Origin of the sequence: Neoasaia chiangmaiensis (assembly GCF_002005465.1) — a bacterium.
In the GTDB taxonomy this organism is placed as follows: domain Bacteria; phylum Pseudomonadota; class Alphaproteobacteria; order Acetobacterales; family Acetobacteraceae; genus Neoasaia; species Neoasaia chiangmaiensis.
Window position 1 is genome coordinate 2,382,501 of record NZ_CP014691.1, and the last position, 57,671, is coordinate 2,440,171.

The window sequence follows — 57,671 nt, forward strand, 5'->3', positions numbered from 1 at the left end:
TGGTAGAGTATACCAAGGCGCTTGAGAGAACGATGCTGAAGGAACTAGGCAAATTGCTCGTGTAACTTCGGGATAAACGAGACCCGATCGTGGGCAACCATGACCGGGTGGCACAGACCAGGGGGTAGCGACTGTTTAGTAAAAACACAGGGCTGTGCGAAGTCGAGAGACGACGTATACGGCCTGACGCCTGCCCGGTGCCGGAAGGTTAAGAGGAGATGTGCAAGCATTGAATTGAAGCCCCGGTAAACGGCGGCCGTAACTATAACGGTCCTAAGGTAGCGAAATTCCTTGTCGGGTAAGTTCCGACCTGCACGAATGGCGTAACGACTTCCCCGCTGTCTCCAGCATCGGCTCAGCGAAATTGAATTCCCCGTGAAGATGCGGGGTACCCGCGGTCAGACGGAAAGACCCTATGAACCTTTACTGCAGCTTTGCAGTGGCATCAGAGACATTCTGTGTAGGATAGGTGGGAGGCTTTGAAACCGGGGCGCCAGTTCCGGTGGAGCCATCCTTGAAATACCACCCTGAATTTTTCTGATGTCTAACCGAGACCAGTCTAGCCTGGTCCGGGACCCTGCATGGTGGGCAGTTTGACTGGGGCGGTCGCCTCCCAAAGTGTAACGGAGGCGCGCGATGGTGGGCTCAGGTCGGTCGGACATCGACTGTTGAGTGCAATGGCATAAGCCCGCCTGACTGCGAGAGTGACAGCTCGAGCAGAGACGAAAGTCGGCCATAGTGATCCGGTGGTCCCACGTGGACGGGCCATCGCTCAACGGATAAAAGGTACTCTAGGGATAACAGGCTGATCTCCCCCAAGAGTCCACATCGACGGGGAGGTTTGGCACCTCGATGTCGGCTCATCACATCCTGGGGCTGGAGCAGGTCCCAAGGGTTCGGCTGTTCGCCGATTAAAGTGGTACGTGAGCTGGGTTTAGAACGTCGTGAGACAGTTCGGTCCCTATCTGCCGTGGGTGTATGAGACTTGAGAGGATTTGTCCCTAGTACGAGAGGACCGGGATGAACATACCTCTGGTGCACCGGTTGTCGCGCCAGCGGCACAGCCGGGTAGCTAAGTATGGACGGGATAACCGCTGAAAGCATCTAAGCGGGAAACCCACCTCAAAACGAGGTCTCACAGGGCCGTGCAAGACCAGCACGTCAATAGGCCGGGTGTGGAAGCGCAGTAATGCGCGCAGCTAACCGGTCCTAATCGCCCCTATCGCTCACACAACGCCTCCTCACCACAGCGTGACGGTAGGCACACACATGCACAGCAGTCATCCACGCAACACACACACACAACCCATCACCAACCTATCCCACCCCCAAAAAGGGTGGTTCAGAAGACCTGGTGGCCATGGCGGGAGACTTCCACCCGATCCCTTCCCGAACTCGGCCGTGAAACGCCCCAGCGCCTATGATACTGCATCTCAAGATGCGGAAAAGTCGGTCGCCGCCAGGTCCCCTGAACTACCCACACAATCACCAACGCGGGGTGGAGCAGCCCGGTAGCTCGTCAGGCTCATAACCTGAAGGCCGCAGGTTCAAATCCTGCCCCCGCAACCATGAATTAAGCGACTGATATCGCACACTAAAACCCGCCCTCACCGGCGGGTTTTTTGTTGCCCAAATCACCCCGCAGGAAACACATAGGAAACAAACGGAGTCAAAGACCAGCGTAGTTTCCGCCGGAATCACGGACGCGTGATAGCTTGGGGGGATGGCTTCACGTCTGCCCAGGCTATGAACGGGTCCTGTCGAAGCAGACGTGAAACTGGTCGAGGCCGGCCGTCCCCGGCGAAAGGGGCGAGCGGTCTCGGGCTGAAAGTTCAGCCCTGGATAAAGGCAAGGAGGTCGGCGTTGACTGGTCTTGCTGGATCTGGGCCAGGCCGCGACTTGCGCCTGGATAGATCTTCAGCGTGGCGTTCGGCACCAGCTTGGCCGACAGCAGGGCTGAGGTGCCGATCGGCACGATCTGGTCGTCATCGCCATGGACGATCAGGGTCGGCTGGACCTATGGGCCGGGCGACAAGGTGATGCAGATCGCCAACGATTATGACCGGGATGTCTTCAACGGGGACCTCGGCGTTATCGACAGGATTGATGTGGAAGAGGGCGAACTGACGGTCTTATTCGATGGTCGGGAGGTCGTTTATGGTTTTGGGGAACTGGACGAGCTGGTGCTCGCCTACGCCACGACCATCCACAAGAGCCAGGGATCGGAATACCCGGCCGTCGTCATCCCGCTGGTGACCCACATTACGCCATGCTGGCGCGGAACCTGCTCTATACGGGTGTGACACGGGGGCGGAAGCTCGTTGTGCTGGTCGGGCAGAAGAAGGCGCTGGCCATCGCCGTGCGGAATAAGGGCGGGAGGCGGCGGTGGTCGAAGCTAAGGGAGTGGCTGGCGGGTAGCGTCGCATGACGGAGTGACGGGGGTGGTCTCGAAGATCGAGCACATGCTGCTGCGCTTCGAAAGCACGCGGGACGAGGCGGTGCGGAGTCTGGAGGAATGGGCAGCAACATGCGCGCTCGTGGGACGTGCTGGCGCTTGGAAGCGACTGGGAGGTCATGTGCGAGGTCGTGACCTTCGCAGCATCCTGCGAGGGTGGTGGCATGCGCCTGTATGGTCAGCCGCCTGCGTCTCGACGCCCGTCTATTCGATCCGCCGCCCATCCGCCGACCCGGAACAGTGGGGCGTCCGCGGCGGACGGGAAACCGGCAGCCCACGCTTGCAAGTCGATTGGATCATCCCGATACACAATGGCGCCTGACGACAATCGCCAACTGCTATGGCGGCCAGGATCAATGCGTTGAATTCATTTCTGGCACCGCGCTGTGGCATCACCTCGGTCGCGCCGTACCCATCCGCTATGTTCTGGTTCGCGATCCGGGCAACCGTTTTCGTCCGCAAGCTTTCCTGTGCACCGATCTCGACGCGGCACCTGAGGATATCGTCCGCTGGTTCGTCCGGCGGTGGTCGATGGAGGTGACGTTCGCCGAAACACGGCGACATCTCGGTATTGAGACACAGCGCCAGTGGTCCGATCCTGCCATAGCCCGCACGACGCCGGTGCTGATGGGTCTGTTCTCGGTCGTGACACTGGCTGCCAACGATCTCCACCGGACCAAAACCATCAGGCCGCTCGCCGCGACGTGGTATCACAAGCAGACGCTGACATTCAGCGATGTCGTCGCTGCCGTTCGAAGAGAATTATGGGCTTCACAGGTCGCCGTCAACGACCGATACTCAAAAAATACCTTCGTTACTTTTCAATGCCTTGCTCACCAATGCCTGCTACGCGGCGTAAACCGCCAAAGTCCAGCTCAGAGTCTGTTTGAAAAAGCACGCCGATGGTGTGTCTCCCAGCACCTTGGCAGGTGTCTTCAGATGATCGCTGCGTTTCGATGTATGGAGACCTGATCCGGGAGCAGTTCATCAGGCATCCTTTAATGCGTCCTTTGGTATTTCCAGACACATGGTGGATCCGTATTGATGCCGTTCAAAGCGGTGTCGAGAGGCGCGTTTCCATTGGGGGCGGGCCATAACAATGCTCGCCGGGATGCAAAAAAGCACCGGCGGTCAGAGATCCCTTGCAAGCCGTGGTTACCCGGCAGAACAGGCGTGGAAGTCGTCCCGCCCGACCCACCAAGCGTATCGCGGACAACGGGATCTATAATTGCCAATGATAACGTACGCGATTTCGAAATACTTTCCTGATCGAAAAGTTCTTGATGCGCAACGTGAGCGGCATACTTTCCTTCGACGAAATTCAGCACCGCGCGATCAATGGATGGAGAATACTGTGGCCCGCAGGACAAGTGACGTTTTTCTGGTGTCCACCATCCTTTCGCTGTGCGCAGCCGCTTGGGCTTCCGACGCATGGGCGCAGTCTGTTGCGCAGGATGCGACTGCGCGTCACCCGTCAGCATCGCATACGGCGCCTACCCGTGCTGCAACACCCCCGAAGCCTACGGGCGACACTCCCGAGGGCGAGGCCGTGATCGTCACCGGCACCCGCGACAGCCACCGCAAGGCCCGCAACAGCCTGGCCCCGGTCGACATTGTCACGGCGCGGCAGTTGCAGCAGACGGGCGAAACGGACCCGTCTCGCGCGCTTACGCGCCTGACGCCTTCGATTTCGATGAGTGCCTATGGCAACGATACCGCGGCGTTCAATTCCACGATCCGCATGCGGGGGCTCAACCCGAATGAAGTGCTGATCCTGGTCGATGGCCAGAGGCGTCATCAGACCAGCATCATGAGCTATGATACGGGGCCCGAGCAGGGTGCCACGCCGACCGACCTCGACACGATCCCGGCGAGCATGATCGACCATATCGAGGTGCTGCGCGACGGCGCCGCAGCACAGTATGGCTCGGATGCGATCGCGGGCGTCGTCAATGTCATTCTCAAGAAGAACGCGACCCGCGGCGGTGCCTACAGCCAGATCGGGCAGACCGAACAGGGAGACGGATTTTCGGTCATTGCGGGATTCGACAAGGGATTTTCCTGGGGTCCAGACGGATATGTCCATCTGAGCTACGATTACAAGCATCAGGATCACACGATTCGCAGCGGGCCCGACAACCGGACCGGCCAGTTCGACAACAAGACGCTCGGGCAGCCGGAAATGACGCGTCACGCGTTCGGCATGACCTTCGGGAGGGACATTCTTGCCCAGAGTCTGTCGTTTTTCGGAAATGCGACCTACGCGCACAAGCATGGCGAGAGCTACCAGAATTATCGCCTGCCGTCGTCCTTGCCCGAGATCTACCCGAACGGATACACCCCGATCCAGACGGACAACGAAAACGACTATTCGGTGACGCTCGGCTTCAAGGGTGAGCAGTTCCTCGGATTTGACTGGAAACTGTCTTCCACGTGGGGTGAGGACATTGCCGATATCGGCAACAAGAACTCGGCCAACCTGTCCTATTACGATACCTACGGTTCCACGCCGACGAATTTCCTGATCGGCCGGTATCGCAATACGCAGTGGACCAACAATTTCGATCTGCGCCGGTCGGTTGATGTCGGGCTCGCGCGCCCCGTGACGTTCGCAGGCGGTGCCGAATACCGCTACGAGCACTACGACATCTCCGCGGGTAGTCCGGCCTCCTATTACGGCAGCGGCTCGCAGGGCTTGGGCGGCATCATTCCGGGTGTCGCGGGTGGACACAGCCGGGATGTCACGGCCGGTTATATCGACGTGGACATCCACCCTGTCCGACAGTTCGACGTCGATCTGGCCGGCCGCACCGAGCATTATACGGATGTTGGTGACACGCAGATCGGCAAGATCGCCGCACGGTATGATCTCTCGCGCCGGGTTGCCTTCCGTGCTGCCATCAGTAGCGGTTTCCGGGCGCCGACGCTTGCGGAGGAATATTTCAGCAACATCGTGACCGATGCGACCGGCGGCGCCAGCGGCCTGCTGGCGACAGGATCTCCTGGCGCGCGGCAGATCGGCGCGAGCAGGCTGAAGCCGGAGCGTTCGACGAACGCCAGCGGCGGGATCGTGCTCGAGCCGGTGGATCGCTGGCACGTCGCGGCGGATGTCTATCAGATCAATATCCGCGACAGGATCGTCGGCGGCGGCCGCGTAAACGGGCAGGAGGCGATCGATGCGATCGAGGCCAACGGCATTCCGCTGCAGACCGCGACGCCGAGCGACGTCTCGGCGAACTACCTGACTAATGGTGCGAGCACACGGACGCAGGGTCTAGATATCACATCCGACTATCTGTGGCGCTCAGGACGTTATGGACGGTTCCTGTTCAGCCTTGCACTGAATCTGAACCGCACGACGATCTATCACATGGCCCTCAATGCCTCGGGCGAGCCTGAACTGAACAGCCAGCTTGCGACCTATCTGACGAATGCGACCCCGCGCAGCAAGATCATCATGGGAGTCAACTGGAACTACCGCAATTTCGACGTCATGCTACGTGAGACCCGGTTCGGAAGCCTCGCCGAAAACCTGACGTTTTTCGCGGCCGGACCGAACCAGTATTCGACGTCCGTGTTCCAGCATTTCATCAACGAACCGCGTTGGAACACCGATATCGAGGTTGGCTACAAGCCTGTGAATTACCTCCGCGTGGCCATGGGTGCGCGTAACGTGACCAACATCAAGCCGAGAAAACTGCCGGAGGCGAACAGCTATCTGGGGTCATACTGGTATTCGATCCGCAACGGTCAGATGGGCTTCAATGGCGGTTTCTACTATCTGCGGGCGAACGTGACGTTCTGAACGCGCATCAGGGACGCGACGAGGATCCGGTGCCAACATGGCACCGGGATCCTGCGGGGTGCCGGCCTGATGTGCTTCCGCGCGGATTTCGCGTAGGTATGGAGCCTGTTCCGAAATGAGGGCGGAGCGCGAGCGCCAGTTTGAAGATGCATGCTAGATGTTTGGTCCCGGGGTTTGATGGTGCAGTCTTTTCGCCGGAATGGAAGGAAGCACTATGGGCCAGGTTCACCACGGGAGCGCCACAACGACAGCGGCAGTCCGTCGAGCGATACAACATAGTCAAGCGAGCTTGAGGGCACTGGCGAAACGCTACGGGATCAACCAGAAGACGGTCGCGAAGTGGAAGAAGCGGTCCGACGTTCTGGATCGCCCAACGGGACCACGGCCAGTATCTTCACCAGTCCTTTCGGTCGAAGATGAGGCGATCATCGTGGCGTTTCGTCGCCATACGCTGCTGCCGCTGGACGACTGCCTTTACGCGTTGCGGGCGACGATCCCGCATCTGACCCGGTCGTCACTGCACCGGTGCCTCCAGCGGCATGGTATATCCCGGCTGCCCGACACCACGGGCGACAAGCCCAAACGCTCGAAGTTCAAGCGCTATCCGATCGGCTACTTCCATATCGATCTGGCCGAGGTTCGGACGGAAGCGGGGCGCCTTTACCTGTTCGTCGCCATCGACAGGACATCAAAATTTGCCTTTGTCGAACTACATGAAAAGGCAACACGGCGCGTAGCCGGCGATTTCCTTCGGACCCTGGCCGCTTCCGTGCCGTATCGCATTCACACGGTCCTGACAGATAACGGCACGCATTTCACCGATCCGTCCGGCAACAGTTGGACGCCCGAAGACATCAAGGCAATGCGTGCCGAAAAAATCCTGTTCCGTTGCCATTCCTTTGAACTGGCCTGTGCCGATCTGGACATCGAGCACCGCCTGACCAAGCCGCGTCATCCATGGACAAACGGCCAGGTCGAGCGGATGAACCGGACAATCAAGGACGCGACCGTCAAGCGCTTTTACTACGAGACGCACGACCAGCTTCGCCAGCATCTCAGCGACTTCGTTGCGGCCTACAATTTCGCGCGCCGTTTGAAGACCCTTCGGGGCCTCACGCCCTATGAATTCATTTGCCAGCAATGGCAGCACGAGCCATCAAGGTTCACGCAAAACCCGCACCATCAAACCATGGGACTAAACACGGCAGAAAGCCTTCGGATCGCGGCGTTCTGACGTCGGGAAACCTGACCTTGGGCGTGACCCTTCAGGCTGCTTTCATGCATACTGCGACATTTCCAGACAGGCTCCGAGCGCTGCACGCAAGGAATACACGCGCGTGCGGTTCTCCGGCATCGGGGCGCAGTGACGATGATAGCCGCCCTTCGCAAGCTGCCGCGCGCAGCTGGAGGATGCGCCCTCAGCGCGCATCGTCCAGACATCGTTGCAGGCCCCTGCCTCGATCACGGGCTCTCCCAAAACGACACACTGGGGTGGCAGGCTCGGTCTGCCCCTGCGCTAAACCGGACTGTTGCGCCCGGGCGATGCGACACATGGTCATCATGGCGCGCTGCGCGGTGGGGACGACGTGTGCAGCGGCCGCGTGGCATGTCGAACGTACCGGCAGGCCCCGTAGAAGCCGTGCGCCATGCACGATCTTCCGGCCGGGCCGAGCGATGTTGTCTCGCCTTGGGGTCAGACCATGGCCATCAGCGCCACGTTGCCGCCGGCGGCTGTCGTATTGGTAGTGCAGACGCGTTCTGCGACCAGCCATTCCAATGAATAGGCGCCCTGTGCATCGCCCGTATGCAGGGTGACGATCGGCCCGTCGCGGTCCGCGAGCCTGCGCGCCACGTCCCGCACGACATCGCCCTGTCCGCCGCAGAGCGCCGCGTCGATCGCTGACGCGGACCGGTCGGATCGTATCCTGCCGTGCAGATCGTCCGGCAGCGGCGGGAAGGACTGATAGATCGGCATCGGCACGAGGCAGTCATTGCCTGTGGCCAGTGCTGCGACGATCTGCTGGCAGACATCCGCCAGTGTCGGTCCGGCACACAGGACAGCCCCGCGTGGGGCCAGGCCATAGGTATTCGTCTCGCCGACCGGGCCAGGCAGCGTGAGAATGGCGCCAAGTGGCGTGGAGGCTGGTATGACAACGGGACAGGCCGGAAGGTTCGTGCCCACCCAGCGCGCAAAGGCGCCGCACGGAGCGGGCAACGCGCGTTCCAGTTCGGCAGGGATCGCACTAGATGCCGCTACAAGACGCCTCAGATAAAGCGGCCCACCTGCCTTGGGCCCGGTGCCCGATAGTCCGTGACCGCCGAACGGCTGCACGCCGACCACGGCGCCGACAAGGTTGCGGTTGACATAGACATTCCCGGCTGCCGCTTTTGCGGTTAGGGTCTCGATCGTATGGTCGACCCGTGAATGCACGCCAAAGGTCAGCGCGTAGCCGGTGGCATTGATTGCCTTCATGAGGGCCGGCAGGGCATCTCTCGCATAACGCACCACGTGCAGGACCGGGCCGAAGACCTCTTGCCCAAGGGTATTCAGATCGTCTATCTCGATCAGTGTTGGCGCTACGAATGTGCCCTGCGCGCATTCGAGTGTGGGGTCCGTCTGGAACACCGGGTATCCGCGCGTGCGCATGGCTTCGACGTGATCGAGAATGCCGGCGCGGGCCTCGGCGGAAATAACAGGTCCGATGTCGGTCTGCGGATGCGCGGGATTGCCGACCCGCCATTCGCGCATCGCGCCCTTGAGCATTGCAAGTACGCGATCGGCGCAGTCGTCCTGCAGGCAGAGGACCCGCAGGGCACTGCATCGCTGGCCTGCGCTGTCGAACGCCGAGGACATGACGTCGGCCACGACCTGCTCGGTCAACGCCGAACTGTCGACGATCAGGGCGTTCTGGCCGCCTGTCTCCGCAATGAGCGGCACCGGGCGCCCGTCCGGATTGAGGCGGGTGGCGAGCTGTTTCTGGATCAGGCGCGCAACAGCGGTCGAGCCCGTGAACAGCACGGCGTTCACGCGCGGATCGCCGACCAGATGTGCCCCGGCTTCTCCATCGCCCGGAACGAAGTGCAGCGCATCGTGCGGGATGCCGGCGTCGTGGAGAATGCGGACGGCGGCGCGCGCGATGAGCGGTGTCTCTTCGGCGGGTTTTGCGAGCACTGCATTTCCGGCCGCAAGGGCTGCGGACACCTGACCGAGGAAAATGGCCAGCGGGAAGTTCCACGGGCTGATGCAGGTCACAACGCCCAGCGGACGCACTGTGGCATCCGCAGCGTGCGCGCGGATGCCTGCGGCGTAATAGCGCAGGAAATCCACCGCCTCGCGAATTTCGGACACCGCATTGGCCAGTGTCTTGCCGGCCTCGCGCATGATCAGGCCCATCAGCGGCGCCATGTCGCGCTCCACCATGTCGGCTGCCATTTCCAGCATCCGCGCACGATCCGTAGCCGGAACCGCAGCCCACGCCAGAGCTGCACGCGTGGCCCGGGCCAGAGCATCCTCACGTGCTTGCAGCGTGGCGAACGCGATATGGCCGACGACATCCGACCTGTCGGCCGGGTTGAGAACGGCAACGCCGTGGATCTCGCCGAAAGGCGTTGCTGGCTTCGTCAGACACGCGCCGAGTGCGCGCAGGGTATTCTCGTTCGTGAGGTCCAGACCGACCGAATTGCGGCGCTCGGGCCGGAAGAGGTCCAGCGGCGGCACGATGGCCTGATCCGGCTTCAGCCTGGCGAGCAGCGTCACGGGATCACAGATCAGATCCTCCACGCTGACGGAAGGATCCTGAATGCGATTGACGAATGAAGAGTTCGCGCCGTTTTCGAGCAGGCGGCGGACGAGGTAGGCCAGCAGCGTCTCATGCGTCCCGACCGGTGCGTAAACCCGTACGGGGCGGTCAAGTTTTTTCGACCCGACGACTTCATTGTAGAGGCTTTCGCCCATTCCGTGGAGGCACTGGAATTCGAAACGGCCTGGAGAGAAATCCGGCCCGGCCAGAGTATAGATGCTGGCCAGCGTCTGGGCGTTGTGCGTGGCGAACTGGGGGAAAACCGCATCCGGCGCATCGAGCAGCTTCCGTGCGCATGCGAGATAGGAGATATCGGTATGGACCTTGCGGGTGAATACCGGAAAATCCGCAAGGCCATCGACCTGCGCGCGCTTGATCTCGCTGTCCCAGTAGGCACCTTTCACAAGGCGGACCATGATCCGGTGGCGGGTCCGCCGGGCAAGGTCGATCACCCAGTCCAGCACGAAGGGCGCGCGTTTCTGATAGGACTGCACGACGAAACCGATCCCCTGCCAGCCGGCAAGGGCCTCGTCGAGACAGAGGGCCTCCAGCAGGTCGAGCGAAAGCTCCAGCCGGTCCGCTTCCTCGGCGTCGATGTTGAAGCCGATGTCGTAATGGCGCGCCAGACGGGCGAGTGCTGCGAGATGCGGGAGAAGTTCGGCCATCACGCGATCGCGCTGGAGGCGGTTGTAGCGCGGATGCAGTGCTGAAAGCTTTATGGAAATTCCCGGACCTTCATAAACGCCCGCGCCCTGCGCTGCCCGCCCGATGGCGTGAATGGCTCTCTCGTAATCCCGATAATAGCGCGCGGCGTCGGCCGCGGTCATCGCGGCTTCCCCCAGCATGTCATACGAGTAGCGAAAACCGCGCGTGACGAACGGCCGGCTGTTCTTCAGGGCGTCCTCGATCGTCTGCCCGGTCACGAACTGCTCGCCCATGAGACGCATCGCCATGTCCACGCCGCGCCGGATCACGGGTTCGCCGCAGCGGTGGAGCAGGGCATCGAGCGTCCGGGGCAGACGCGAACCGTCGCGTTCGGCCAGGAACCGGCTCGAGATCACTAGTCCCCATGTGGCCGCGTTGACGAAAAGAGGCGTCTTGCGATCGAGATGGCCGCGCCAGTCGCCATAGGCGATCTTGTCGCGGATCAGCGCGTCCCGGGTCGCGGCGTCAGGAATGCGCAGGAGGGCCTCTGCGAGACACATCAGGGCAACGCCTTCCCGCGACGAAAGGTCATATTCCCGGACCAAGCCCTGCACGATGCCGGAAGCACCACCGCTCCGAAGCGCCTCGACCAGTGTCCGTGCCGACGTATCGGCGAGGGCCGCCTGTTCGGCCGTAAGCCGCGCGCCCGCGGACAGGTGCGCGACCCGGTCCGCCTCGGGTGCCAGCGTATGATCGGTGATGGCGCGACGCAGGGCGCAACGATCCGGCACGGCGGCGCCGAGGGCGAAGAAAAAGCTGTTCATGCGGAGCACCCTCATCGTTTCAGTCTGATAACGGCGTTCCTTACGCGGCCCGTGTCCGAATTTGGTGCGGATCTTGCCGCCTGCCGTCGTATAAAACCCTGTTGCAGGGCATTCCTGCCGTATGAAATTTGGCGGAGAGGAATGTGTTGGACGAGATCGACCGCAGGATTCTCAGGCATCTCCAGAGAAGCGGCCGCATGACGAATATCGAACTGTCGCGCGCCATCCATCTGAGTGCCACGGCCACTCTCGAGCGTGTCCGGAGGCTGGAGCAGGGCGGCGTCATTCGCGGCTACATGGCCCGGCTCGATCCGGAGACGCTCCAGCTCGGGCTTGTCGTGTTCGTCCAGGTGACGCTGGACCGGACGAGCCCTGATATTTTCGATGCATTCTCGCAGGCGGTCCGGTCCATCCCGCAGGTCTGCGAATGCTATATGGTGGCCGGCGGTTTCGATTATCTGGTCAAGGCGCGCGTGCGTGACATGAACGCCTACCGGACGTTTCTTGGCAGGACGCTGGCGCGCCTTCCCGGCGTGCGCCAGACTCACACCTACACGGTCATGGAGGAAATCAAGGCCGATCCGGAACTGCCGCTATGATGGCCGAGCGCGGGCGGCGAGCCGACAGGCTGCCAGATCCCACGCCGCACACCCGACGCTCTTAAAAAAGATGGGGCGGCCATCTGCCGGCGGCGTGTTCAGGCAACTCGCGAGTGAGCGCACCCCGGACCACTCCTTCCCGGCCTGGATGATGTCGCCCGCCTCTGTCGGCGCGCCGATCGGATCGTCCACCACGCAAAGACTGCCATGCACGATTCCGGGACCGATCTCGATCATCTCGGGGCGGAACGCGCCGACGCCGATGACGAGCGTGTCGGGTGCAGGCTTGCGGTCGTACAGAACGTCCCGGCTGCTCGTGACGGTCAGGACGACATCGTAATGCGCATCGGGCGTCTGCGTGTCCTCGGATTGCAGACGCAGATGGGGAAAGGAGCTGGCCATGAGACGTGCCACGGCCTCCGGGCGCCGCCCGCGGATCGAAACGGTCAGTCCCGGGTAAAGCGCATTCAGCGCCTCGAGATGCACCCGCGCCTGAGCGCCAGTGCCAATCAGCAGTACATGTTCGAGTGCGGGCGGCCTGAAGCAGGAGAGGCCCAACATCGAGATCGCCGCCGTGCGGCGTTCGGTGACGGTGATGCCATCCAGTGCGAACAGGAAACGGCCGCAGGCGGCGTCGAGGGCGGTCACCTGCCCCTGCAGGGTGGGCATGGTCTGGTTGCCGGGGAAGATGGTCAGCAGCTTGTGTGCGAGCAGGTCATCACCGCACGCGACCATCGAAAGCACGGTTCCCGCCCGGTCGCGCGTGGGAACGACCAGACGCTCGGGGCAGACGATGTCGCCCCGGGCATATTCGGCGATTGCCGCGCGCAGCGTGTCGATGAGTGGCTGGAACGGAAGCGCCTGCCCGGTTTCTTGGGCATTGAGTGTATGCATCGGTGTTCTCGGCGGCAGATCGGGCGACGGGCGCCCGGAGCAGGGGTGACCGGCAGGGGTGACGATCAGGGGATGCGGGCGACCAGCGTCATCTCGACCTTCCACCCTGGGTCCGCCAGGCGGGCTTCGACCGTGGCGCGGGCCGGCTTGCAGGCGGCATCGAGCCAGGCATCCCATGCCCGGTTCATGGCGTCGATCGTGGTGATGTCGGGCAGGAAAATCTGTACCGAAAGAATGTCGGCCTTGCTGCTGCCGGCCTGCGCGAGCAGCGCGTCGATCTGTTTCAGCACGTCGGCGGTCTGCCGTTCCGTGTCCAGCGCCGGATCCTGTGTCACCTGTCCCGCGAGCCAGACGAGGCCGCCATGGATGACGGCGCCGGACAGGCGCTCGTGGGGATCGAGCCGTGTGATGCTCATGATTAAGTCTCCCTTGAAGTCCGGATCGTTCAGATCACCACGTCCGTGAGCGCCATGACAGCGTCCATGTAGGCGGTATAGAGCTGGGTGAAGACCGGCCCCGGCCGACCGGGGCCGATGGCATGCCCGTCGATGTCGACCACGGGAATGGCGATCGTGGATGCGCTCGTATAGAAGGCCTCGGCCGCCGTGAGCGCCTCGTCGCGCGTGAAGGGACGCTCCACGATGCGCAGTCCGCGCTCGCCCGCGATGCGCAGGATCGTCCGCCGCGTGATGCCCGGCAGGATCTCGTGCGACAGGCTGCGCGTGATGATGGCGCCGTCCTGCGTGACGATGTAGGCGGTCGAGGATGCGCCTTCGGTGATGGTGTCGCCCCGCGTCATCCAGGCTTCCGCCATGCCCGCCTCAGCTGCCGCGCGTTTTGCGAGAACCTGTGCGAGCAGCGATGTGGACTTGATGTCGCACCGGGCCCAGCGGAGATCGGGAAGCGTCATGATCCGCGCTCCTGTTCTGGTCAGAGGATTGTCCTGAACGGGCGAGAACTGGGGGAACATGACGACCGTCGGCTGAAGATCGTCGGGGTATTTGAATGCACGCTCGGCGACGCCTCTGCTGACCTGGATATAAATGAGGCCGTTGCGCAAGGCGTTGCGCCGGACAATGCCTTCCTCGATGCGACGCCAGTCATCGGCGGGAAAAGGGTTCGAGATGCCGATCTCCCGTAACGACCGATCCAGTCGGGCCAGATGCGCCGCATCGTCCACCAGACGCCCCTCGATCACGGCGGTCACTTCATAGACGCCGTCGCCGAACAGAAATCCTCTGTCCATGACGGGGATCGTGGCGTCCGCCAGCGGCATGAATTGTCCACGAATATAGCCGATACGGTTGTCTGTCGTCACGTGTAATTCCCCTGATCCGGCCCCGGGCGGTTGTTCTGAAATGCCATCATAGGAACTTCGGGTGCAGCGCGCGTATCGGATATCGCCCGAGCCTATTTGCCGTCCTGATAGTGCCGTTCGTTTCGCGATACGACAGCAGCGCGGGGGCACTGGTAGCATGGCACGCGTTTGAAAGCCGGATATGGCATTGGCGGGAGCACAGGCGGACATGCAGCATTTCGATATCATTTTGCGATCCGGGACCATCGTTGCCGACGGGGCCGGAACAGTTGCCGATATCGGATGCCGCGACGGCAGGATTGTCGCACTGGGCGATTTGCGCGCGGCCCACGCCACCGACATCATCGACTGTCGCGGCCTGCACGTCCTGCCAGGGATCATTGACCCGCACGTCCATCTGCGTGATCCGGGCGATCCGGCTGTCGAGACGATCCCCGACGGAACCCGGGCCGCCGTCCTTGGCGGAGTGACCGCGGTTTTCGACATGCCGAACACGCAGGATCCGGTCATTTCCGCGGCAGCACTCGATCGCAAACGGACGATAATCGCGGCCGAGGCATGGTGCGACGTCGGTCTATATGTCGGGGGGACCAAGGGCAACATCGCCGACCTGGGCATGCTGGAGGCCGAGCCGAATGTCTGCGCGATCAAGGTCTTTGCGGGATCGGCACCGCCTGCGAACCTTGTCGAGGACGATGTCAACCTTGAGGCGCTGATGCGCAGTGGTGCCCGCACGGTCTGCTATCATTCCGAGGACGAGGCGCGTCTGCAGGCGCGCAGGGCACTGTTCGGAACAGGCGAACCCTATCGTATGCACATGCAGTGGCGCGACGAGGAATGCGCGTTTCTGGGCACGCGGCGTCTCATGGCGCTCGCCCGGAAGACCGGTCGCCGCGCGCATATCCTGCATGTCTCGACGGCCGAGGAACTCGCCTACATGCGCGATTTCAAAGGGCTGGGGACGGTCGAGGTTCTGGTCAATCATCTCACGCAGGTTGGGCCGGAGGTGTATGACCGCCTGGGTGGTTACGCGATCATGAATCCTCCGATCCGCGACCGGCGTCATTACGAGGCGGCCTGGGCGGCTGTAAATGCCGGCGATGTCGACTGTATCGGCTCCGATCATGCCCCGCATAGCCGGGAGGCCAAGGAGCGCCCGTGGCCGCTCACGGCGGCCGGGCTGACGGGCGTGCAGACGCTGGTGCCGATCATGCTCGATCACGTGGCGGCCGAGCGGCTGTCGCTGCACCGTATGGCGCAATTGATGTCGTCCGGGCCGGCCCGTGTCTATGGCGCGGTCGGCAAGGGACGGATCGCCGTGGGGTATGATGCGGATTTCACCGTCGTTGATCTTCGGAAAACCCGCGTGATCGAGGAAAGCTGGATTGCATCGCCATGCGGGTGGACACCCTTTGCGGGGCAGGCATGTACCGGCTGGCCGATCATGACCATCGTGCGGGGCCATACGGTCATGCGAGAGGATGAAGTGCTCGATGCGCCAGCGGGTCGGCTCGTATCGTTCGCCTGAACCGACTGCCTGAGCTGGTGTCAGAGCCCGTCTCGAAATGTCCGCAGGTGCCTGAAAGCGGCATCAGGGAGTGCTTGCGGGTCAGATTTTCGGGTGGCGGAACGCCGCGAACCTGAGAAAACCTGCTGCAAAGTATCGGAGGCACCCGGAAAACAAATCGTCAGCATATATTTTCAGGCAGTCTCTCAGGGCCGCACGGGGCCAAGCATCAGGTCGCCGATCAGGAGCGCGACGGCGGCCTTTGTCGGCTCGATGACCGGTCGGCCGCAACTCCGTTCGATCTCATTCTGAAAATGGGCCATGCCCGCGCAGCCGAGAATGACGACATCCGCGCCGTTCGCGACCAGACGCCGGGCGGCATCGCTCATGCGGGCCAGCAGCGTGCCGTCCGTCGCACCTTCGGCTGTGGTTTCGACCGGAAAACTGCCGGAATAGCGCTCGCATGTTCCCATCATGCGCACGAGGCGGCGCTGCCTCAGCACGGATGCGTGGGACAGCGCCACGATGCCGAAGCGATCACCCCGGGTCAGCGCGTGCAGGATCGCGCTTTCGCCGATGCCGCGCAGAGGGATGGTGGGCGTGCGCTCGCGCGCGCCGTGCACGCCGGGGTCGCTGAAGCATGCGATGGCATATGCCGAGGCCCGGTGATCGGCGATGGCCGCCTGTACCAGCGGTGCGACCGTGTCCGCGTCGGTCTGCAACGTAACGCCCGGCGGAGCCTCGGGAATGTCCATGACATCGATCGTGAACGGGCTGCGTGCCCGCACGGGATCGAGCGCCGTATCGATGGCCGCGGTGACCCGTGCGGATGAGTTCGGATTGATGACGAGGATGCGTTCATTGTTCATGGGCGGTCACAGTCCGTCGGGAGGGGGCAGTCTTTGGGTCGGGCGGTGGTAATGGCGCTGCTGGGCGGCAGCTGCCACTTGCGGATCAGGGCTGCATAGGTGCCATCCGTCTGGAGCGCCGCGAGTGCGGTCGCGGTCCGGCAGGCCAGCGCAACGTCATCTTTCGGCAGGCCGATCCCGAGCGGTGTCATGTCAAACGGGTCCCCCAGCAGAAGGAACAGGCCGCCGGTCGCGTGAGCCGTCCATGGCGCGGTCAGACTGTCCTGCAGCACGGCGACGACACGTCCCTCGCGCAGTTGCAGTCGGGCATCGGCCGAGTTCTCGGTGGCGAAAAGCCGCACGGGGGGCCTGTGCTCACGGACGCAGTTCTGATCGCTCCATGCGATCAGGCTGGCCGGCTCGGACGTGATGCGGCTGGCTCCGACCATCCGCCCGCACAGGTCCGCCGGTGTACGGGGCGCGTGATCGTCGCTGGCGAGTATTATGAACTGCAGGCCGGACTGGAGGTAATCCACGAACGCGATGCTGTTGCGTCGCGCGGGCGTGTCCATCATGCCGTTGAAAAACATCGCGATGCGTCCGGTCAGTAGAGACGGAATGAGCTGGGCGAACGATGTTTCGACAATCCGCGGCGTACGTCCCATGCGACGGGCAAGCATTTGGCCGAGATCGACGTCGAAGCCTTGCAACTCGTCGGTCCGGGGATCGCGCATGTCCAGTGGCGGATAGCTCGGATACAGCCCGACCGTAACGGGTGTTGCGTCCGATGCACAGGCCGGCACCCGGGCCAGCACCAACGCCAGAAGCGTCATCACCCGCCATGACCGGATCCGCCGTCCCGTCATGGGGATGTGGGATAAGTAGCAGGGACAAGTTCGCCTACGGAACGTCCCAGTCGGTCTCGCTGCGAGACCGAACCTATAATTCGTGCCTGCTCCCGCACCAGACGGGCCGTCGCGCCTTCATAATCCATCGTCAGCACGCGGCCGTTTTCCACGATCTTGCGCCCGCCGACATAGACGGAGGCGATGGCCCGGTCGTCGCAGGAGAAGATCAGCGACCGGACGGGATCAATGGATGGGCGCATCATTGGATGGTCGAGATCGACGAGCACCAGATCCGCGCGGCCGCCTACGGTCAGGCGCCCGATATCGTTCCGGCCGAGCAGCGAGGCGCCGACATGGGTTGCGGCATCGAATACATCGCGGGCCGAGACGGCCTGCGGTGTCTGTTCCTGCACCCGTCCGAGATAGGCCGCAAGCCGCAGATCATCGAGAATGGTGTGCGGGTAGGTGTCGGTGCCGATGCCGAGTCGTACGCCCGCGCGGGCGTAGCGCCCGAAATCACGCAGGACATAACCGCGGCGCGCGAACACCGTCGGGCAGTGCGCGATGGCGGCATTGCGTTCGGCGAGAATGGCGAGATCCCGTTTGGTATGCCATGGCGTGGACGGGTGATCGTCGAGGAAGATGCCATGCCCGATGATGCTGCGACGGTCGAGCACGCCCAGCCCGTCGAGCCACTGGATCGGTGTCGTGCCGTGCCGGCGGGTGATTTCCTGAAACTCCACGATCGACTGCGCGGCATGGGTCTGCCACGGCACGTCACGGCGGGTGGCGGCGTCGAACGAAGCCTTCAGGATTTCCGGTGAACAGGTATCGACCTGCGCGGGCACGACCATGCCCGACAGGCGATCCGAGCCATGGCGCGCCGCGGTATCGACGATGTCCAGCGCCTCGTCCATCGCACGGCGTCCGCCGTCCTCGGCCCACGTATAATCGACGGTGAAGCCGTTCGTGGTTTTCCATGCGGCGGAGCGGAACATCGGCCCGAGACAGACGCGCAGTCCGCTTTCGGCCGCGATATCCAGCCAGCCGTCCCACGGCGTCGAAAGATCCACGACCGTCGTCACGCCCGACAGGAGCATCTCGCTGTAGGCTACCCGCGCGCAATCGGGCTTGCTGGCCGCATCGGCCCGGAAAACCGGCATGTATTCGTAGAGAGACGAGTAGAACAGGCCGGGCGATCCCAGCTCGTCGAACATGCCGCGGCTCATCGGCTCGGTCGCCGGATGGGAGTGGATGTTGACCAGTCCGGGCATGGCAAGCAGGGTGCGGCCGTCGACGTCCACCGGCAGTGCTGCAAATTCGTCGGGCATCCGCCCGGCCGGTCCCGCGAAGACGAGACGACCGCCCTGCAGGATCAGGTCGATATCGTGCGCATAGCAGTGACCGCCGGCTACCGTATCCCACAGCACGGCCGTCTTCAGGCTGCTGATGCGTACAGGGCGGCCGTTCATGTGCGGGCTCCTGCGGCGTGCTCCTGCTCGCAGGTCTCGAAGTGCCGGGCGATCTGCTCGCCGGTTGTGATCCAGACATCGCGACATTCGATTGCATACTGCAGAAAATGGCGCAGCAGGCGCAGGCGCATCGGACGCCCGCTGACAAGCGGGTGCAGCACGGTCGTCACCATGGCGCCCCAGGCCCGCGTTTCGTCGAGTTCGTCGCGCCACATCGACAGAACGTGCTCTTTCGGAAAGATCGGCCGCGCGCCAAAACGCGTGCTCATGCCGTGCATCCAGTCGTCATAGCTGGAGGTGGGCGGTATCTCGATCACGCCGGCCGCACCGTTCGGCAGGACCTGACGGTAGGGGCGTACGTCGTCGCGCCAGCTGCTGGAATAGAGCATGCCTTCGCGCTTAAGGGCGGTGCGCAGTTCGTCGCAGCTTTCCCCGTAAGGGGCGCGATAGCCGACCGGGCGTACGCCGAAGCGGGCGAGCGCCTCGAACCCGCGGGCGAGTTCGCTTTCGATATGCGGGGCGCCCGGATCAGGAAGCAGATGATGATAACCGTGATGGCCGATTTCATGCCCGTCCCTCAGGACGGATTCGACCATGCCCGGATAGGCGTCCGCAGCCCAGCCGGTGGTGAAGAACGTCGCTTTCAGTTCCAGTTCCCGCAGCAGCTCGAGCACCTTTGGCAGGCCGACGCGCGCCTCGTATCCGCCATAGGACATGGAGACGAGCTTGTCCGCGTGGGCGGGATCCTTCGAGGTGATCGCGCTCTCGGCGTCGATGTCGAATGACAGCATCATCGCGGCCCGCAGCCCCTGCGGCCATGGAAATTCCGGGGCGGGGCCAGCCATGTTCGACGGACGGACCGGAACATCGTCGTAGCTGCGGATCATTGTGTGGTCTCCTGGAATGCGTCGGTGCGCGGCCGATGGCCGGGTACGGCCGAGAGAAAAGCTTTTGTCCGCTCGTGTCGCGGATGATCGAAAAAGGTCTCGGCGGGTGCGTCTTCGACGATGGTGCCCCCGTCCATGAACAGGATGCGGTCGGCGACCTCACGTGCGAACGCGAGTTCATGCGTGACCACCAGCATCGTCACCCCGCTGGCGGCGACGGTCTTCATGACGGCGAGTACGTCGCTGACCGATTCCGGATCGAGTGCGCTGGTCGGTTCGTCGAACAGCATGACGGAGGGGTGCAGCGCCAGCGCGCGGGCAATGGCGACGCGCTGCTGCTGGCCGCCGGAGAGTTGGGACGGGTAGTGGCCCGTGCGATGCTCCATGCCGACCTGTCGCAGCAGGTCCAGCGCTTCTGCCCGCACATCCGCGACAGGGCGTTTCTGGACCCGTGTCGGCCCTTCGATCACGTTTTGCAGGGCCGTCATGTGCGCGAACAGGTTGAAGCGCTGGAACACCATGCCCGCCTGCAGCCGATGGCGTGCGATGTCCCGGGGGCTGCGCGGCACGAGACGACCGCGATGTTCCTGCTGGCCAAGCAGTTCGCCGTTCATGACAATCAGGCCGCGCTCGGGCGTTTCGAGCTGCGCGATGCAGCGCAGCAGGGTCGTCTTGCCGGAGCCCGAGCTTCCGAGGACGCAGACGACCTCTCCGGGCGGGATATCGAGCGAGATCCCCTTGAGGACCGGACTGGCGCCAAAGGCCTTGTGTACGTCACGCAGCCAGATCGCAGGTTCGGTCATCAGCGCGCTCCTGTCGCAAAACGACGTTCGAGGAGATGCTGGAGTGGCGCTAGGACGGTCACGGCCAGCAGGTACCAGAACCCCGCGACGATCAGGAGTTCGATGACGCGCGTGTTCGCGTAGTAGATGGTTTCGGCATTGTGCAGCACTTCCGGATACTGGATCACGCTGGCGAGCGACGTGAGCTTGATCATGCTGATGAACTCGTTGCCGAGCGGTGGGATTACGGTCCGGAATGCCTGCGGGACGATGATGCGCCGCATCGCCATGAGACGCGTCATGCCAATGGCGGATGCCGCCTCATACTGCCCGGAATCGACGCTCAGGAAGCCTGCGCGGAAGATCTCCGCAATATAGGCCGCCTGATTGAGCCCGAGCCCGAGCAGGGCGGACAGGAACGGGGTCATCAGATCCACGGTCCGGTACGTGCCCATGCCCGGCAGCGCGATACGAGGAAAGATCAGCGCCAGATTGAACCAGATCAGCAGTTGCAGGATCACCGGCACGCCCCGGAACAGCCAGACATAGAGGCCCGAGACGATCCGCGGCAGCCTGGGCTGCGATACGCGCCCCAAGGCCAGGACCAGGCCGACCGCCATTCCCACGGCCATGGCGCAGATCGCCATCAGCAGGGTCGCGCCGACACCGCGCAGGATGGACGGCACGAACAGGAACTGCGCGACATAGGCCCAGGCGATCTGTCCCACTGCGAAGGCATGGACGATCCACGCGAGCACCAGCACGAGCGCGACGCCGGTTGCGATATGACCCCAGCTTGTGCGGCGTCCCTTAGGCAGCTGGAGGCAGTGCCCGGCATCGGCGGTCGTAAGGCGGCTGACGGGCTGGGTCATGGCTGGTGTCCGTCTGAGGGTGTGATGGCGTCCTGATCAAGAGCCCATCGCCTGAGCAGGCGAGCGTAGGTGCCATCGGCCCTTAGGCTTGCGAATGCCATGCGCAGCGAGGCCTGCAGCCCGGCGGCGCCCTTGGGCAGGGCGATGGCAAGCGTCATGTCGGATAGCGGCGGGCCGAGGCGTCGGAACGCATGATGTGTGATGTCGATGAAATAGCCTACCGTTTCGCGGCCCTGCACCATTGCCGCGACGCGTCCCTGCAGCAGCTGGATACGTGCATCCGCGCCGCTTTCGGAGGGGTAGAAGATCATGTCGGGGCGACCTGCGCGCGCGCAGTGCATCTGGCTCCATGCCCGGATGATGGCGGGAAACGAGGTGGCCCGGCTGGCGGCGATGGGGCGGCCGCACAGGTCTTCGGCCCGCACGACCGGATCGGCCTTCAGGACGAGTACCTGCGCCCCGGACTGCAGATAGGGAACGAAGTCCAGCAGCGCGCGGCGTTTCGGAAGATCGGAAAACCCACTGATGATGAGGTCCGTCCGACCGCTCTGCACGGAGGGGATCATCTGCGGAAACGACGTCTCCTCCCATTTCGCCGTCATGCCCATGCGCGCGGCGAGAGCACGACCGAAATCAATATCGAAGCCCGTCAAGGTATCCGTGACGGGGTCGCGGAATTCCAGGGGAGGGTAGATCGGATTGACTGCGATACGCAGGGCCTGCGCCGCCATCGCGGCAGGCCATCCGGCACCGGCGAAGAGCGCCATGCCGAAAAGAAGGCTGCGTATCGCTCCTGTCATGCGGGTGATTCGTCTTCCGGCAGGATGACGCCAGTCTGCCCCGTGATGCGCCGGTAGTGTTCCGGGCGTCTGTGAGCCGCGAAATTGAACATCTTGCTCTTGCCCTGCTGACAGAGATCCAGATCACAGTCCGCGACGATGACCTCATCTGCAAGGGTGCGCGTCCCGGCGACGATAAGCCCGTTGGGGTCCACGATACAGGTGCCGCCGATCAGGCCCGAGCCGTCCTCGTCACCGGCCTTTGCGACGGCGACCGCCCAGCAGGCGTTCATGTAGGCATTCGCCTGCGCGACGAGCTGGGCATGGAAAGTGCGCAGCTCTGCGCTCTCGCTTTCACCTCCGTTAGGGTCGTAGGCCGCTGAATTATAGCCGACGCAGAGCAGTTCCATGCCCTGCAGCGCCAGCGTGCGCCATGCTTCCGGCCAGCGGCGATCATTGCAGATCAGCATGCCGAGCAGCGCGTCCTGCCAGACCGGCCCGGCGCGAAACACGGGAAAGCCGAGTTCGCCGTATTCGAAATAGCGTTTTTCCAGTTGCTGATATTGTGCGCCGGCACGGGGCTCGACCGAGCCGGGGAGATGCACCTTGCGGTATTTGCCGAGAATGGTGCCATCTGGCGTCACGACGATGCTGGAATTGTACCGCTGCCCTTCCGGCGTCCGTTCTGCATACCCCACGCTAAATCCCACCCCGAGCTCCCGTGCACGATCAAAGAGTGGCTGCACGTCCGGATTCGGCATGGACGGTTCGTAATAGGGCTGCAGTTCGTTGTCATCCAGAAGCCAGCGTGGAAAGAACGTCGTGAACGCCAGCTCCGGAAACACCACCAGGGTCGCGCCTTGGGCTGCGGCCTCATCGAGCAGCCGGATCATGCGTTCGAGCGTGTGGGCGCGGTGATCGGCGCGCTGTGTGGGACCCATCTGGGCCGCGGCGATGCGGATTATGCGACTCATCTGTTCATCATCTCGACGGGGAGGGCCAGCGACCCTGATGGAAGGCTAGAAAATCATTGCCATTCTGTTCCGCTTTCTTCAATTATCACTGCAATCACATATACGCCCCCTATATTCAAATCGGTTATAGATGAATCTGCGCCAAATCGAGATCCTTCGCGCGATCATCCGTCACAATACGACGGTGGCGGCTGCCCGGGTTGTGGGGCTGTCCCAGCCGGCAATCAGCAATGCCATCAAAACGATGGAGGAGCAGGCCGGGTTCGCTCTGTTCCAGCGCGTCAATAACCGTCTCTACCCGACGCCGGAGGCGACCATCCTCGCCGAGGATGCTGAAGCCATCTTCGATCTGCACGACAAGCTGGAGCGCCGGATCAGGGATCTGCGCGACAGCAGGGCCGGACAGCTGCGCCTCGTTGCGACGCCGCCGATCGGTTACGGCATCATCACCTCCGCCATTCAGGAGACCCAGCAGGCACGGCCGAAAATCCGGACCTATTTCGACGTCCGTCGTTACGAAGGGGTCATGAACGGCATCGAAAGTCACAACGCCGAACTCGGATTCATCTTGGCATTCGGTGGCAAGCCGGGCATCCAGTCCGAGCTTCTGTGTCACTGCGACATGGTCTGCGTCATGCCGCCCGGGCATCCGCTTAGCGCACGTGCGCAGCTCGGGCCGCGGGACTTGCGTGACTACCGGTTCATCGCGCTTGAGCGGGGAACGCGACTTGGCGAAGCGACGCGGGCGGCGTTCGAGGCTGAACGCGAGGAATTCAATTTCTCGGCTGAAGTCCGGTATGGAAACACCGCATGCGCCCTTGCCGAAGCGCACGCCGGCCTGGCGGTCGTGGACTCCCTGACGGCATTTTCCGGACGGTTTAAGGTTGCCGTTCGCCCCTTTCGCCCGGCTATTCCGGTTGGCGCCTATGCGATATGGTCGGAAAATCGTTCGCTTTCACGGCTTGCGCGCTTCTTTCTGGCGCGTGTGCGCGATGCGGTCGCAAATGTGCCGTCGGCTTCCATCGCGTCGGGCCAGGCAGACGTCTGAACCGTCGTCTGCAGCAGCGGCGGGGAACTTCCGAACCCCGTGACAGGGCTGGGGCTCGGGTTTTCTGCATTTTCAGCTAGACTATAAATTCCGGTGATGGTGCTGTCGGAAAACCGATAGATCGTTGCGAAGTTAGTACGAGATGAACGCGCAATGCTTCGCTTATGCTGCGATCCGAGATTGAAGCTCCATCTGATCGCAGGGATATTGTTCATGAGGCAACGCAGCCGCCAACGTTTCATACTGCTTGGCACGACCTGCATCGTTTTGGCTCAGGCTGGCGTTGCGGCCCATGCCGAAGACGTGGTGAGCCCGTTGCAGAATCGTGAAGAAAAAATCACCGTGCGCAAGGGTATCAGTTCCGCAAATGGCGTTACGAACACGACACCCGGCGGCGGCCTCATGCCGCATCAGACTGCTGCAAAGAGCATCAGTGGTGTCACGCGGGACTTTATCGCCAAGCAGTCTCCGACGACGAATGCGCTGACCCTGCTCAAGGCCATGCCGGGCGTGATCGTGGCCGGATCCGATCCTTTGGGCACGTCGGACCGTATGAACGTTTCGATCCGGGGTCTGAACCAGACGGAGATCGGGACGACTTTCGAAGGCATGCCTGTGGGCGATCGCCTTTACTACAGCCCGTTTACGTCGGAGTGGGCTGACACAGAAAATCTTGGATTTGTGGATGTTGCGCAAGGATCGCCCGATATCAGCGCTCCTGTCTACAATTCCGTAGGTGGTCAGATCAACGCGGGTCTGCGCAGCCCTTCCGATCATTTTGGCGGGCTGCTCGATTTCGCCGGGGGAACAAAAGCCGTCAATCGCGAATTCATGCGGATCGATACGGGATATATCGGAAAATCCGGTATCAAGGGTTATACGTCATTTTCGCATAGCGGTAACGATAACTGGCGTGGTGTCGGCGGTCAGACGCGCGATCACGTGGACAGCCGGTTCGTTAAGGAGTGGGGTGTCGGCAACAGGATTGCTCCGTTCGTTGCATGGAATCTGGTAAAGGCGGATCTGTTTACCAATCCGACGCTGGCGCAGTGGAACCAGTCGAAGGACTCCTATAATTATTCCGGAAACTACCATTTCAGTAACACCCTCTATCAGAAGTTCCATTTCTATCGCCGTCAGACGGTCATGCTCGCCGCACCGTCAGAGTTCACCCTCGCGCGCGATCTGACGCTGTCCATAACACCCTATTTCATGTATAATCATGGCATCATCAATGGTGCCTCGGTGTTGAATGACAGCACGTCCCATTATGGAAACTCGTCAGCCGGTCAACTGGGTCTTCCTTATAGCCAGGATGGGAAGACGACTGTTGAGAACGTTGATCCATATACGCAATTTTCTGCCGGTCAGAACGCGTACATCACCTGGAAAAAGGGCCACAACACGCTCCAGGCGGGCTACTGGTACGATTATTTCGATCATAACGAGGCCACGTCCTATGCGGTCGCGGACGCCAACGGAAACGTGCAGAATGCCTATGGCCACGCGCCGGTCCGCACCGCGAGCGGCGCTATCCTGCGGTCGTTCGACGGGCATATCATCCAGCAGATCAACGCGTTGTTCATCAGCGACACGCTAAAGCTTTTCAAAGACCGCCTGACGCTGAACGCGGGCTTCAAGGAAGTGATGGTCTCGCGTAGCGCGACAAGCGGCGTGCCGGGAACAACCTATGCCGTGACGGCAAACGACGCTATTCCCCTGCCACAGGTCTCGGCGAGTTTCCGGCTGACGCCGCACGACCAGATCTATATCAACGGCACTACGGCGTTTCGCGAGCCGGCTTCGATCAATTCCTATGTCGACATCTACAGCGTCGCGACAGGCAAGATGTCGAGCACGCATGCTTCGAATCTGAAGCCGGAATACTCGATTGCCGAGGAACTGGGATATCGGTACGATGGATTCGTCAATTTCTCGGCGGCTTTCTTCAATTATAACTTCACGAACCGGCAGGTCGCGAGCAGTGCTCTCGTAAACGGAACGCCCGAGACGTTTTCTCTCAACGCGGGTGGGCAGACGTCACACGGCGTGCAGGGCGAAATCGGCCTGCGCCCATGGCATCATTTCAGTCCCTATGTCTCTGCACAGTATCTGCACGCAACAATCGACAACAACTTTCAGATCAGCGGCGACCTGTTGCCGACAAAGGGGAAAACCGCAACTCAGAGTCCGAAATTTACCGGATCGGTCGGTCTGTCCTATGATGATGGCACGATGTTCGGCAACTTCGCGCTCACCTATGTAGGGTCGCAATACACCACGTTCATGAACGACCAGAAGATGCCGTCCTACGAAACCGGAAACATAACGCTCGGGTATCGGTTCAGGAATCTGGGGCCGGCGAAGCATCCCCAGGTGCAGCTCAACCTGATCAATGTCGGTAACGAGAAGTACCTCTCCGGCGCATACGGTGTGACGCCGAACGCCAAGACGACGCGCGGCATCTATGGAACCAGCCTGTCCGGTAGCGAACCGACCTATTACGTAGGTGGCGGATTTGCGGCCGTTGCTTCGATCAGCGCCGGTTTCTGAGGAGCGGTCGCGTCATGACGGCGGAGCAAGACCAGTCCTGCAACGCTCTCTCGGCCTTGCAGGCGATTGTCGGGGTAGAGCATGTTCTCGTCGGGCAGGCTGCCGAGCGGTGGTCTACCGACTGGACTGGTGCCTATCGTGCAATGCCCATTGCGGTCGTGCGGCCAGACAGCCGGGATGAGGTCTCCGCCATTGTGCGGTTAGCTAATACTTTCCGGATTCCGCTCGTGCCGGTGTCAGGGAACACAAGTCTGAATGGTGGTGCCATCGGTCGCGATGCCATCATCATATCGGTCGATCGTATGCGACGTATTCGCGAGATCAGGCCGCAGGCGCGCGTTGCGGTGGTGGAAGCCGGCGTGATCGTCTCGGCGCTTGACGATGCCGTCGGGCAGTATGGCCTGACCTTTCCCCTGTCCTTTGGGGCTGCCGGATCGTCATTGATTGGTGGTGTGCTCTCCACAAATGCGGGTGGCGCCAACGTCCTGCGTTACGGAAATGCGCGCGATCTGTGTCTCGGTCTTGAGGTCGTTCTGCCAGACGGGCAGGTGCTGGACCTAATGACAACGCTGAAAAAAGACAACTCTGGTTTCGATCTTCGTGATCTCCTGATCGGGTCGGAGGGGCAGCTGGGGATCATTACCGCAGCAGTCCTGCGGTTGCATCCGCGCGCCGGTGAGCAGGTGACGGCGATTCTGGGCATGCAAGATCTGTCGCGCGCGCCGGCGCTGCTGAACAGGTTGCAGGACGCCTCGGGCGGTGCTGTCACCGCATTCGAATTCATGTCCCGATCCTATATGGAAAAGGTTCAAGGTCACGTTCAGGGAGCACGCTGCTTTCTTGAGACGATCTATCCGGCCACTATCCTTGTCGAAATGTCCACAACGCGCGAAATGGATCTTGGAAGCCTGCTGGAAACAGGTCTGGAGGAAGCCATGGAAACCGGCGATGTGAGCGACGCGGTCGTGGCGCAGAACAACGGGCAGCAGCGAGATATGTGGGCACTTCGAGAGGCGGCAGCGGAAGTTGCCTTTCACCGACATCCAGTTGTCGATACGGATATTGCTGTTCCTGTCGATCGTGTCGCGGATTATCTTGAGGCCATTCCGCAGCGCATGGCTGAAATTGATGCTGGTTTCGACGATATCGCGGTGGCACACCTGGGTGACGGAAATATCCATTATACGGTTTGGCCGTCTTGCGACGACCCCGCCATAGAGGCCGCTTTCCGGGCCGCGATCGACGCACTGGCGGTCGAAATGGGCGGAACGTTCTCGGCCGAGCATGGAATAGGTCTGTCGAAGTTGCCCTCCATGGCCCGGCACAAGAACAGGGTTGCGCTGGACGTTATGCGGAAAATCAAGACTGCGCTTGATCCGAACGGCATTCTCAACCCCGGCAAGACGTTGCCTGCAGAAATCTAGAGGTTTTGGGCGTTGTTAGCGCTTGAAATTGTTCCTGTATCGTAGAGATGGAAAAAAGTGCCGGAATAGGTAGTTTCATCGATGAAACATGGCGATCTCGGAGGCACTGATTGAGGCTGTTCGCTCACGGGGCAAGACACCGCCGCATGATCTTCGGCGTAAGGTAGCAGCGACTTTCTGGCGTCATAAGAATGACGAGAAATGGCAGAGCGTCCCCGTCGAACTGGGGCCGTGGTGGCGGGCGGCGCGGCTTTTCATCCACTCTGGGCGCTGGAAAAGCCTGTTTGAAAATGCATGTTGATGGTAGCTCATCCAGATGTTTCCGGTGCCTTCGGCAGGCGGCATCCGTCAGCGCGTGAATCCTGGTCGTGCGCCCGCCGCGCGATCGATCGGTGGGCTGGTTTCGTTCTGCCAGAAGTGCGGCGATGGGCCTTTACGGCGTAGCTGTCGATCAGAAGTTGGGCAGACGCTCCACCGTTCTGCGCCAGCGCCTCGAACAGGCGCGCCCAGACGCTCTTTTCGCAGGCTAGCGCTGAAACCGATTGTAGAGCGTCTTGCGCGGGCCATACGCGGCCGGCGCATCCTTGCATCGCGCGCCGGACAACAGGATCTGAATGATGCCGCTGATCACTCATCGATCATCCACGCGCGGCTGGCTTGCCACGCGTATGGGAGCCGCCGAAACGCACCCTGGGCGGCGTCGACGACGTCCTGGGCCGCATGCGTCTGCCCGGCGATCCCCTCGCCGGTCCGATGCATCGGGTTCCGCTTCTCCAGTGGCAGACATGGGTAAGGCTGGCGTTTGTCGAGGCCGGAAAAGACTGGCGCTCGCTGCAGCGTCTCGCCGTAGAAAATGGCGTGCTGCGCGACTACGCTCTTATGGCCGACCAGGGCTGGTGAAGCGGGCCGCTGGGTGTCGTCCCGTGGCATGAAGCCGTCGGTGTCGTGGCCGGTCGGTCGAGCCCGACAAATGGGGCGTTCAGTGTCGCTGACCCCCGGATCGACGGACACGACCGATCTGTGCAGCATGGCGTCCGGCGGTGGCACGATCCGGCACCTGTCGTGACCGGCAAGATGCTGGTCGGAGGCGGTCCGCACGCGGTTGCCGATCCCCGTCATCCCGTTCCAGCCAAACAGTCGAACGAGTATCGTATCGTGCCCTGGAGCGATGTCGCGCGCTGCATCACCGGCGCACATGGCACTGGACAGTGCGTTGCCGATCCGCGACCCAATCTGTCACGCGGCAAGGGTGACGCTTACCTGACCGCCGGACACTACGGCGTGGTGTCGTGGACCGACAGCACGGGCGCGGTGAGTGCGGCGGCCGGCCACGACAACGGCCGCTGGGCTGTTGCCGATCCGCGAACCCGGCTTCCGGCGTCAGCCGACAAACTGGTCGCGGTCATTCGTTCCCTCGACGGAACGTGGCATCGTCCCTTCACCACCGCCGAGCTGGCGGCCTTGCAGTCCCTGTTCGACCCGGAAGAGCAGGCCGAGCTCGACGGTCTGAACGACGCCGCCTGGCGCGAGAGGATCGGCAATGCCGTTCCACCGAACGCTGCCCGGGCGATTGCCGAAACGATGGGACGCACGCTGCTCGCGGCCTGGAGCGGCGAAAGCTTCATGCTCAGCGCCGAACCGATCTGGGTGCAGCCGATCGCGATCGCCGCAAGCGTCGCCCAGCCTTCTGTCGATCTCTGAACCGCATGCGGCACGCGGAGAGCGGCCGCAAACAGGTCGAAAAAGCGACTGGGCCAATTTGCCGGTCCGGGTTTGCGCGGTCTGAAGCGTCCGTCGTCGCACGCAAGCCCCAAGCCTTCGGTCGTCCCGGTCCCGTGAAGCCGCAAGCGGCTTCCGCGCCAAGACCGGGCCGAGGGCGTGCGCCCGCCGCCTGAGGACGCTTCCCGTCGACCGCACCCGGAACGGCAAACCGACAGATCGCCGGAATGAGCAGACGGGAAAACATTCAGAAGGAGTGTCCACCATGTCAGACAAACGAGGGTTAGGCCGCAACACCCGATACATGAAGAAAGGGCGCGCGGAAGAGAGCAGTCGGACGTCGGGACGCGGCACCTCGCGCCATGCGTCGACACAACCGTCGAGCAACCCGCCTGCCTTGCAAGGCTGACCCGGAGGACGCCCCGACCGGCGTCGGACGCCCATGTCGTCACATCATCTGCCCCGAAAGAAATATGCCATGTCTGGTTCCCTGATCCATGCCGGGACCGTCGCGCGGCAGCATGTCCTTGGCGATCATGGCTTTGATGCGCTGGTCGATCGCGCTGATCTGGGTCGAGAGCAACGCGATCATGGTGTTGATCTGCTCGGCGATGTCGTCATGGCCTGCACTGTGACGACGCAACTTCTCGGCCTTGCGCATGTCGACCAACTGCCTGCGGCGACGTAGGAAATCGGCCAATGTCGCACGGGCCGGACTGATGGGCCGGGTGACAGGCAAATCCAGGGCTGCGCCCATCTGGGCCAGCACGCGGGCGTCAACGCGGTCGGTTTTGGCCAGAACGCCGGTCGCGCGGGCGAACTCGCGCGCCTGACGCGGATTGACGCGCGAGAACGGATGCGCGCGTTCGGTCAGGGCGGCGATGAGAGCGCCGTCGCAGCCGCTGGTGGCTTCGAAAACGACGAGGTTGTCGGGCGTGAGCGTTTCGGTCCATTCGGCGATGGCGTCACGCGTATTGGGAATGCGCAGCATCCTGCCGGAAGGAAGGGCGCAGAGATCGAGGAAGGCGCGCGAAAGATCGCAACCGATGACTGGCTGTGGCATGGTGAAGGTTCCTGTCCATGTCGTGCGGGATCGGAAGTCCCAAGCAACTGTTCAGGGTTGAGCAAAGGCGGAAGGGGCCCATGCTCCCAAACGGGCTCCAGACCCTCGGGGGGGGGGGGGGACGGGCTCCCTTCCGCTGCCCACTCTCTCACATCACCAACAGACAGGGGGGGAAGCTGTCTGTCCGGTTTCGGCAAAAGGCTCTAGGAAGCAGCCATTCGTGCGCAGAGCCATGTTACTTATTTCCATAACTCTTTCATGTGCGTGCGACGGTTTTCCTGATCCGACGTTCAGTAGCGTAAGCACTCGTCATTACCCGGTTCGGTTAAGAGCCGCAGCAGGCGGCTGGGATGCTGCGCGAGCGGTCTGGCCGAGGATCGTGACGGCCGCAATGCCGACTGCGATCAGTGTGACTGCGACGAAAGGAAGCGGCGTCAAGCCGATTCGTTCATCGAAGCCGGAAAGCCAAGCACGCATCAAGACCCATGCGAGCGGCCATGCGAGGAAAGTGGCGATCAGAACGGGACGCAGGAACTGTCCGATCAGAAGCATGAGAATATCCTGCGTACGCGCGCCCAAGACTTTACGAATACCGATCTCCTGCATTCGGCGTGTCGCCGTGAAGGTGGAAAGTCCATATAGACCGAGACAGGCAATGCCGATGGCAATGGCCGATCCGAGGCCAAACAGCGCGCCATGACTTGCGTCGGTTCGGTAATCTTCCGCGAAAACGTCGTTCGCGGTGCGGGCCGTGAATGCGACATTCGGCGCAATTTCCTCCCATGCGGCACGCAGGCGGGCGATCTCCACCTGCTCGGATGCACCGCTGTAGCGAACGATGCCCCAGACATAAGAAATCGGCCCGTTCGTCCCATAATAGAGCAGAGGCGCCATAGGGCTGCGCGCGCTCCGAAACCGAATATCGTCGACCACGCCGATGATACGATAAACCTGTGCAGAGCTGTCTTGAGCCGCCTCCTGAACTTCCTGTCCCACCGCCGCCTGAGGGGAAGCAAACCCGAGACGCTCCACCGTAAAACGGGAAATAACGACGCTTGTTCCATTTCCGGCCACCATCGGGTCGGGCGTATAATCCTGACCATGCGCCCTGTCGAACAGGCGCCCCGCGATCACATGGGCGCCGATGGCTTCAAAATATCCCTCTGTCGCCTTGCCCCAGCGTAATTCGTGCTTATCCGCGTGTCCGGGACGCCGCCAGTCGAAGCCGTCAACGAGGTTGTGCGGCACGACGTCGGACCGGGTCGCAATCGTAACGCCGGGAACCGCCGCCAATCGCCGCATGATCTCGCTCTGGCGGTTCTGCAAGGTCGCGTCGGCCAATGACGGGATCAGAATCAAGCCGCCCGAATTCATGCCCCGGTCCAAACGGCGTACATGCGACGCCTGCTGCGTCATCACGAGCGTACAAATCGCCAGCGTGATGGCGAAGCTGAACTGCAAAACCACCAGCACCGAGCGCAGCAGGCTTTCGATACGTCCCCCCGCCGGCGTCTTGCTTGCAGCGAGCACTGGCGCCGGTTGGTACGCCGACAGCACCAATGCGGGATAACCCCCCGCTAAAACTCCGGTGAGCAGCACGATAACGAGGGTGATGGGCAACATGAAAACCAAGTCGAAACCAAGCCGCCAGCCGCCCCATTCATTCACCCAGTGTAAGGAGAGTTCCGTCAGAGCCAGCCCCGCGAGGCCGGCAAGAGCGACCAGGACGACTGCCTCGACGATCAGTTGCATGGCCAGTGCGAAGCGGGTCGCGCCCAGAACCTTGCGCATGGCGATATCCCTCGCACGCAACACGGATCGGGCAGTCGCGAGATTGATATAATTGATGAGTGCCGCTGTCAGCGCAGCAATTCCCACGAAACCGAGAATGTCGACGAGTGTCCGATTATTGCCGCCGTCGCCGATCGCGGCGGAATGGAAATGCACGGCACGCAGCGGCACCAGTTCGAGGCCGCCGTCGCCAAAAGCCTCGCGGATCGTGTCAGCCGTCCAATTGCCTGGATGGCGCGCGGCATAACCGGCAAGCCCATGATTGACGCGCAGGGCGGCTTGCGGATTGTTGATCCGCACCCACATCGTTCCCCATTCTGAGCCCCAGTTCGTGAAGGGCGGTTTAGTGAACCAGCTTGTTGGTGTAACGCCGATGATATCGAACGCCATCGAGCGATTGGTTGGCGGATCGGCGAGTACGCCCGTGACGACGGCTTCGTTTCGTTCATTGTCGATCTGGAGCTTCCGCCCCAGCGCGGCGGTCGTGCCAAAATATTTGCGCGCTTCGGCAGCCGAGATTACCACCTTGCCGGGACCGTTGAGCGCCGTGCCTTTGTTGCCGGCGACGAGCGGCAGATCGAACACGGAAAAGAAGGACCGATCTGTGAACGTGACCTGCTCGCATGCCACCGTATTCCCCACACGCACGACGAGAGGCTCCTGCAGGACACGGATGCTGGCGGCGATCTCCGGGAAGTCCACTTTCAAAAACGGAAACGAGACGAAACTGACGGTACTATTCTCCTGCGGTGCGTGACCGGCAACATGCGCGAGTTCGTCCACCTGATAGATCTGTGCTGCGTGGGGAATATCGGCGTCATAGCCATATTCATAGCGAACGATGAGCGCCATCGTCAGAAAGACGGCGATGCCCAGCGCCAGCCCGAACAGGTTGAGAACGGTGTAGAGTTTGTGCCGCGAGAGTGTCCGGTAGATCGACGTTGCAAGACCCGTGAACATGAGCGCTCTTCCTTCTACCAACCAGCCTTGTCCAGCGCGGAAATGGGGGCCTGCAATGGCTCCCAGCCGCGCGCGCGGGCGCGCTGCAGGTTCGCATCCGCATCGTAATGATGTTCGTCCGGCAGCAGGTCGCGTGCCTGCAATCGACCCATCGCGGCCAGAAGCGTGGCTTCAGCCACGATCGTGTCATGCCGACTGCCCGCAAGCTCCACCTGCGCCGTGCGCAAATTCTGGTCGGCATACAGCACGTCCGTCGTGCTGCGCAGGCCATAGCCATATTCGAGCTGGTAGCCTTTCAGGGCCGTCTCGCCGGATTGCACCTCGGCCATGCCGGCCCTGATCGCCTGAAGGCCGTTTTCCACGGCACGCCAGTTGGTCACCACGTCTTGTAAGGCTGTTCGATGGGCAAGTTCGACGTTCTGCCGCGCCTGCTCGTCCTTCGCGCGCGCCTGCCGGATCTGGGAATTATAAAGGTCGCCGTTATAGATCGGCTGCACGAGCGACACGGTACCGGCAAGCTGCTCCCCATATTCCCGGCCCCGGAACGGCGAGGCCGGTCCGATTGTACCGAACGTGCCTTGCACCTGAATTTGCGGTCCCCACTGCGAGCGCGCTGTATCGATATCGGCGGCTGTCGCGTCCTTGGTCTCGCGCATCCGGGCAAGCTGGGGATTGGCCGCGATCGCCGCCGTCACCGCTTGTCCGACGCTTGGCGGCATGCCCGGAAGTCCATCGGGCATCGTTAGGTTTTGAGGTTCCACGCCAATCACCGCGCGAAACAGTGCTTCCGATGCCGCGAGCGTTGCCCGCGCCTGCGTTAGCGCCACTTCCGCCGAACGACGACGTGTTTCCGCCTGCTCCACATCGGTCCGCGTAACCTGCTCGGTTGGTTGGCCGCCAAGATTGTAGCGCGAGGTGGTCAGTTGCACCTGCCGCGTCAGCATATCCAGATCGGCGCGTCGAACCTCCAGAACGTTCCGGTCACGCAAGACATTCATGTAGGCGGTAATCGCGTTGGTAAAAACCTGCGATTCCGTCAGACGCAGCGCATGACCCTCCGCCCGTGAGCGGGCATCCGCGGCCCGGACCTGATTGGCGACATGCCCAAAGGAATACAGGGTCTGCCTGGCTGTGACATAGCCTTCGGCATAGTTCGACGTGTAGGTGCCGAGTGCGAAGGCGTCCGTATAGGGACCCTGTTGATAGTTGGCGTCCATGTTGACAGAGACCGTCGGGCGCCAGCCGGAACGGGTCTGGGCGGAGTTCTCGGTCACAGAACGCTGATTGGCTTGCTCGCCCAGCAGGGTCGGGTTGCTTCGATAGGCCAGTGCCAGGGCTTGAGTCAGGGTCTGGGCCGAGGCGGACGTCGCGGGCAGAACGACAAGAAGCGGAAGAAGAAAGCGTTTGGTCATGGTCGGTCAGTCCGCACGAAGAGCGCGCGCGGGCTTGGCGCGGGCGACGCGAAGGGTCTGGGTAAAAACGGTCAACGCCGCGATCAGTAGCGCTATCGTCACGACGAAGACGAAATAGAGCGGCGAGAGCGCGATCCGCTGCTGGTATACCGAAAGCCAGGCGCGCATGAGCGCCCAGGCAGGAGGGATCGCGCAGAGACAGGCACCGACGACCGGGCGCAGGAAATCGCCGAGCATAAGCCCCAGAACATTGCGCGTCGTGGCGCCGAGCGTTTTACGGATGCCGATCTCATGTGTCCGACGCAGAGCTGTGAAAGAAGCAAGACCGTAGAGACCCATGCAGGCGATGACGATCGCGAGGACGGAGGCGATCGTGTAAAGCCGCCCCTGCCGCCGTTCGGAGCGGTAGAAGGTGGAGATGCGGTCCTGCACCGAGCGGAAATAGCCCGGCTCCTCGGGCAACGTCGCGTTCCACACCTGCTCGACCCGTGCCTTCATCATGGATTCCGGCACATGGGAGAAACGAACAGAGAGGTTGGGATAGCTCAACGCAGCAGAAGACGTGTGTAGGGTGAGCGTCGCCGAAACCTCTTCGCGCGCCGAGACGAAGCGCATATCGTCCTCGACGCCGATAATCCTTACGCTTACAGGACCGTCCGTGAGGATTTGTCCCACCGCCTGCTCAGGGCTCTTAAAGCCGAACTGTTGCAGGGCACTACGATTGAGGATGGCACTGAATGTCCTCTTCCCGGCCTGCTCCAGGGTCGCAATGCCAGGACTTTCGTCTTCGCCGTGCGCGGAATCAAACCAGCGACCGGCGAGAAGGCGTGGTCGATAGGTCTCGAAATAGCCGTCTGAAACGGTATCAACGAGGATATGTCTCTGGACTGGATGTGTGCCCGTGGACGAGAGTGTGACACGCCAGTGATTGGTAATATTCGGCTCCAGCATCGAGAGAGCCGCGGATGTCACGCCCGGAACGTGGCGCATGGCATCAAGGACGTGCCGCTGAGTGCCCAGGTCCTGCGTCGTCATCATGGGGCTGATGAGCAGGCCGCTCTGTACGAAGCCGAGATCGATCTGTTGAAGGAATCTTGCCTGCCGGTCGATGACGAGCGTGCAGATCGCGAAGGTTACGGCAAGAAAGAATTGCGCGACGACGAGGCCGGCGCGCAGGCGCGCGGCGTGCCGGCCGCCTGAGGGCATTCGTGTGCTTGCCAGTGTCGATGCGGACGGATAACGCGAGAGGAGAAGGGCTGGATACAGGCCGGATGCGAAACCCGTGACAAGCACCACAGCGACAAGGAACGGCAGCACGAACGTGTAGTCCATTCGTAACGTACTCCCCATCAGCGATGCCACGCCGGGTAGTGCGACCTCGGTGAGAGCGAGCCCGAGCAGACTGCCAAGGATCGCGTTTACGAGTGCCTCGCCCATGAACTGGACGAACAAAGTGCGCCGTGTCGCGCCAAGCACCTTGCGGACAGCGACCTCTCGAGCGCGGAGGGTAGACCGTGCCGTCGCAAGATTGACGACGTTGAGCGTCGCTAGCATCAGGGCGCAGGCACCGATGAGGCCGAGCATGTTCACGACACGCCGATCCGTCGCCTCGTCGCCTTCGTTCACGTCCAGATCGTGAAAATGCGTCTCACGCAGGCTTACGAGCGTAAGCGCGAATCGTCGCTCCGGGTGGCGTCCCAATGCCACGTCATCGTTTGGCGCACCGCTGGCATGTGCGATGACGAAGTCGCGAAGGCGACTTGCGATGGCCGCGCGATCTCGGGCACTTCCAACGCGGATGAAGATCGAGCCTGAACTCGCACCCCAGTAACGATAGGCGCTGTCGTCGAGACGATAGGCTGGAATACCGGTCAACAGATCCGGCGCGAGAGTTACAGGCTGGGCTGGCGGCGCGAGAACGCCCGTCACTGTGAGGTCAAGCCGATGACCCTCTCGGCTCACCAGCACTGTGCGACCGAGCGCTGCCGTTGTACCGAAAAGGGCCCGCGCTTTCTCCGCCGAGAGAACCACAGAGCCTGGGCGAGCAAGCGCAGTTTTCGGATCGCCACGCTCAAGCTTTAACGGGATCGTCTCGAAAAACGTCGGATCGACCATAGCGCCATTCGTTGATAGATGCCTGTCGCCCATATGCATGACGAATACATCGCTGTCGTAACGCGTTGCGGCGAGGATCTGCGGAAAGTCCACCTTCAGAAAGGGAAACGCGATGAACGGAACATCCGCGTGCTCGCTGACTGGCAGGCCGGGATTGGACAGGCGCTGTCCGACGCGCAAAATGTTCGTGGCGTTAGGAATTGAGACATTGAACTCATATTCGTGGCGGACCTGCAGCGCGAGAACGAGGCAAATCGCCATACCGAGGCCGAGGCCCAGTACGTTCAGCCCAACGTAGAGCGGGTGACGCTGCGCCTGCCGGACGGCGCCGCGAAAGATTGTCATCAGCATCGGCGTCACTCCGCACGCAAGGCGCGTGCAGGTTCGGCGCGCGACAGGCGCAGCGTCTGGCCCAGCACCGTTAGCGTCGCGATGGCCAGCGCGCCCGCGACCGCGATCATGAATGACACCGGTCCGAGCGTGATCCGCTCGTCGAAGCCCGAGAGCCAGTCGTGCATGATTGCCCAGCCGATCGGGCAGGCGATGACGCAGGCAATGACGACCGGGCGGAGGAAATCACGCAGGAGCAGCGCGATCACCTGCCCCGACGTGGCCCCAAGGGTTTTTCGTATGCCGATCTCATGCAGTCGTCGCGCGGTGGAGAACGCGGCCAGACCATAGAGTCCAAGTGCGGCGATCACCACGGCCGCCACAGCGCCGAGGGCGAAGATGCGGCCGCGCTGCTCGTCGGCACGGAAGTAATCCTCCATGCGCTCGTTGGCGGCCTGAAAGTGGGCGGATACATCGGGCAGCACGCTCGCCCACGCGCGGTCGAGGCGGCGCTCCATCTCCTGCTCCGGCACGCCGGTGAAACGTACGGCGGGGATGGGTCCCTCGTAAGGTCTGCCCTTCAGCGGATCGTATGCAATTACGCCCGGATAGACAGGATCGCGTGGTGATCCGAAGCGCATGTCGGCAACCACGCCGACGATCGTCACATGAACCCAACGTGCATCGAGAACCTTGCCAATCGCGTCGGCGGGCGTGGCGAAGCCGAATCTCAGTGCGGCGGTCGAGTTGATTACGACATTGCCGACCGCATCGTGAACATCCTTGCCATAGGTGGGCCAGACATCCTGACCGTGGATGTCGTCGAACCATCGACCGGCGATGAGCCTCGGCCGGTAGGTGTTCCAGTATCCGCCGTCGACGACATCCCGAAGGAGGTGAACTCTTATCGTCCCGTGTGAACCAACATAGGAATAGTCACTCTGACTCGTGCTGTTCGGATTCGGCGCCAGCTTGCCGTAGGCGATGGACTGCACGCCAGCGACTAAACGCAATGCCTCACGCACTCTTCGCTGGATCGTGACGTCCTTGATTGGAATAGCCCTGCCGATCAAGAGGCCCGAGCGCGCGAACCCGCTATCGGCGCTGCGGAGAAACCCGGTCTGCCGGTGGATGACGACCATGCCGATGACGATGGTCACAGCGATGGTGAACTGTGCGATCACCAGACCGTCGCGCAGACGCGCAGCGGCCCGACCACCCGAAGGCATCTTCGCCGCTGCCAGCACCGCCGCCGGTCGCGTGCCCGAGAGCACCAGCGCCGGGTAGATCCCGCTCGCCATTCCGCAGCCGAACACGATCAGGGGCAGCACGGCAAGGACGAAGCCGTAGGGTATGGCGATGGATTCGCCCGTCAACGTCGCGGCCTCCGGCACCAGCACTTCGCAAAGCGCGAGGCCCAGCACGCCGGAGATGGCCGTAAGCATTATCGCCTCGCCGACGAACTGCGCAAAGAGCGCGGATCGCGTGCCGCCGAGAGTCTTGCGGATCGCCATCTCCCGGGCGCGCAGCACTGAGCGCGCGGTGGAGAGGTTCACGGTATTGGCGCAGGCCAGCGCGAGCGCCAACAGCCCGACGAGTCCGATCCCGTCGATCACGTTCCGGTCGGCCCCGTTGGAGGCTTCGACAACGTTGGCATCGTAAAAACGTGCATTGCGCATCGGCACCAGATTCAGCGCAAAAGTCTCCTCAGGATGAGTGCCGAGGCTTGAATCACCGCTCCCTGATCCCGAAGCGCGACGAATGATGAAATCGCGCAGTCGGCTTTGAACAGAAACAATGTCGGAGGGGTGTCGGAGCTTGAGATAGACGGAACCGCAATCGCTGCCCCAGCTTATGAAGCAGGATCTGGTGCGCTCATCTTCCGGAGGAATCGGGATGATCATCTCCAGATCGGCGAGAAAATTCGGCCCTCGCGCTCCGTTCATGACCGCCGTGACGACATGCCTGCTGCTCACTCCTGACCGGTCGATCGTGACCGTCCTGCCCAGCACGTCCGACGTTCCGAACAGGCGCGTGGCGGCCGCGCGCGAGAGCACCAGCCCATCCGGTCGCGTCAGTGCATCGTCCGTTCCGGCCGCCAGGCGGATGCCGAACATCCGAAGAATGGACGGGTCCGCCAGCGTTGCATCAAGGCTTGCCAGCTCGTCTTTCTGTTTGATCTGGACGTCTTCCGGCTTTATTCGAGCGGCATCCACGATCTCGGGGAAGTCCTGCCGCAGGAAGGGCAGGGCGCGGAAGGTAACGGAGTCATATTCCGCCCGCGCCGTGCCCGGCTCGGTCGAAATTCCATCGACTCGCACGAGACGGTCTACGTCCCTCAGCCCCGCGTTGTAGCTGTATTCGAACCGCACGAGCAGGGCGAGCGCGAGAAACACGCCGATGCCGAGCGCCAGACCGAACACGTTTAAACCGACGTAAAGTGGGTGACGCCGTGCCTGTCGGATGACACTGCGAAAGATTGTTGCCAGCATGTTCCGTTTCTCCCTCAGATCGCGTTGCGCACGGAGACCACGACCTGGCCGTCGAGCATGTCGATGCGGCGGCGGGCGAGGTCGGCGTGGCTGGGGGAGTGGGTGACCATGACGATGGTGGCGCCTTCGTCGTTGAGGCGCTGGAGGATATCCATCACCTGCGCGCCATTTTCGGTGTCGAGATTGCCGGTCGGTTCGTCGGCGAGGATCAGGCGCGGCGCGCCGACGATCGCGCGGGCGATGGCGGCGCGCTGCTGCTGTCCGCCGGAAAGCTGCGACGGGTAATGCCGCGCGCGATGCGCGATGCCAACCCGATCCATGGCATGCGCCACGCGCGTGCGGCGTTCACCTTTCGGCATGTTGCGATAGACCAGGGCAAGCTCGATGTTTTCCTCGATCGTCAGTTCGTCGATCAGGTTGAAGCTCTGGAACACATAACCAAGATGTTCACGCCGGAATTTGGCCAGCGCCGCTTCGTTCATCGCCGTCAGTTCGTGCTCGCCGAAGCGGTATGAACCCGCCGTCGGACGGTCGATCGTGCCGAGGATGTTAAGCAGCGTGGACTTGCCGCAGCCCGACGGCCCCATGATGGCGACGAACTCGCTCGCCTCGATCCGCAGATCGATGTCGTGCAACGCCGTGGTTTCCACCTCGTCAGAGCGATAGAGGCGCTGGATGTGCGAGAGTTCGATCAGCATGTATGGGGCCTTTCGCTCAGTGGACCGCGAGATGGTTGAAGTTCTTGTAGGAATTGTAGGACGAGACGATCACCCGATCGCCTTCGTGCAGGCCGCCGGTGATTTCCACCTGCTCAGGGTTACGCCGGCCTGACGTGATGCCGACGCGGTCTGCCGTATGGCCGTTCGACGCCACGACAAAGGCCGACGAGCCGCCACTGGCTTCCAGCCACGCCCCGTTCGGCAGCACGAGCGCACGGTGCGTTTCGCCCAGCGTAATGCGCAGATCCACGCTCTCGCCGCGACGCAAGCCGCCCGGGGGCGCTCTGTCGAAGGTCAGTTCGGCGCGGAACTGACCGTTCGTCACCTGCGGATGGACACGCGAGACGGTCATGGGAATTTTCGTGTCGCCGAGATCGGCCTCCGCGCGCTCGCCCACGGCGACACGACCGAGATAGAATTCGTCGATATCCGCATCGAGCCGATACAGGCCCTCACTGTCGATCTGCCCGATCTTGTCGCCTGCCTTGAGCGACTGCCCCGGCTGAAGGTCGAAGTTGGTGAGCCGCCCCGGCAACGGTGCGCGGAGGACGAGAGCGCCAAGACTGGCCTCGACCACGTCGAGATTGGAGCGCAGACGCTGCGCTTCCTCGTCGATTTCCGCGCCTTGGCGATCCGCCACCTTGCGATCCTGCGTCAGCGCGCCCTCAAGACGTTTGAGACGCTGGGCGTAGTAATCCGCTTCGTCGCGATAGGATTGGACATTCGCCTCGGATTCAAAGCCCTGTCCGTGCAGTTGTTCACGGATCGAAAGCTCGCGCTGCGCCTTGAGGAGATTGTAGCGCGCTTCCGCCAGTTGCGTCTCTTCGGTGGTGCGCGTCTGCTGCAACGTCAGGCGCTGCGCGCTGACCGCGCCGAGCTGGCTTGCGATCTGCGCTTCGCGCGAGGTGACGTCCAGTTGCAGTTGCGGGTTCGTCAGGCGGGCGAGGATATCGCCCTTTTTCACGAGGGCACCGTCCCGTGCGACCACCTCGGCCACTTCGCCCCCCTGCACGGCGTCGATGAAGGTGACGTTCAGCGGCGCGACCGTCGCACGGACCGGCAGATAATCGAGAAACGGTGCGGACGTGACCGTTGCCGTCGACAATTGGTCACGCGGCACGGACAGCGTGCCGGATGCTGGCACAAGCCGCCACCCGGCCACAAGCAACGCCACGATCGCGACGGGCGCGCCGTAACGCAAGGCGCGGCGAACCACAATCCTGCGTTTCGACGGCCGCACGGCCCGATCCATGCCGCTGCCCAGGGCGGAACGTGGCGTGTCGGCAACGGAAAGGCTGCTGGCGACCGGTCGATCCATACGCTGTTTCTCCTTTGGGAAAACAGTGTATCATGATGAAGACAAACATTAGATTGTTGATAAGAAACGACTATTTGCACGCGCGCCATTTCGGCATGTTCGAAATCGGACACGCTGTCCGGAAGCGGACACCTTCGGACGCTGTGTCAAGAGGAAAACGGATGGGTAATGTAACGAATCGAGCAGAGCCCTGATGTCGCAGCCTGATGCCAAGCCGCTTCTGCTGTTTGTAGATGACGATCCCGATATTCAATCAGCCGCCCGCCTGCTGTTCAGGCATCGCAGGCTGGAAATCGTGTGCGCCAATGACGCACAATCCGCGCTGACGCAGCTTGCGACGCATGCGGTCGATCTCGTGCTGCTCGACCTCAATTACAGCAGAGGGGCAACGAGCGGCGCCGAGGGACTGACGCTGCTGAAGGACATGCTCGTTCTGCGTCCTGAGTTGCCCGTTGTGGTCGTGACAGGGCACAGTGGTGTCACGATTGCTGTCGAGGCGATGCGGGCCGGCGCGCGCGATTTCGTCATGAAGCCGTGGCACAACGATCGTCTGGCGACGCTGATCGAGAAGTTGCTTGCAGGCCGGACAACCGGGCGCGAGACGGCGGGTGAGCCTGCCATGATCGTGGCCTCAGCGGCGCTGGGGCGGATCGTCGGGGAGGCGGATCGCCTTGCGCCGACGCGGGCGCCGATCGTCATCTGCGGCCCACCGGGAAGTGGAAAGACGCTTCTGGCGCGGCGTATTCTTGCCCTGTCTCGCGATGCGGGGAGTGAAACTCTGATCCGTGCGGAAGAATGCGACACATTGCCCGAGGAACATGGGAACTGGCTGATCCGGGACGTCGAGACGCTAACGCCGACGATCCAGCGTCGGCTGGCTGACAGCCTCGAGAGAGTCAATCCGCCGCGCGTCATCGCAGTTTCATCTCTTGATCGGAATGTTCTGGAGGCGCGACTTGACCCCAGACTGATGCTTCACCTCGGCATGGTGGTCTTGACCATACCGCCCCTGGATCGAAGACCTGATGACATCGTCGCCTTGGTCACCCATTTCTCGCATTATTTCGCCACCCGTCACGGCCTGCCCGAGCCTGACGTGGACGACGTCTGTCTCGCGTCCCTGAAAGCGGCGGTCTGGCCCCAGAATGTGCGATCCCTTCGCGCCACGGTTGAGCGCGCAGTTTTGACGGGGACCTGGCACGTTCCTTCCTGCGAGCGGCATGGGAGCGCAGATGGTCCGGCGACGCTTCATGATACGGAACGCATGCTCGTCGAAACGGCGCTGCGCAAGCATGGCTTCAATGTCACACAGGCCGCGCGGGAGTTGGGGCTGACACGCCCGGCGTTGTATCGCCGGATGGCACGGTACGGGCTATAGATGCGCGTCGTTCTCGCCACATTGGCAAAAGTGGCAGGCATCGTCGCAGCTTGTTGTCTGGCGAGGCCCGTTTGGCAGAACGGATTTTTCGCGACGGCCGTGCTTCTCGTCTGTGTCGCCGTATTTTGCATGGCCTCGCTTATCGCAACGCAGCTTGAGCTGCTGCGCCGTGCTCAGCGTAAGGAACCATCCGTCGTGCGGCCTGTCGGGCGCGAAACGCTGCGCAATCGCGCTCTTCTCGATCATGCGCCGGTGCCCCTGCTGTTTCAGCAGACCGACGGCACGCTTCACGCCGCCAATCGGGCGGCGCGCCGCCTGTTCGAGACGGAAGGACGGCTGATTGCGCCGCCTCCGGCGCTTCTTGCCGTCATCGAACCTGACAAAAGCGCATCCGAGCATGCTGTCATCCGACTGCCTTCATCCGGCGGCTCATCGCGTGTCTATGCGGTGTCGGTCGGACAGGGCGGTGGTGCTGGCGGGATCGTCGCTTATCTGGCGTTGATGGATGTCGAGGCGAGCATAAACGCCGCCGAGGCACAGGCGCTTCGCGAGCTGCTCCAGATTCTCAGCCATGAGATCATGAACTCTCTGACGCCGATCGTCTCCCTCTCGGCGACGGCGGCGGAATTGTTCAGCGAAGTTCCGACGCGTGAGACGGGGCTGATGATCGGCGAGGCACTCGCGACGATCAGGCGACGCGCCGATGGGCTGGATCGGTTCGTGCGCGGCTATCGCGATCTTGCGCGTCTGCCTGCACCGGACCTGCAGCCGGTCGATCTTGGGGAACTGCTACGCGAGACGGCGCGACTTTTCGATGCCCGATGGGCTGGACGTGTGGCGCTTGAGCTTGCGTTGCCGCCGAAACGGATCATGGTCAGGCTGGACCGGGGGCAGATGGAGCAGGCGCTGCTCAATCTTCTGAACAACGGGGCGGAAGCTGCTTTGGAGCATCCTGCGCCGCGCATACAACTCGCCGGGGCATGGATTGACGGTGCCATTCAAATCACGGTGCACGATAATGGCAGTGGCATCGACGCGGCCCAACGCAAGCGTATTTTCGAGCCTTTCGTTTCCTTCAAGGCGAACGGAAACGGGATCGGGCTCAGTCTCGCACGGCAGATCGTGCGGGGACATGGCGGGGCGCTCATTCTGGAAGACGAAATGGCGCTCGGACCATGGACAACAGGATTATGTATCCGACTGTGAGAACGGCTCGGATAATCTTGGATGAGGGCGTAGATAGACGCGCATCTACTGGCTTTTGAGCACAGTCCCCGAGCTTCCGTCGCCCAGCACAGCATCCCAAAGCGGTTTCTCCATAAACCGACCATCGGGAGTGCGAGGACTACAGCGCCATCCCGTGACGGACCAATGGTAAGGCATATATATTCCTGGTGTCGGGCCGCATTGTGGAGCGTCTGTTACCAGCCGGATATGATCCGCCGGTATCTTCAGTGCCGCATAGGTCTTTTGCATCCAGCCTGCGCTCACTTCCCGCGCAGCATACATACCCCACCAGTGATCGGCTGGGGTCGCTGACGGTTCGGAGAGCCATGCCGCTATCGAGCCTGTTGCGTCATAATGGTCCCATGGGCTGGAAAGCAGGATCACCCGCGCCATAGTGAGGTGTTTGGCAAGATAGGCAACGAGACCAGATCCTTGCGAAAAACCAGACACTGCGAATGCTTTCCAGCGGGGAGCGCCGTCATCGAGATAGCTGTCCCAATGTTCCGACGGAAATGTGCGGTTCAGATAGTTCAGCATTGATGACGTGCGAGCTACCAACGCCTCGGGAGGCACGATCTCCAGTCCTTTCATCAGTGAGCCGCCGAAGACCTTCGCCTGCCGGTATTTCGAGAAACACGGATCCATTGAGGCATTACACAGTACTGTTCCGGCCGGGTTATAAACGTAATCGATCGTAAGAACACGATAGTGCTGTGCCAAGGCCTCCATCAAAAACGGCCGGCTCGGCGCGTTCCTCAACGACGATGCGCTTTCGAAGAATACCAGGAGGCGATCGTACTGGTTGCTGTCGCCCATAGGATGCGCTCGTCCCAGCGTGTTTCCGGGAGGCAGAAAGTCTCCGTCATGTCGAACCGAGAGTGCCGAAATTGCTTCATGTCGGTCGCCGTCGCACGGTAGGATTCGGAGCCGTTGACAGGATGATCCATGGCCTCACATGAACTCTCGGGACTGATTCGCTATCTCGATCAGGAAGATTGGCAGGACTGCTTTGCCGAAGTGCTTGACGATCACATCGTTCCGGCACTGGAAGCGGGCGACATCGCGTTCGAGGATCTGGCGGAGATGATCGGCCCCGACGTCGCCATGACGCTGTGGGGCTGCGCCTTCGAGGATTTTCTCGGGCAGGACTGGGATAACGGCCGGAATTTCATCGATGTCTATCTGAAGCGGCGAGGCTGGAAAGAGGGGCCGCGCAACAGTGCCTACATGCGGGCACTGAAAACCTCGGTCATGAGCCTGTATGAAGTCTCGGATATCGTGCCCGGCAAGAGCCTGATGGCGCGCGACCTGCTGCAGGGTGGTGATCCGGTTCTGGTGCAGGAGGGCACGGCCACCCGGACGCTGAAACCGTGGGATAGGATCGCTGCCCGTCTCGTCCCGTCGGATGGAAAGATGATCCTGGCGGGCGGGCTGTTGCCCTATTCCTCGGCAGCCTGCGAGGATCTGTCGGCGTCTTTTTACGAGGCCTTGCGCAAGCGTCGCGGCAAGGCGGCTTTCCCGAAGCTGGATACGGAGACGCTGCGTGAACTTGCGCCGGCCTTCACGCTGACCTGGTTGTTCCGGACTATGGAAGATATGGCCCGGCAGATGGAGGGGACGTCTCATCTCCTCTTCAACAGTGACGGTGACGAGCTTCTGTTCCATAAAATTCGCTACCCGCTTGCGAAAGGAGTGACGCAGAAGGCCGTTGTAGCAGTGCTGGATGCTGTCCCGAATCTGCGGCCGGAGAGCCGGACGTTCTGGAACTGGCTGGAAAACCATCAGGGGCCAAAGAAGGCGTTCCGGCCGCAGGGGCGGGCTAAGGAAGGGCTTTCCCTGACCAGTGAGATGGATGACGGTACAACGGTGCTGGGCACGCTGGAACTGAAGGGGCGGCAGCTTCTTGTCGGGGTCAACTCGCGGGAACGGGCGGTGCGTGCACAGGCGATGTTGGCCGAGGTGCTGGGCGGTCTGCTCGGGACGCCGCTGACGCAGATCATGACGCCCGACCAAGCGCTGGCCGAACGGGACGCACGGCACGATCCGGAAAATGATCGGGAAGCGCTGGGCCTTTCGTCGGAGGACGAGGCGCGGCTCATCGGTGAGGCGATGGAGCGTCATTACCGGCAGGTGCTGAACGAGGCTGTGCCCGCCCTCGGAGACGTCACGCCGCGCCAGGCGGCGCGCACGGCCGCCGGTCGGGAAAAGCTTGTCGCATGGCTCAAATCTCTGGAGAACAACGCCGCGAGGGTCGGGGACGGACAGCGCGGCATGGCCGCCTATGATTTCACCTGGATGTGGCAGGAACTCGGCGTTGCGAAACTCAGGAAATAGGCTGCTTTCGCGCTATTGCAGCCTTACAACCGCCCGTTGTTTCGACAAAAGCACAAACTTATCGGTGCGCACGAAATAATGCTGTTACGTCTGCGATGATCACAACGAACACGCTTACGGCCCCTATGTTTTTAACCACTTGCACTGATCGTCCACTGCGTTTTTCGCGACGGTCACCGTTTCGAATGCTTCAATAAACGAGTGGGTTGTTCCCAGATAAACCTTTGCTTCGACGTTGACGTTCGCGTTTCTAAGTTTCTGCGCGAATGCCAGGTTTTCATCTCTTAACACGTCGCACTCGGCAATCGTCATGCTCACGCGGGGCAATCCGGCAAGGGATGCGCGCAAGGGCGATGCCAGCGGGGACGATCGCATGCCGGGGTCATGAATGTAGCGTGACCAGAACAGCTCCATCTCGTTTGCTGTCAGCATGTAATTCGGTCCGTCATACAGGGAATACGACGGCCGATCGGTCTCGCTATCGAAAACGCCGTATGTCAGCATCAATCCCGTGAGAATATTTTTTCCTGCATCGCGCAGAGACAGGGCCGCTGCGACGACGAGATTGGCGCCAGCCGAATCTCCGCCCGCGAAAAGCGGGAGTCGCGCCAGGGCTGGAAACCGTTCTGCATCACGCAACGCCAGGATGCCGTCAATGACCTGATGCAGGGCGGTTGGAAAAACGTATTCGGGCGTCAGTACATAGTCGAATCCGACCACGACCATGCCTGCCCCTATGGCGTAGGCGCGCATGAGGCGGTCGTGTGTATCGAGGCTGAACATCGTCCAACCACCGCCATGAAAATATGCGAGTAAGCCACGTGCATCACCGGGAGGGGTGTAGATCCGCAGCCGCAATGCCGGCGCGATATCCTCCAGGACGATTTCCTCGATCCGCGCCATGTCGCGTGGCGGCGCGGTATGGAGGCATCGGCGGACTGCCTCAGCCTGAGCGCGGGCGGCAGACGGCGTCAACGTCTCGAAGGCGGCCAAGCCGCGTGTCGCCTCCGCCATCCGGTCGAGAAAGGCGCGGACGCCTGGATCGAGGGACGCACGCGTCATCGGACAAAAAACTGGTCGGTCATAGGTCAAGGGTAGCATAGAGACCCCGCACGTCGCTTCCACGCAGGACAAATATCCGCGCGGCTGGGCCAGACACGGCAGGACTTCGCTTGTGCGACTGAACACGCCCTCGCGCCCACAGCGATGATGCCGGCATGTCAGTATGACGTCGCACCTGGCCCGTGCCCGCATGAATCCGACCCGCGCGCAGCTTCACGTCTGGCCGCGTCATGCAAGAGTGCACGTCATGTTCGCACCCGATCCTTATCGTTGTGATGATCCGCACCGGCTGTGGCCGTTGATCGAAGCCATCCGCCTTGGCTCCGTCGCCTGCTGCGACGCAAAAGGCGCGATTGTGGTCAGCCATGTTCCGATCGTGCTTGATCGCACACGAGGTCCGCTCGGAACCCTCATCGGACACTTCGATCGCCGTAATCCTCACTGCGCGGCCCTGGCGCAGGCTGACGAGGCGGTCGTGTCGTTTCTCGGGCCTGACAGCGGGGTTTCGCCCGACTGGTACGGAACCGCGCCGCGCGTGCCGACCTGGCTGTATGTGGCAGTGCAGGCACGCGGACGGGCGACGATGGTGACCGATGTCGCCGGACTGCGCGATAGCGTGGTGCGCGCGAGCGCTTTGGCGCTGGCAGAGGGCTCGCCATGGTCGGCCGATGGAGTGGAAGACTACATGGCGAAACTGCTGCCTCACATCGTTGGATTTGAAATTCCGCTGCGCCGGCTTGAAGGGCAGTTGCGGCTTGCCCAGCAGAACGATTCGGACGACCGCGCCCGGGTCGAGGCAGCGCTGAGCGCGGGCTCGCTGCAGCAGCGGCGTATGGCCGAGGCCATGCGCCGGTTCGCGGACGACCTGCCGGTCATGGCGTAAGCCTGCGCCCGCTGCGCATCATCCGTTCGATCAGAATGGCGCCGGCAACGATGTAAGCGCCTAGGAAAATCAGCGGAGCCGGATGACCGGTCGCCGCCTGAAGCGTGAGGTCGGTCACGACGACCCCGATCATCGTGCAGCAGACGGCGAAGGCCGCGACCGGGACGATCCCGAACCAGAGCCCCCAGCGCGCGACGCCACCCAACGGTATGCGAAAGCGTCGCGGCAGGTCGGGTTCGCTGACACGCAGCCGCATGGCACTCAGCGCAACACCGGCGAAGGCCGCCATGGTGCCGAGGCTGACCACATCCGCCAGGATCGAGATCGGGAACAGGGCTGCAACAACGCCCGCGGCAAACGCGGTTGCCGCGATTCCAGCGCGTGGCGCGCCGGAGGTCTTATCAACCCGCGCCATCCAGCCCGGCAGAACGCCCGCACGCGCCATGGACAGGCAGATACGGGAGTGTCCATAGGTGTTCACCAGCATCACCGATCCCAGCCCGGCCAACGCACCGACCTTGATAAGCGATGAGAGGCCGCAATATCCGATCGCACTCATGACCCGTGCGACCGGGTCCGGCACGTCGAGCTGCCGGTAGGGCACGATGCCGGTCACCACGAGTGCCACGGCGATATAGAGCGCCGTGCTGACAAGTAATGTCATGATCAGGCCGAATGGCACGTCCCGGCCGGGGCGGCGTGCTTCGGCCGCCCCGTTGGCGACGGCATCGAACCCGAGATAGGCGAAGAACACAATGCTCGTCGCCCGGACGAGGCCGCTTGGCCCATAGTGGAACGGGCCGTCCGACGGCGGCAGAAACGGATGCCACAACCTTGGATGAACGTGGCTGAAGCCCACGACGAGAAACAGCGCGAGTACGCCGATCTTGACGGCGACCAGTGCCGTATTGGCGTGAGCGGTCACGCGTGCGCCGAACATCAGGGCAAAGCCTGCAAGCCCCAGAGCAAGCACGGCCGCGATATCCGCACGTGGGCCGGTCGACGATGCCGCGCCGTGCGCGGGTGCTATGGTCGCCGTCACGAGGAATTGCGGCATGGACATACCCATGTCGCGCAGCAGGCTTTGCAGATAGGCGATGAAACCGGTTGCGACCGTGGCACCCGCGAGCCAGTATTCCAGCATCAGCATCCAGCCGACCCAGAGGGCCGGACGGGGCCCGAATGCGCGTGCGGCATAAAGATAGGCTGCCCCGGCTTCCGGCATGGCGGCGGCGAGTTCCGCATAGCACAACCCGGTCAGCAGACACCCCGCGCCTGCCAGCAGGAACGCGATTGTCACGGCGGGCCCGGCATAGTCGGCTGCCGCCACGCCGGGCAGGATATAAATCCCGGCGCCAACGACGCATCCAATACCGAGCAGCACCAGATCGCGTGCGCCTAACGTGCGGTGGAGAGCGTTGCCGCTGGCACGCACGCCGGATCCAACAGGCAGGCTCATTGCACCAAAGTCCCACGCAACCATGCCAGTACCCGGGCCTGCACGTCGGTTTCAGTTGCAGAAGACACCGATTCCCCAAACCAGTGCGGTGCCCCGGCATAGGTCACGCGTTCCACGCGACGCCCGCGCGCCCGGAGCGCATTGAACAGCATCCGGCTCTGCTCCGGCGGTACGCGTGCATCTGCCGCGCCGTGCATCAGCAGCATCGGAATCGTGATCGCATCGACGGCGAATAACGGCGAATGGGCGTCGTAAAGCGCGCGCTCGCGGATCGGATCGCCGAAATACGGCGGGAGGAATCCGGTCGTGACGTCTGTACTCAGCGCCATGGCCGAAAGCTGGGTCGGCCCCGCGCCGTCGATTGCCGTGCGAAAGCGGTCGCTATGTCCGGCAAGCCACGCCGCCATGAACCCGCCATAGCTCCAGCCGCTGATCGCGATACGTCCGGCAGCAGCCGTGCCATCGCGCTCCAGCGCATCGATGCCATCGAGGATATCCTGCGCATCGACCCCGCCCCAGTCGTGCACGGTCGCACGGGCGAATTCCGGGCCGCGCCCGTCCGATCCGCGCGGGTTCGGCATGAACGTCGCAATACCGTTCGCCGCGAGCATCCGCGCCCAGTTGTGCCACGATCCGAGCCATCCGTTCGGCCAGGCGTCATACGGGCCGCCATGGATTTGCACCAGCAACGGCACGTTCCGCGTCGCGCCCGGCGGCAGGACGAGCAAGCCGGACAGCGTCGTGCCATCCTTGCTCCGCCAATGAACGATACGCTGCGTACCGAGCGGCCAGCCGTGAACCTGAGGATCAAGATCGGTGACGCGTGTGGCCTGTCCGTGACGCACTACCCAGATGTTGTCCGGATCATCCGGCCGGCTCGCGATGACGGCGACCGTCCCATCCTTCGTCATCGAAAAATCGTAAGGTTCGCCGCCCAAAGGCGTCGTCGGCGTCACGTGGCCGGTCCCTGCATCAACATGGGCGAGCGTGGGTGTCACATCCTCGATGCCGATCGCTGTCAGCCCCCTGCCGTCCGCATCCCAGTGCAGCGCGCGCAGGGACCCGCTCCAGTCGGCGCCGATCGGATGGGCGGTGTGACCGTCGCAGTCATAACGGCGGATCTCGCCTGAAATTCCGTCAGCGGCGAACACGCCATAGACGATATGGCGTCCGTCCGGCGAGAAGCCTGGGTGAACGGCGGTCGCATGGCCGGGAAGACGCGCCAGTTCATGCCCATCGAGATCTACGACCGTCACGTGCGAGCGATACCAGAACGCATCCAGGCTGGGATCGTCGCTGCTGCGTACAAGAAGGCTTCGGCTGTCCGGCGCCCAGGCGGCATCGAATACCGCAGGGTCCGCGATGGTAAGCGCATGCGCTCGGCGACCATCAAGCGGGACGAGAAACAGCCTGGCGCCCTTCTGCCCGGATGTCGCACGAGCACCGGAAGCAGAGGGGTGATCTTCACGCGTTACCAGGACCAGGAGCGTTTTTCCATCAGGTGCCCAACGGAATGAATTGATGTTGCCGGGCGGCGTAGCGAGCGAGCGCACTCTCGCAGGCCTCTTAGCTCCCGGAGAGCCTGTGAGCCACAAACGTGCGGTCGGCCCACCATGGGTGCCAATCCAGGCGAGCGTCCTTCCGTCCGGGGACCATTCTGGCGCGTGATCGCCTGAAAAACTGCCGGGAAGGGCAACCATACGGCCGGAGGATGTAGTTGCGCTTATCCAAAGTCGAGTCCTAGGCGGCTTATCTGGAGGGGCTGCGTCATCCAGTTCGAACACAACCTGCGTTCCATCAGGAGACAGGACGACGTCGGCCGGGTGCCGCAGGTGAGTGATTGCATAGGGGGTGATCGGATTTGGTGGCGATATCGCAGGATGTCCGATGGCATCGCCGCCGATCAGCATGCCTGCCAGCGCAAGTACCCGGCCGGCGGAGATGAGACGCCGGCATACGTGCGACGGTCGGTGCAGCATCAGGAGAATCCCTAGGTCGATTTAATCGTGCCGAGATTTTCATTGCGATTGTGACTTGTCCATCCGTGCAGGGACATGCATGGGCTCAATGGCCCTTTCAAGATGGCTGTTGGCCCTTATGGAAAAGACGCGGGGTCGAAACATTGATTACGTTTCAAACTCGGAACGTAACGTTTTGGGGCGGCAGGATCATGACGGAGGAGGCGAAAGTCGTGATATTCAAACGAAGTGCCGATCTGCCATTCAGCGTCCAGCCGGTCGTGGGACTCGAAGATCGTTACCCGTCCGGTTTCAACGATCCGTTGCATGCCCATGAACAATGTCAGCTCGCCCTCACGCTGTCGGGCATGATGACCGTGATGACAGCGGAGACGAGCTTCATCCTGCCGCCGTTTCGCGCAATGTGGATCCCAGCCTCGACTCACCATCAGGTGACCACCCGAGGCGCCGTGGTGTTCAACACGCTCTATATCGACAAGTCGCTTCGGGCCTGGGGCAACCACTGCCGCGTGTTCGACACGACACCGCTGGTTCGCGCGCTGATCGGCGAGATCCTGCATTTCCGCCTGCCTTATGCCCCGGACAGCCGTGAGGGGCGTTTGACCGCGCTTCTGCTGGACGAACTGGACCGGATGCCTGATCTCAATCTGCAGGTCACCATGCCGTCCGATCCGAGACTGGCCCGGGTGTGCCGGACGATCCTGTCCGATCCGTCCGATACATGCGATCTCGATCACTGGTCACGGGAGGCAGCGATGGGACGACGCACCTTCACGCGACTGTTCCGGCAGCAGACCGGCATGGGGCTTGCCGCCTGGCGGCAGCAGGCGCGGATGGTGGAGGCCATCGCCATGCTCGAACAAGGAATTTCCGTTACCGAAGTCGCCTACAGTGTCGGTTACGACAGCCCCAGCGCCTTCAGCGCCGTCTTTCGACGCATCTTCGGTGCAGCCCCCAGTGCTTATGCTGCGAACCGGGCCGTGCGCACCGCCTCCACCATAATCTGACGCCGATTTTTTCAGGAAGGATCGCCCAATGTCTTGCAGGGTCCGGGCCGCAACACGCTGCCTTCTCACAGCGGGTGTTGCCACCATGATGGCATCTTCCGCGCTGGCACAGACTCCAGTCGCGTCGCGGCATGCCCGGGCTGCCCGTTCGACGACACGTCCAGCGACGCATCCCGGCACGCGCCCGGCGGCGCAGGCCGTTCCCGGTGTTCATACCGGTTCGGGAACCCCGGATCAGACTGTTGATGCCGCGCCGGGAGAGGCTATCACGGTTTCCGCCACGCGTCGGCGCACGACCACACATGACGTCGCCAACTCCGTGACTGTGCTCACAGGGAAAAAGCTCGAACAGATCGGAGCACAATCCTATGAGGACTACATCAAGCTCATTCCGGGGGCGACGTTCACGCCGACCGTCCCCGGCATCTCGACCATCACGTTTCGTGGCATTTCCACGACGGCTGGTCTCGATCAGGGGCAGGGCACGACGGGGTATTTCCTGAACGACATTCCTCTGACCGAGCCGGGATTCGCGATCGACATTCCCAATATCGACACGTTCGACGTGGCCCGTGTCGAGGCGCTGCGCGGGCCACAGAGCACACTGTTCGGATCGGCGACACTGGGCGGCGCCATCGACTACATTCCCAATCAGGCCGATGCGTCGAAATGGGACGCGGCCGCGCAGTCGACCATCGACGGCATGCCGGGTCACGAAGTCGGCTATGGCGAAAAAGGGATGATCAACATCCCGCTTATCAAGGGTAAACTCGCCATTCGCGGCGTGCTCGATTATCGTCAGGATCCCGGCTATATCACCAATCTCGGCGTCGGACGCAACACGAACACGACCTATACGCGCAACGCCCGCGCAAGCATCGTCTTCACGCCAGTGGACGGCACCAAGATCGCCTATACCTATCTCGGACAAAGCGTCCAGGTGTCGGACGACCCCTATTCCGAACCCCAGGCTTTGGGCGATTACACCAAACAGCGCGGCATTACGGAGCGCGTCTATACCCAGACCCAGATGCATGAACTTAGGCTCGATCAGGAACTGCCATTCGCGACATTGTCCGCCATGGGCGCATTCCTTCGCAAAGGGCAGAGCAGCTACTGGGACGACACACCCTTTTTCGGACAGGTCGTACCTGGCCTAAACTCACCGACCTACGCGCCACAGGACGGCGACAGCAAGTCAATGTATTACGAGGTGCGGCTGGCTTCCCATCAACATAGCAATTTCACCTGGCTGCTCGGCGCCGCATTCTACGAGACGTGGAAACGGATCAGCGCGCCTGTGCTGACACCTGGAATCGAGCCTGCACTTGCCGGAATTTATGGGCCAGCACTTGCGAGTCAGCTTGTATCTCAGGGCGACGACTGGGAAAATCCGGATGTCGCGAAGTATGACGGTACCGAAAAGTCGATCTTCGGCGAGATGTCCTATCGCTTTTTGCATGACTTCACTGTGACCGGCGGCGCGCGCGTGTTCAACATGTCGCAGAATTCCTCAAGCGAGCTCGGCGGCTACGGTGCCTATCTCGATTATGGCACACTGTATCATCGGGGTGCGTCCACCGTCTCACAGACGAGCGCACTGCCGAAATTCTCGATCAAATACGAGCCGAACCGGCAGGTTATGGCGTATTTCCTCCTGTCTGAAGGTTACCGGTTCGGCGCGCCCAACACCAATCCGATCAACCCGAAATACCCGACACCCGCAGGCACCAAGTCGGACAGCCTGATCAACTACGAGACGGGTGCGCGCCTTAACTTTTTCCATAACCACCTTGTTCTCGAACCGACACTCTACTGGATCGACTGGAGCAATATGCAAACGCGTCTGTCGCGTCCGGACGGCATCACGTATGGCGCGAATGTCGGCAGTTCGACCAGCCGGGGTTTCGAATTTACCGGCACATGGTTCACGCCGCTGCCTGGCCTGTCGCTGAACGTGAACGCGACATATGACGACGCGCATACGAACCATACCATCACCGAGGCATTCGGCACCGTCATCGCCAAAGGATCTCAACTTGCCTCCAGCCCGAAATGGCAGTTCAGCGAAATCCTCAGCTATCAGAGCGATACCCTGCCGTTGCATCCACTGTTTTCAGTCGTGCATCACTATCAGGGCAGTGCGCCCGGTTTGCTCGGCAATTCCTTCCGGATTGGGGATTATAACACGGTCGATATCCGGGCCACGGGCACGTTCAAGACGCGGATCGGCACGTCTTCCATCAGTCTCTACGTCAACAATCTCAACAACTCGCATGGCGTGACGATGGGCTACATCAACGGTGCCCCGACGCTGGACCAAATTTACTTGATGCCGCCCCGCCTCATCGGCATGACAATGAACTGGCATCTTTGAATTTTTTAGAACCAGTCTTCACCTCCATAGTCGTGGCACAAATTTGGAGGCATGCAATGTGAGGAAGTACGAAAGTCCGGTTGGCTGCCTTTATGCGCGCAGAGCCTACATGCGTCCTAACACCACAAATCCCCTGTCGGCTTAGCGGAAATAGAGCGGACAGGCGGCTGTCGCCCTCATTTCGGACGCAGGCGAAGTGACTTGCGTTTCCTGGAATCGGACATGTGAACAGATTGGCGGAGAGTCGGTGTCCGTTGTTCTCGATGCGATTCATTCCCTTGAGATGAACTCCACCGACGATGAGAGGCTATGGAACGAGGCTTCTCCAAGGGAGACAGGCAGACAACCCGTATTCGCGGCTCGTCGGACCTGGAGCCGGGACTTCACTCACAAAGCGGCGCTGGCGCGCCTTGAAAATCTTGACGGTATCGCCGAGGATGTCTCCAGGCTTACAGGCAGAGTTGTTATCGCGTATCGCGATATAAGACATCGATGTTGGGCAGTGATGCTTCCAACTACCCTTATTGCAGCTGCAAAGCTGAGCGGACGATCGATCGGTCGCATAGGAGTGCCTGTAAGCCGCCAATTTAAGGAAGAAGAGTGTCGAGCCTGGCAAAACTACAATCGGCCAAATCGCTTGACGAGCTGGCCGCGATCCTAGGGTATAAGCCAGCAGCACTTGCTTATCTCCTTTATCATCTACCCACCGCGCGGAAATACACCACCTTCACTATCCCCAAACGCGACGGTACTCCGCGCGACATTCTGGCGCCGACGCCAAAATTGAAGTTGCTCCAGCGCCGTCTCGCCAATGTCCTCTATCTGGCGCTGGCGGATATCGACAAAGCGGGTGCGCCTCGCCGACACCTCTCGCATGGCTTTGCCAAACATCTGTCGATCGTCACCAACGCAAACGTCCATAGGCGGCGACGCTATGTGCTCAACCTCGACCTCAAGGATTTCTTTCCGTCAATTAATTTTGGCCGGGTGCGTGGTATGTTCATCAAGGACAAGCGCTTCGCGCTCGACCCAAAAATCGCGACCCTGATCGCGCAGATTGCCTGTCATAACAACGTGCTGCCGCAGGGCAGCCCATGTTCTCCGGTCATCTCAAATGTCATCGGCCATCTACTCGACATTCGGCTGGTCCGCCTCGCCAAGGCACAGAAATGCACATATTCCCGCTATGCTGATGACATCACCTTCTCCACGAACGCTAAGTTGTTCCCTGCCGATATGGCCGCTCTGGTCGCTGGAACGGAGCATGAATGGACGCTAGGCGCGGCGCTGATCGAGGAGATCGACAAAGCCGGCTTCGCAATCAATCCGGTCAAGACACGGATGCAATACCGTGGATCGCGTCAGGTAACGACCGGCCTTCTAGTCAACGAAAAGCCAAATATCCTCCCGGAATATTATCGCCCTGTCAGGGCGATGTGTTGGTCTCTATTCAACAACGGCAGCTACTATCGTGTGGTCCCTGCCACTTTGGCGGGCGGCAAACCAGGTGATCCCGATGTGCAGGAACCAGCAACCTCGCTCGCGCCGCTGCAAGGGATGCTCGGCCACATCTATCATGTGCGCGATCAGATCGACCAACGGTCTTCTGCTGAAAAGAAGAAAGAGACGACGGCCACCGCGACACGTAAGCTCTACCACCGGTTTCTATTCTATCGAAACTTTATTGTGGCGCCCAAGCCTCTTATCATCCC

The 57,671-nt window shown here is 61.9% G+C and carries 43 protein-coding genes, 1 tRNA gene, 2 rRNA genes and 2 pseudogenes (2 of these 48 cut by a window edge); 23 read left to right on the plus strand and 25 right to left on the minus strand.

Annotation, left to right across the window (positions count from 1 at the left end):
• The 8 genes and pseudogenes from A0U93_RS11520 to A0U93_RS11555 form a co-directional block, all read left to right on the plus strand.
• A 23S ribosomal RNA gene (locus A0U93_RS11520) occupies nucleotides 1-1,233 on the plus strand; it begins 1,506 nt to the left of the window's first position.
• A 117-nt stretch (nucleotides 1,234-1,350) separates the two neighbouring features.
• Nucleotides 1,351-1,465: ribosomal RNA gene (rrf, locus tag A0U93_RS11525) — 5S ribosomal RNA — on the plus strand.
• Nucleotides 1,466-1,492: 27 nt separating this feature from the next.
• Nucleotides 1,493-1,569, plus strand: a tRNA-Met gene (locus tag A0U93_RS11530).
• A gap of 434 nt (nucleotides 1,570-2,003) precedes the next feature.
• A pseudogene (locus A0U93_RS16985) lies at nucleotides 2,004-2,428 on the plus strand (ATP-dependent DNA helicase); the annotation flags it as partial.
• Between the two features lie 34 nt (nucleotides 2,429-2,462).
• Nucleotides 2,463-2,777 (plus strand): hypothetical protein, encoded by a 315-nt coding sequence (locus A0U93_RS16235; RefSeq protein WP_149026880.1) that lies wholly within the window; start codon nucleotides 2,463-2,465, stop codon nucleotides 2,775-2,777.
• Complete coding sequence (locus A0U93_RS11545; protein ID WP_077807468.1) at nucleotides 2,747-3,427, plus strand: hypothetical protein; 681 nt, start codon at nucleotides 2,747-2,749, stop codon at nucleotides 3,425-3,427. The genes A0U93_RS16235 and A0U93_RS11545 overlap by 31 nt, the downstream gene beginning before the upstream one ends.
• Nucleotides 3,428-3,839: 412 nt before the next feature.
• Nucleotides 3,840-6,260, plus strand: coding sequence for a TonB-dependent receptor plug domain-containing protein (locus A0U93_RS11550; RefSeq protein WP_245824854.1), 2,421 nt, complete (start codon nucleotides 3,840-3,842; stop codon nucleotides 6,258-6,260).
• A 214-nt stretch (nucleotides 6,261-6,474) separates the two neighbouring features.
• Complete coding sequence (locus A0U93_RS11555; protein ID WP_077807470.1) at nucleotides 6,475-7,494, plus strand: IS481 family transposase; 1,020 nt, start codon at nucleotides 6,475-6,477, stop codon at nucleotides 7,492-7,494.
• 42 nt (nucleotides 7,495-7,536) lie between these two features.
• On the opposite strand, the gene A0U93_RS11560 is transcribed toward A0U93_RS11555, so the two are convergent.
• Together A0U93_RS11560 and putA are read right to left on the minus strand one after the other, a co-directional pair.
• Entirely contained in the window at nucleotides 7,537-7,725 is a 189-nt protein-coding gene (locus tag A0U93_RS11560; protein WP_077807471.1) for a hypothetical protein, read from the minus strand.
• 228 nt (nucleotides 7,726-7,953) lie between these two features.
• Nucleotides 7,954-11,529, minus strand: coding sequence for a bifunctional proline dehydrogenase/L-glutamate gamma-semialdehyde dehydrogenase PutA (putA, locus tag A0U93_RS11565; protein WP_077807472.1), 3,576 nt, complete (start codon nucleotides 11,527-11,529; stop codon nucleotides 7,954-7,956).
• 143 nt (nucleotides 11,530-11,672) lie between these two features.
• Here putA and A0U93_RS11570 point away from each other — a divergent pair, with 143 nt between their 5' ends.
• Nucleotides 11,673-12,128, plus strand: a complete 456-nt coding sequence (locus A0U93_RS11570) for an Lrp/AsnC ligand binding domain-containing protein (protein ID WP_456306284.1) — start codon at nucleotides 11,673-11,675, stop codon at nucleotides 12,126-12,128.
• Here A0U93_RS11570 and A0U93_RS11575 read toward each other — a convergent pair.
• The 3 genes from A0U93_RS11575 to A0U93_RS11585 form a co-directional block, all read right to left on the minus strand.
• The gene (locus A0U93_RS11575) at nucleotides 12,123-13,022 is read right to left on the minus strand and encodes a delta(1)-pyrroline-2-carboxylate reductase family protein (protein WP_077807474.1); all 900 of its coding nucleotides are present in this window, start codon (nucleotides 13,020-13,022) and stop codon (nucleotides 12,123-12,125) included. The genes A0U93_RS11570 and A0U93_RS11575 overlap by 6 nt on opposite strands.
• A gap of 65 nt (nucleotides 13,023-13,087) precedes the next feature.
• Nucleotides 13,088-13,438: a RidA family protein gene (locus A0U93_RS11580; RefSeq protein WP_077807475.1), complete on the minus strand. Its 351-nt coding sequence runs from the start codon at nucleotides 13,436-13,438 to the stop codon at nucleotides 13,088-13,090.
• A 29-nt stretch (nucleotides 13,439-13,467) separates the two neighbouring features.
• Entirely contained in the window at nucleotides 13,468-14,340 is an 873-nt protein-coding gene (locus A0U93_RS11585) for a D-amino-acid transaminase (RefSeq protein ID WP_211274007.1), read from the minus strand.
• A 208-nt stretch (nucleotides 14,341-14,548) separates the two neighbouring features.
• Between A0U93_RS11585 and A0U93_RS11590 the strand changes: the two genes are divergently transcribed.
• Nucleotides 14,549-15,868 carry a dihydroorotase gene (locus A0U93_RS11590; protein ID WP_077807476.1) on the plus strand — a complete coding sequence of 440 codons (1,320 nt, stop codon included), beginning with the start codon at nucleotides 14,549-14,551 and terminating at the stop codon, nucleotides 15,866-15,868.
• 185 nt (nucleotides 15,869-16,053) lie between these two features.
• Here A0U93_RS11590 and A0U93_RS11595 read toward each other — a convergent pair whose 3' ends face one another.
• Genes A0U93_RS11595 through A0U93_RS11630 form a run of 8 tightly spaced genes read right to left on the minus strand, consistent with a single transcriptional unit; the run spans nucleotide 16,054 to nucleotide 23,309 of the window.
• The gene (locus A0U93_RS11595; RefSeq protein WP_077807477.1) at nucleotides 16,054-16,716 is read right to left on the minus strand and encodes an aspartate/glutamate racemase family protein; all 663 of its coding nucleotides are present in this window, start codon (nucleotides 16,714-16,716) and stop codon (nucleotides 16,054-16,056) included.
• Nucleotides 16,713-17,561, minus strand: coding sequence for an ABC transporter substrate-binding protein (locus tag A0U93_RS11600; RefSeq protein ID WP_077807478.1), 849 nt, complete (start codon nucleotides 17,559-17,561; stop codon nucleotides 16,713-16,715). The genes A0U93_RS11595 and A0U93_RS11600 overlap by 4 nt, the downstream gene beginning before the upstream one ends.
• Nucleotides 17,558-19,015 (minus strand): amidohydrolase family protein, encoded by a 1,458-nt coding sequence (locus A0U93_RS11605; protein WP_077807479.1) that lies wholly within the window; start codon nucleotides 19,013-19,015, stop codon nucleotides 17,558-17,560. The genes A0U93_RS11600 and A0U93_RS11605 overlap by 4 nt, the downstream gene beginning before the upstream one ends.
• Entirely contained in the window at nucleotides 19,012-19,902 is an 891-nt protein-coding gene (locus tag A0U93_RS11610; protein WP_077807480.1) for a polysaccharide deacetylase family protein, read from the minus strand. Before A0U93_RS11610 ends, A0U93_RS11605 begins: the two co-directional genes overlap by 4 nt.
• Nucleotides 19,899-20,705, minus strand: a complete 807-nt coding sequence (locus tag A0U93_RS11615; protein WP_077807481.1) for an amino acid ABC transporter ATP-binding protein — start codon at nucleotides 20,703-20,705, stop codon at nucleotides 19,899-19,901. Before A0U93_RS11615 ends, A0U93_RS11610 begins: the two co-directional genes overlap by 4 nt.
• Nucleotides 20,705-21,556, minus strand: a complete 852-nt coding sequence (locus A0U93_RS11620) for an amino acid ABC transporter permease (RefSeq protein WP_077807482.1) — start codon at nucleotides 21,554-21,556, stop codon at nucleotides 20,705-20,707. The genes A0U93_RS11615 and A0U93_RS11620 overlap by 1 nt, the downstream gene beginning before the upstream one ends.
• Nucleotides 21,553-22,356, minus strand: coding sequence for an ABC transporter substrate-binding protein (locus A0U93_RS11625; protein WP_077807483.1), 804 nt, complete (start codon nucleotides 22,354-22,356; stop codon nucleotides 21,553-21,555). The genes A0U93_RS11620 and A0U93_RS11625 overlap by 4 nt, the downstream gene beginning before the upstream one ends.
• Nucleotides 22,353-23,309 carry an N-carbamoyl-D-amino-acid hydrolase gene (locus tag A0U93_RS11630; protein ID WP_077807484.1) on the minus strand — a complete coding sequence of 319 codons (957 nt, stop codon included), beginning with the start codon at nucleotides 23,307-23,309 and terminating at the stop codon, nucleotides 22,353-22,355. Before A0U93_RS11630 ends, A0U93_RS11625 begins: the two co-directional genes overlap by 4 nt.
• Before the next feature lie 130 nt (nucleotides 23,310-23,439).
• Here A0U93_RS11630 and A0U93_RS11635 point away from each other — a divergent pair, with 130 nt between their 5' ends.
• The 3 genes from A0U93_RS11635 (at nucleotide 23,440) to A0U93_RS11645 (ending at nucleotide 28,334) form a co-directional block, all read left to right on the plus strand.
• The gene (locus A0U93_RS11635) at nucleotides 23,440-24,357 is read left to right on the plus strand and encodes a LysR family transcriptional regulator (protein WP_077807485.1); all 918 of its coding nucleotides are present in this window, start codon (nucleotides 23,440-23,442) and stop codon (nucleotides 24,355-24,357) included.
• A gap of 213 nt (nucleotides 24,358-24,570) precedes the next feature.
• Nucleotides 24,571-26,910 carry a TonB-dependent receptor gene (locus A0U93_RS11640; protein ID WP_077808492.1) on the plus strand — a complete coding sequence of 780 codons (2,340 nt, stop codon included), beginning with the start codon at nucleotides 24,571-24,573 and terminating at the stop codon, nucleotides 26,908-26,910.
• Between the two features lie 14 nt (nucleotides 26,911-26,924).
• On the plus strand, nucleotides 26,925-28,334 hold the full coding sequence (locus A0U93_RS11645) for an FAD-binding oxidoreductase (protein ID WP_077807486.1): 1,410 nt from the start codon (nucleotides 26,925-26,927) through the stop codon (nucleotides 28,332-28,334).
• Nucleotides 28,335-28,665: 331 nt separating this feature from the next.
• Here the strand turns inward: A0U93_RS11645 and A0U93_RS16840 are convergent.
• Nucleotides 28,666-29,004: pseudogene (locus A0U93_RS16840) on the minus strand (transposase); the annotation flags it as partial.
• On the opposite strand from A0U93_RS16840, the gene A0U93_RS16640 reads away from it, so the two are divergent.
• The 3 genes from A0U93_RS16640 to A0U93_RS16485 all read left to right on the plus strand — a co-directional run bounded on the left by A0U93_RS16640 (nucleotide 28,992) and on the right by A0U93_RS16485 (nucleotide 30,462).
• Nucleotides 28,992-29,234, plus strand: a complete 243-nt coding sequence (locus A0U93_RS16640) for a hypothetical protein (protein WP_174807254.1) — start codon at nucleotides 28,992-28,994, stop codon at nucleotides 29,232-29,234. The pseudogene A0U93_RS16840 and the gene A0U93_RS16640 sit on opposite strands and share 13 nt — an antisense overlap.
• Before the next feature lie 120 nt (nucleotides 29,235-29,354).
• Nucleotides 29,355-30,035: a DNA cytosine methyltransferase gene (locus tag A0U93_RS11655; protein ID WP_174807255.1), complete on the plus strand. Its 681-nt coding sequence runs from the start codon at nucleotides 29,355-29,357 to the stop codon at nucleotides 30,033-30,035.
• A 283-nt stretch (nucleotides 30,036-30,318) separates the two neighbouring features.
• Nucleotides 30,319-30,462, plus strand: coding sequence for a hypothetical protein (locus tag A0U93_RS16485; protein ID WP_169852753.1), 144 nt, complete (start codon nucleotides 30,319-30,321; stop codon nucleotides 30,460-30,462).
• 39 nt (nucleotides 30,463-30,501) lie between these two features.
• On the opposite strand, the gene A0U93_RS16845 is transcribed toward A0U93_RS16485, so the two are convergent.
• The 7 genes from A0U93_RS16845 to A0U93_RS11690 all read right to left on the minus strand — a co-directional run bounded on the left by A0U93_RS16845 (nucleotide 30,502) and on the right by A0U93_RS11690 (nucleotide 42,253).
• Nucleotides 30,502-31,116 (minus strand): IS110 family transposase, encoded by a 615-nt coding sequence (locus A0U93_RS16845; protein WP_077807488.1) that lies wholly within the window; start codon nucleotides 31,114-31,116, stop codon nucleotides 30,502-30,504.
• Nucleotides 31,117-31,428: 312 nt separating this feature from the next.
• Nucleotides 31,429-33,867, minus strand: a complete 2,439-nt coding sequence (locus A0U93_RS11665; protein ID WP_077807489.1) for an ABC transporter permease — start codon at nucleotides 33,865-33,867, stop codon at nucleotides 31,429-31,431.
• A 14-nt stretch (nucleotides 33,868-33,881) separates the two neighbouring features.
• Complete coding sequence (locus A0U93_RS11670) at nucleotides 33,882-35,279, minus strand: TolC family outer membrane protein (protein WP_077807490.1); 1,398 nt, start codon at nucleotides 35,277-35,279, stop codon at nucleotides 33,882-33,884.
• Between the two features lie 6 nt (nucleotides 35,280-35,285).
• Complete coding sequence (locus tag A0U93_RS11675) at nucleotides 35,286-37,745, minus strand: FtsX-like permease family protein (protein WP_077807491.1); 2,460 nt, start codon at nucleotides 37,743-37,745, stop codon at nucleotides 35,286-35,288.
• 5 nt (nucleotides 37,746-37,750) lie between these two features.
• The gene (locus A0U93_RS11680) at nucleotides 37,751-40,216 is read right to left on the minus strand and encodes an ABC transporter permease (protein ID WP_077807492.1); all 2,466 of its coding nucleotides are present in this window, start codon (nucleotides 40,214-40,216) and stop codon (nucleotides 37,751-37,753) included.
• A gap of 14 nt (nucleotides 40,217-40,230) precedes the next feature.
• Complete coding sequence (locus A0U93_RS11685; RefSeq protein ID WP_077807493.1) at nucleotides 40,231-40,914, minus strand: ABC transporter ATP-binding protein; 684 nt, start codon at nucleotides 40,912-40,914, stop codon at nucleotides 40,231-40,233.
• 16 nt (nucleotides 40,915-40,930) lie between these two features.
• Nucleotides 40,931-42,253, minus strand: coding sequence for an efflux RND transporter periplasmic adaptor subunit (locus A0U93_RS11690; protein WP_077807494.1), 1,323 nt, complete (start codon nucleotides 42,251-42,253; stop codon nucleotides 40,931-40,933).
• 193 nt (nucleotides 42,254-42,446) lie between these two features.
• Here A0U93_RS11690 and A0U93_RS11695 point away from each other — a divergent pair, with 193 nt between their 5' ends.
• Nucleotides 42,447-43,631 carry a sigma-54-dependent transcriptional regulator gene (locus tag A0U93_RS11695; protein WP_077807495.1) on the plus strand — a complete coding sequence of 395 codons (1,185 nt, stop codon included), beginning with the start codon at nucleotides 42,447-42,449 and terminating at the stop codon, nucleotides 43,629-43,631.
• Between the two features lie 129 nt (nucleotides 43,632-43,760).
• Nucleotides 43,761-44,837, plus strand: a complete 1,077-nt coding sequence (locus A0U93_RS11700; RefSeq protein WP_245824856.1) for a sensor histidine kinase — start codon at nucleotides 43,761-43,763, stop codon at nucleotides 44,835-44,837.
• A gap of 45 nt (nucleotides 44,838-44,882) precedes the next feature.
• On the opposite strand, the gene A0U93_RS11705 is transcribed toward A0U93_RS11700, so the two are convergent.
• The gene (locus A0U93_RS11705; RefSeq protein ID WP_077807497.1) at nucleotides 44,883-45,674 is read right to left on the minus strand and encodes a BPSS1187 family protein; all 792 of its coding nucleotides are present in this window, start codon (nucleotides 45,672-45,674) and stop codon (nucleotides 44,883-44,885) included.
• 129 nt (nucleotides 45,675-45,803) lie between these two features.
• On the opposite strand from A0U93_RS11705, the gene A0U93_RS11710 reads away from it, so the two are divergent.
• Nucleotides 45,804-47,192 carry a hypothetical protein gene (locus A0U93_RS11710; RefSeq protein WP_077807498.1) on the plus strand — a complete coding sequence of 463 codons (1,389 nt, stop codon included), beginning with the start codon at nucleotides 45,804-45,806 and terminating at the stop codon, nucleotides 47,190-47,192.
• Nucleotides 47,193-47,315: 123 nt separating this feature from the next.
• Here A0U93_RS11710 and A0U93_RS11715 read toward each other — a convergent pair whose 3' ends face one another.
• Nucleotides 47,316-48,254, minus strand: coding sequence for an alpha/beta hydrolase (locus A0U93_RS11715; protein ID WP_169852754.1), 939 nt, complete (start codon nucleotides 48,252-48,254; stop codon nucleotides 47,316-47,318).
• A 163-nt stretch (nucleotides 48,255-48,417) separates the two neighbouring features.
• Here A0U93_RS11715 and A0U93_RS11720 point away from each other — a divergent pair, with 163 nt between their 5' ends.
• Nucleotides 48,418-49,137: an FMN-binding negative transcriptional regulator gene (locus tag A0U93_RS11720; protein WP_077808493.1), complete on the plus strand. Its 720-nt coding sequence runs from the start codon at nucleotides 48,418-48,420 to the stop codon at nucleotides 49,135-49,137.
• Here the strand turns inward: A0U93_RS11720 and A0U93_RS11725 are convergent.
• Nucleotides 49,127-50,596: an APC family permease gene (locus A0U93_RS11725; RefSeq protein WP_169852756.1), complete on the minus strand. Its 1,470-nt coding sequence runs from the start codon at nucleotides 50,594-50,596 to the stop codon at nucleotides 49,127-49,129. The two genes, A0U93_RS11720 and A0U93_RS11725, sit on opposite strands and share 11 nt — an antisense overlap.
• Nucleotides 50,593-52,149 (minus strand): S9 family peptidase, encoded by a 1,557-nt coding sequence (locus A0U93_RS11730; RefSeq protein ID WP_245824858.1) that lies wholly within the window; start codon nucleotides 52,147-52,149, stop codon nucleotides 50,593-50,595. The genes A0U93_RS11725 and A0U93_RS11730 overlap by 4 nt, the downstream gene beginning before the upstream one ends.
• Nucleotides 52,150-52,787: 638 nt before the next feature.
• On the opposite strand from A0U93_RS11730, the gene A0U93_RS11735 reads away from it, so the two are divergent.
• The 3 genes from A0U93_RS11735 to A0U93_RS11745 form a co-directional block, all read left to right on the plus strand.
• On the plus strand, nucleotides 52,788-53,582 hold the full coding sequence (locus A0U93_RS11735; RefSeq protein ID WP_158507566.1) for an AraC family transcriptional regulator: 795 nt from the start codon (nucleotides 52,788-52,790) through the stop codon (nucleotides 53,580-53,582).
• Between the two features lie 85 nt (nucleotides 53,583-53,667).
• Nucleotides 53,668-55,959 carry a TonB-dependent receptor gene (locus tag A0U93_RS11740; protein WP_169852757.1) on the plus strand — a complete coding sequence of 764 codons (2,292 nt, stop codon included), beginning with the start codon at nucleotides 53,668-53,670 and terminating at the stop codon, nucleotides 55,957-55,959.
• A 600-nt stretch (nucleotides 55,960-56,559) separates the two neighbouring features.
• A protein-coding gene (locus A0U93_RS11745) for a retron Ec67 family RNA-directed DNA polymerase/endonuclease (RefSeq protein WP_077807503.1) crosses the window boundary here: on the plus strand, nucleotides 56,560-57,671 show its 5' portion. The gene runs 631 nt beyond the window's last position; 1,112 of the gene's 1,743 nt are visible here — the first part of the coding sequence; its start codon is at nucleotides 56,560-56,562; the stop codon falls past the right edge of the window.

What these genes read in the sequence shown, in the direction of transcription:
- A0U93_RS11640 (WP_077808492.1), top strand. Translation starts at nt 24,571, where the DNA reads ATGAGGCAACGCAGCCGCCAACGTTTCATACTGCTTGGCACGACCTGC.
- A0U93_RS11690 (WP_077807494.1), bottom strand. Translation starts at nt 42,253, where the DNA reads ATGGATCGACCGGTCGCCAGCAGCCTTTCCGTTGCCGACACGCCACGT.
- A0U93_RS11575 (WP_077807474.1), bottom strand. Translation starts at nt 13,022, where the DNA reads ATGCATACACTCAATGCCCAAGAAACCGGGCAGGCGCTTCCGTTCCAG.
- A0U93_RS11615 (WP_077807481.1), bottom strand. Translation starts at nt 20,705, where the DNA reads ATGACCGAACCTGCGATCTGGCTGCGTGACGTACACAAGGCCTTTGGC.
- A0U93_RS11695 (WP_077807495.1), top strand. Translation starts at nt 42,447, where the DNA reads ATGTCGCAGCCTGATGCCAAGCCGCTTCTGCTGTTTGTAGATGACGAT.
- A0U93_RS11700 (WP_245824856.1), top strand. Translation starts at nt 43,761, where the DNA reads ATGGCCTCGCTTATCGCAACGCAGCTTGAGCTGCTGCGCCGTGCTCAG.
- A0U93_RS11600 (WP_077807478.1), bottom strand. Translation starts at nt 17,561, where the DNA reads ATGACGGGACGGCGGATCCGGTCATGGCGGGTGATGACGCTTCTGGCG.
- A0U93_RS11580 (WP_077807475.1), bottom strand. Translation starts at nt 13,438, where the DNA reads ATGAGCATCACACGGCTCGATCCCCACGAGCGCCTGTCCGGCGCCGTC.
- A0U93_RS11625 (WP_077807483.1), bottom strand. Translation starts at nt 22,356, where the DNA reads ATGACAGGAGCGATACGCAGCCTTCTTTTCGGCATGGCGCTCTTCGCC.
- A0U93_RS11675 (WP_077807491.1), bottom strand. Translation starts at nt 37,745, where the DNA reads ATGCTGATGACAATCTTTCGCGGCGCCGTCCGGCAGGCGCAGCGTCAC.
- A0U93_RS11680 (WP_077807492.1), bottom strand. Translation starts at nt 40,216, where the DNA reads ATGCTGGCAACAATCTTTCGCAGTGTCATCCGACAGGCACGGCGTCAC.
- A0U93_RS11605 (WP_077807479.1), bottom strand. Translation starts at nt 19,015, where the DNA reads ATGAACGGCCGCCCTGTACGCATCAGCAGCCTGAAGACGGCCGTGCTG.
- putA (WP_077807472.1), bottom strand. Translation starts at nt 11,529, where the DNA reads ATGAACAGCTTTTTCTTCGCCCTCGGCGCCGCCGTGCCGGATCGTTGC.
- A0U93_RS11665 (WP_077807489.1), bottom strand. Translation starts at nt 33,867, where the DNA reads ATGTTCACGGGTCTTGCAACGTCGATCTACCGGACACTCTCGCGGCAC.
- A0U93_RS11715 (WP_169852754.1), bottom strand. Translation starts at nt 48,254, where the DNA reads ATGACGCGTGCGTCCCTCGATCCAGGCGTCCGCGCCTTTCTCGACCGG.
- A0U93_RS11740 (WP_169852757.1), top strand. Translation starts at nt 53,668, where the DNA reads ATGATGGCATCTTCCGCGCTGGCACAGACTCCAGTCGCGTCGCGGCAT.
- A0U93_RS11630 (WP_077807484.1), bottom strand. Translation starts at nt 23,309, where the DNA reads ATGAGTCGCATAATCCGCATCGCCGCGGCCCAGATGGGTCCCACACAG.
- A0U93_RS11635 (WP_077807485.1), top strand. Translation starts at nt 23,440, where the DNA reads ATGAATCTGCGCCAAATCGAGATCCTTCGCGCGATCATCCGTCACAAT.
- A0U93_RS11620 (WP_077807482.1), bottom strand. Translation starts at nt 21,556, where the DNA reads ATGACCCAGCCCGTCAGCCGCCTTACGACCGCCGATGCCGGGCACTGC.
- A0U93_RS16235 (WP_149026880.1), top strand. Translation starts at nt 2,463, where the DNA reads ATGCTGCTGCGCTTCGAAAGCACGCGGGACGAGGCGGTGCGGAGTCTG.
- A0U93_RS11555 (WP_077807470.1), top strand. Translation starts at nt 6,475, where the DNA reads ATGGGCCAGGTTCACCACGGGAGCGCCACAACGACAGCGGCAGTCCGT.
- A0U93_RS11705 (WP_077807497.1), bottom strand. Translation starts at nt 45,674, where the DNA reads ATGGGCGACAGCAACCAGTACGATCGCCTCCTGGTATTCTTCGAAAGC.
- A0U93_RS11610 (WP_077807480.1), bottom strand. Translation starts at nt 19,902, where the DNA reads ATGATCCGCAGCTACGACGATGTTCCGGTCCGTCCGTCGAACATGGCT.
- A0U93_RS16845 (WP_077807488.1), bottom strand. Translation starts at nt 31,116, where the DNA reads ATGCCACAGCCAGTCATCGGTTGCGATCTTTCGCGCGCCTTCCTCGAT.
- A0U93_RS11725 (WP_169852756.1), bottom strand. Translation starts at nt 50,596, where the DNA reads ATGAGCCTGCCTGTTGGATCCGGCGTGCGTGCCAGCGGCAACGCTCTC.
- A0U93_RS11590 (WP_077807476.1), top strand. Translation starts at nt 14,549, where the DNA reads ATGCAGCATTTCGATATCATTTTGCGATCCGGGACCATCGTTGCCGAC.
- A0U93_RS11645 (WP_077807486.1), top strand. Translation starts at nt 26,925, where the DNA reads ATGACGGCGGAGCAAGACCAGTCCTGCAACGCTCTCTCGGCCTTGCAG.
- A0U93_RS11685 (WP_077807493.1), bottom strand. Translation starts at nt 40,914, where the DNA reads ATGCTGATCGAACTCTCGCACATCCAGCGCCTCTATCGCTCTGACGAG.
- A0U93_RS11720 (WP_077808493.1), top strand. Translation starts at nt 48,418, where the DNA reads ATGACGTCGCACCTGGCCCGTGCCCGCATGAATCCGACCCGCGCGCAG.
- A0U93_RS11670 (WP_077807490.1), bottom strand. Translation starts at nt 35,279, where the DNA reads ATGACCAAACGCTTTCTTCTTCCGCTTCTTGTCGTTCTGCCCGCGACG.
- A0U93_RS11710 (WP_077807498.1), top strand. Translation starts at nt 45,804, where the DNA reads ATGGCCTCACATGAACTCTCGGGACTGATTCGCTATCTCGATCAGGAA.
- A0U93_RS16485 (WP_169852753.1), top strand. Translation starts at nt 30,319, where the DNA reads ATGTCAGACAAACGAGGGTTAGGCCGCAACACCCGATACATGAAGAAA.
- A0U93_RS11595 (WP_077807477.1), bottom strand. Translation starts at nt 16,716, where the DNA reads ATGAACAATGAACGCATCCTCGTCATCAATCCGAACTCATCCGCACGG.